This window comes from Actinomadura sp. NPDC049753 (assembly GCF_040674655.1).
Taxonomy (GTDB): domain Bacteria; phylum Actinomycetota; class Actinomycetes; order Streptosporangiales; family Streptosporangiaceae; genus Spirillospora; species Spirillospora verrucosospora.
Window position 1 is genome coordinate 1 of the sequence record NZ_JBFARL010000023.1, and the last position, 54,597, is coordinate 54,597.

The 54,597-nt window shown below is 72.5% G+C and carries 58 protein-coding genes and 1 pseudogene (1 of these 59 only partly in view); 23 read left to right on the forward strand and 36 right to left on the reverse strand.

The window, feature by feature from the left end:
* A pseudogene (locus AB0K37_RS09085) lies at positions 1-944 on the forward strand (hypothetical protein); the annotation flags it as partial.
* Positions 945-960: 16 nt separating this feature from the next.
* Here AB0K37_RS09085 and AB0K37_RS09090 read toward each other — a convergent pair.
* From AB0K37_RS09090 to sigJ, 23 genes are all read right to left on the reverse strand, one after another.
* Positions 961-2,004: a hypothetical protein gene (locus AB0K37_RS09090; protein ID WP_363977092.1), complete on the reverse strand. Its 1,044-nt coding sequence runs from the start codon at positions 2,002-2,004 to the stop codon at positions 961-963.
* Positions 2,001-2,363: a PadR family transcriptional regulator gene (locus AB0K37_RS09095; protein WP_363977095.1), complete on the reverse strand. Its 363-nt coding sequence runs from the start codon at positions 2,361-2,363 to the stop codon at positions 2,001-2,003. The genes AB0K37_RS09090 and AB0K37_RS09095 overlap by 4 nt, the downstream gene beginning before the upstream one ends.
* Positions 2,364-2,402: 39 nt before the next feature.
* Positions 2,403-4,100: a GMC family oxidoreductase gene (locus AB0K37_RS09100; RefSeq protein ID WP_363977098.1), complete on the reverse strand. Its 1,698-nt coding sequence runs from the start codon at positions 4,098-4,100 to the stop codon at positions 2,403-2,405.
* A gap of 120 nt (positions 4,101-4,220) precedes the next feature.
* Positions 4,221-4,790 (reverse strand): hypothetical protein, encoded by a 570-nt coding sequence (locus AB0K37_RS09105; protein ID WP_363977101.1) that lies wholly within the window; start codon positions 4,788-4,790, stop codon positions 4,221-4,223.
* A gap of 1 nt (position 4,791) precedes the next feature.
* Positions 4,792-5,322, reverse strand: coding sequence for a hypothetical protein (locus AB0K37_RS09110; RefSeq protein WP_363977104.1), 531 nt, complete (start codon positions 5,320-5,322; stop codon positions 4,792-4,794).
* Between the two features lie 9 nt (positions 5,323-5,331).
* Complete coding sequence (locus tag AB0K37_RS09115; protein ID WP_363977106.1) at positions 5,332-5,856, reverse strand: hypothetical protein; 525 nt, start codon at positions 5,854-5,856, stop codon at positions 5,332-5,334.
* Positions 5,853-6,383, reverse strand: a complete 531-nt coding sequence (locus tag AB0K37_RS09120; protein WP_363977109.1) for a hypothetical protein — start codon at positions 6,381-6,383, stop codon at positions 5,853-5,855. Before AB0K37_RS09120 ends, AB0K37_RS09115 begins: the two co-directional genes overlap by 4 nt.
* The gene (locus tag AB0K37_RS09125; RefSeq protein ID WP_363977112.1) at positions 6,380-7,627 is read right to left on the reverse strand and encodes an MlaD family protein; all 1,248 of its coding nucleotides are present in this window, start codon (positions 7,625-7,627) and stop codon (positions 6,380-6,382) included. The genes AB0K37_RS09120 and AB0K37_RS09125 overlap by 4 nt, the downstream gene beginning before the upstream one ends.
* Complete coding sequence (locus AB0K37_RS09130) at positions 7,627-8,652, reverse strand: MCE family protein (protein ID WP_363977115.1); 1,026 nt, start codon at positions 8,650-8,652, stop codon at positions 7,627-7,629. Before AB0K37_RS09130 ends, AB0K37_RS09125 begins: the two co-directional genes overlap by 1 nt.
* Complete coding sequence (locus AB0K37_RS09135) at positions 8,649-9,641, reverse strand: MCE family protein (protein WP_363977118.1); 993 nt, start codon at positions 9,639-9,641, stop codon at positions 8,649-8,651. Before AB0K37_RS09135 ends, AB0K37_RS09130 begins: the two co-directional genes overlap by 4 nt.
* Positions 9,641-10,690 carry an MCE family protein gene (locus AB0K37_RS09140; protein WP_363977121.1) on the reverse strand — a complete coding sequence of 350 codons (1,050 nt, stop codon included), beginning with the start codon at positions 10,688-10,690 and terminating at the stop codon, positions 9,641-9,643. The genes AB0K37_RS09135 and AB0K37_RS09140 overlap by 1 nt, the downstream gene beginning before the upstream one ends.
* Entirely contained in the window at positions 10,687-11,742 is a 1,056-nt protein-coding gene (locus AB0K37_RS09145; protein WP_363977123.1) for an MCE family protein, read from the reverse strand. The genes AB0K37_RS09140 and AB0K37_RS09145 overlap by 4 nt, the downstream gene beginning before the upstream one ends.
* On the reverse strand, positions 11,739-12,995 hold the full coding sequence (locus AB0K37_RS09150) for an MCE family protein (protein WP_363977126.1): 1,257 nt from the start codon (positions 12,993-12,995) through the stop codon (positions 11,739-11,741). Before AB0K37_RS09150 ends, AB0K37_RS09145 begins: the two co-directional genes overlap by 4 nt.
* Entirely contained in the window at positions 12,992-13,819 is an 828-nt protein-coding gene (locus AB0K37_RS09155) for an ABC transporter permease (RefSeq protein ID WP_363977275.1), read from the reverse strand. The genes AB0K37_RS09150 and AB0K37_RS09155 overlap by 4 nt, the downstream gene beginning before the upstream one ends.
* Before the next feature lie 17 nt (positions 13,820-13,836).
* Complete coding sequence (locus AB0K37_RS09160) at positions 13,837-14,619, reverse strand: ABC transporter permease (protein ID WP_363977129.1); 783 nt, start codon at positions 14,617-14,619, stop codon at positions 13,837-13,839.
* 31 nt (positions 14,620-14,650) lie between these two features.
* Positions 14,651-15,169, reverse strand: coding sequence for a hypothetical protein (locus AB0K37_RS09165; protein WP_363977132.1), 519 nt, complete (start codon positions 15,167-15,169; stop codon positions 14,651-14,653).
* A gap of 61 nt (positions 15,170-15,230) precedes the next feature.
* A complete protein-coding gene (locus AB0K37_RS09170) occupies positions 15,231-16,454 on the reverse strand; it encodes a lipase family protein (RefSeq protein ID WP_363977135.1) in 1,224 nt (407 codons plus the stop codon).
* A 9-nt stretch (positions 16,455-16,463) separates the two neighbouring features.
* Positions 16,464-17,591 carry a DUF6801 domain-containing protein gene (locus AB0K37_RS09175; protein WP_363977138.1) on the reverse strand — a complete coding sequence of 376 codons (1,128 nt, stop codon included), beginning with the start codon at positions 17,589-17,591 and terminating at the stop codon, positions 16,464-16,466.
* A gap of 137 nt (positions 17,592-17,728) precedes the next feature.
* Positions 17,729-19,036 carry a DUF6801 domain-containing protein gene (locus AB0K37_RS09180; protein WP_363977141.1) on the reverse strand — a complete coding sequence of 436 codons (1,308 nt, stop codon included), beginning with the start codon at positions 19,034-19,036 and terminating at the stop codon, positions 17,729-17,731.
* 255 nt (positions 19,037-19,291) lie between these two features.
* Entirely contained in the window at positions 19,292-20,305 is a 1,014-nt protein-coding gene (locus tag AB0K37_RS09185) for a cupin-like domain-containing protein (protein WP_363977144.1), read from the reverse strand.
* Between the two features lie 51 nt (positions 20,306-20,356).
* A complete protein-coding gene (locus AB0K37_RS09190; RefSeq protein ID WP_363977147.1) occupies positions 20,357-21,736 on the reverse strand; it encodes a DUF6801 domain-containing protein in 1,380 nt (459 codons plus the stop codon).
* Positions 21,737-21,786: 50 nt separating this feature from the next.
* Entirely contained in the window at positions 21,787-23,382 is a 1,596-nt protein-coding gene (locus AB0K37_RS09195; RefSeq protein WP_363977150.1) for a phospholipid carrier-dependent glycosyltransferase, read from the reverse strand.
* Positions 23,383-23,632: 250 nt separating this feature from the next.
* Complete coding sequence (gene sigJ, locus AB0K37_RS09200) at positions 23,633-24,571, reverse strand: RNA polymerase sigma factor SigJ (protein ID WP_363977153.1); 939 nt, start codon at positions 24,569-24,571, stop codon at positions 23,633-23,635.
* 158 nt (positions 24,572-24,729) lie between these two features.
* Here sigJ and AB0K37_RS09205 point away from each other — a divergent pair, with 158 nt between their 5' ends.
* Both AB0K37_RS09205 and AB0K37_RS09210 read left to right on the forward strand, forming a co-directional pair.
* Positions 24,730-25,359: an LUD domain-containing protein gene (locus tag AB0K37_RS09205; RefSeq protein WP_363977156.1), complete on the forward strand. Its 630-nt coding sequence runs from the start codon at positions 24,730-24,732 to the stop codon at positions 25,357-25,359.
* A gap of 48 nt (positions 25,360-25,407) precedes the next feature.
* Positions 25,408-26,049 carry a class I SAM-dependent methyltransferase gene (locus AB0K37_RS09210; RefSeq protein ID WP_363977159.1) on the forward strand — a complete coding sequence of 214 codons (642 nt, stop codon included), beginning with the start codon at positions 25,408-25,410 and terminating at the stop codon, positions 26,047-26,049.
* A gap of 24 nt (positions 26,050-26,073) precedes the next feature.
* Here the strand turns inward: AB0K37_RS09210 and AB0K37_RS09215 are convergent, their stop codons facing one another.
* From AB0K37_RS09215 to AB0K37_RS09225, 3 genes are read right to left on the reverse strand one after another with little or no spacing between them, the layout of a single operon-like run.
* Positions 26,074-26,847, reverse strand: a complete 774-nt coding sequence (locus tag AB0K37_RS09215; protein ID WP_363977162.1) for an ABC transporter permease — start codon at positions 26,845-26,847, stop codon at positions 26,074-26,076.
* Positions 26,844-27,815, reverse strand: a complete 972-nt coding sequence (locus AB0K37_RS09220) for an ATP-binding cassette domain-containing protein (RefSeq protein WP_363977163.1) — start codon at positions 27,813-27,815, stop codon at positions 26,844-26,846. Before AB0K37_RS09220 ends, AB0K37_RS09215 begins: the two co-directional genes overlap by 4 nt.
* Before the next feature lie 37 nt (positions 27,816-27,852).
* A complete protein-coding gene (locus AB0K37_RS09225; RefSeq protein WP_363977166.1) occupies positions 27,853-28,515 on the reverse strand; it encodes a DUF4097 family beta strand repeat-containing protein in 663 nt (220 codons plus the stop codon).
* A gap of 252 nt (positions 28,516-28,767) precedes the next feature.
* Here AB0K37_RS09225 and AB0K37_RS09230 point away from each other — a divergent pair, with 252 nt between their 5' ends.
* Together AB0K37_RS09230 and AB0K37_RS09235 are read left to right on the forward strand one after the other, a co-directional pair.
* Positions 28,768-29,517 (forward strand): helix-turn-helix domain-containing protein, encoded by a 750-nt coding sequence (locus AB0K37_RS09230; protein ID WP_363977169.1) that lies wholly within the window; start codon positions 28,768-28,770, stop codon positions 29,515-29,517.
* A 166-nt stretch (positions 29,518-29,683) separates the two neighbouring features.
* Positions 29,684-31,204: an MFS transporter gene (locus tag AB0K37_RS09235; RefSeq protein ID WP_363977172.1), complete on the forward strand. Its 1,521-nt coding sequence runs from the start codon at positions 29,684-29,686 to the stop codon at positions 31,202-31,204.
* A 234-nt stretch (positions 31,205-31,438) separates the two neighbouring features.
* On the opposite strand, the gene AB0K37_RS09240 is transcribed toward AB0K37_RS09235, so the two are convergent.
* Both AB0K37_RS09240 and AB0K37_RS09245 read right to left on the reverse strand, forming a co-directional pair.
* Positions 31,439-32,125: a response regulator transcription factor gene (locus AB0K37_RS09240; RefSeq protein ID WP_363977175.1), complete on the reverse strand. Its 687-nt coding sequence runs from the start codon at positions 32,123-32,125 to the stop codon at positions 31,439-31,441.
* Complete coding sequence (locus AB0K37_RS09245; RefSeq protein WP_363977178.1) at positions 32,095-33,426, reverse strand: sensor domain-containing protein; 1,332 nt, start codon at positions 33,424-33,426, stop codon at positions 32,095-32,097. Before AB0K37_RS09245 ends, AB0K37_RS09240 begins: the two co-directional genes overlap by 31 nt.
* Before the next feature lie 126 nt (positions 33,427-33,552).
* Here AB0K37_RS09245 and AB0K37_RS09250 point away from each other — a divergent pair, with 126 nt between their 5' ends.
* From AB0K37_RS09250 to AB0K37_RS09275, 6 genes are all read left to right on the forward strand, one after another.
* Positions 33,553-34,860: a GDSL-type esterase/lipase family protein gene (locus AB0K37_RS09250; protein WP_363977181.1), complete on the forward strand. Its 1,308-nt coding sequence runs from the start codon at positions 33,553-33,555 to the stop codon at positions 34,858-34,860.
* A gap of 11 nt (positions 34,861-34,871) precedes the next feature.
* The gene (locus AB0K37_RS09255; protein WP_363977183.1) at positions 34,872-35,630 is read left to right on the forward strand and encodes an ABC transporter ATP-binding protein; all 759 of its coding nucleotides are present in this window, start codon (positions 34,872-34,874) and stop codon (positions 35,628-35,630) included.
* 3 nt (positions 35,631-35,633) lie between these two features.
* Positions 35,634-37,565 carry an ABC transporter permease gene (locus AB0K37_RS09260; protein WP_363977186.1) on the forward strand — a complete coding sequence of 644 codons (1,932 nt, stop codon included), beginning with the start codon at positions 35,634-35,636 and terminating at the stop codon, positions 37,563-37,565.
* Between the two features lie 223 nt (positions 37,566-37,788).
* Positions 37,789-38,583, forward strand: a complete 795-nt coding sequence (locus tag AB0K37_RS09265) for a GNAT family N-acetyltransferase (protein WP_363977189.1) — start codon at positions 37,789-37,791, stop codon at positions 38,581-38,583.
* Entirely contained in the window at positions 38,580-38,804 is a 225-nt protein-coding gene (gene infA / locus AB0K37_RS09270; protein ID WP_363977192.1) for a translation initiation factor IF-1, read from the forward strand. The genes AB0K37_RS09265 and infA overlap by 4 nt, the downstream gene beginning before the upstream one ends.
* A 229-nt stretch (positions 38,805-39,033) precedes the next feature.
* Positions 39,034-39,510 carry a hypothetical protein gene (locus tag AB0K37_RS09275; RefSeq protein ID WP_363977195.1) on the forward strand — a complete coding sequence of 159 codons (477 nt, stop codon included), beginning with the start codon at positions 39,034-39,036 and terminating at the stop codon, positions 39,508-39,510.
* A gap of 179 nt (positions 39,511-39,689) precedes the next feature.
* Here AB0K37_RS09275 and AB0K37_RS09280 read toward each other — a convergent pair whose 3' ends face one another.
* Positions 39,690-40,016, reverse strand: coding sequence for a rhodanese-like domain-containing protein (locus AB0K37_RS09280; RefSeq protein ID WP_363977197.1), 327 nt, complete (start codon positions 40,014-40,016; stop codon positions 39,690-39,692).
* Positions 40,017-40,213: 197 nt separating this feature from the next.
* Positions 40,214-40,642 carry an ATP-binding protein gene (locus AB0K37_RS09285; protein ID WP_363977200.1) on the reverse strand — a complete coding sequence of 143 codons (429 nt, stop codon included), beginning with the start codon at positions 40,640-40,642 and terminating at the stop codon, positions 40,214-40,216.
* 100 nt (positions 40,643-40,742) lie between these two features.
* Between AB0K37_RS09285 and AB0K37_RS09290 the strand changes: the two genes are divergently transcribed.
* From AB0K37_RS09290 to AB0K37_RS09305, 4 genes are all read left to right on the forward strand, one after another.
* On the forward strand, positions 40,743-41,555 hold the full coding sequence (locus AB0K37_RS09290) for a helix-turn-helix transcriptional regulator (protein WP_363977203.1): 813 nt from the start codon (positions 40,743-40,745) through the stop codon (positions 41,553-41,555).
* Positions 41,552-41,737 carry a DUF397 domain-containing protein gene (locus AB0K37_RS09295; protein WP_363977206.1) on the forward strand — a complete coding sequence of 62 codons (186 nt, stop codon included), beginning with the start codon at positions 41,552-41,554 and terminating at the stop codon, positions 41,735-41,737. The genes AB0K37_RS09290 and AB0K37_RS09295 overlap by 4 nt, the downstream gene beginning before the upstream one ends.
* Before the next feature lie 152 nt (positions 41,738-41,889).
* Complete coding sequence (locus tag AB0K37_RS09300; protein ID WP_363977208.1) at positions 41,890-42,159, forward strand: hypothetical protein; 270 nt, start codon at positions 41,890-41,892, stop codon at positions 42,157-42,159.
* A 227-nt stretch (positions 42,160-42,386) separates the two neighbouring features.
* On the forward strand, positions 42,387-42,884 hold the full coding sequence (locus AB0K37_RS09305; protein ID WP_363977210.1) for a pyridoxamine 5'-phosphate oxidase family protein: 498 nt from the start codon (positions 42,387-42,389) through the stop codon (positions 42,882-42,884).
* A gap of 34 nt (positions 42,885-42,918) precedes the next feature.
* Here AB0K37_RS09305 and AB0K37_RS09310 read toward each other — a convergent pair whose 3' ends face one another.
* The gene (locus AB0K37_RS09310; protein WP_363977213.1) at positions 42,919-45,738 is read right to left on the reverse strand and encodes a BTAD domain-containing putative transcriptional regulator; all 2,820 of its coding nucleotides are present in this window, start codon (positions 45,736-45,738) and stop codon (positions 42,919-42,921) included.
* Positions 45,739-45,890: 152 nt separating this feature from the next.
* Here AB0K37_RS09310 and AB0K37_RS09315 point away from each other — a divergent pair, with 152 nt between their 5' ends.
* Together AB0K37_RS09315 and AB0K37_RS09320 are read left to right on the forward strand one after the other, a co-directional pair.
* Entirely contained in the window at positions 45,891-46,439 is a 549-nt protein-coding gene (locus AB0K37_RS09315; protein ID WP_363977215.1) for a barstar family protein, read from the forward strand.
* A gap of 363 nt (positions 46,440-46,802) precedes the next feature.
* Positions 46,803-47,270 (forward strand): hypothetical protein, encoded by a 468-nt coding sequence (locus AB0K37_RS09320; protein WP_363977218.1) that lies wholly within the window; start codon positions 46,803-46,805, stop codon positions 47,268-47,270.
* A 162-nt stretch (positions 47,271-47,432) separates the two neighbouring features.
* On the opposite strand, the gene AB0K37_RS09325 is transcribed toward AB0K37_RS09320, so the two are convergent.
* The 3 genes from AB0K37_RS09325 to AB0K37_RS09335 form a co-directional block, all read right to left on the reverse strand.
* Complete coding sequence (locus tag AB0K37_RS09325; RefSeq protein ID WP_363977221.1) at positions 47,433-47,879, reverse strand: hypothetical protein; 447 nt, start codon at positions 47,877-47,879, stop codon at positions 47,433-47,435.
* Between the two features lie 251 nt (positions 47,880-48,130).
* Complete coding sequence (locus AB0K37_RS09330; protein WP_363977224.1) at positions 48,131-48,253, reverse strand: hypothetical protein; 123 nt, start codon at positions 48,251-48,253, stop codon at positions 48,131-48,133.
* Positions 48,254-48,372: 119 nt separating this feature from the next.
* Positions 48,373-48,813, reverse strand: coding sequence for a hypothetical protein (locus tag AB0K37_RS09335; protein ID WP_363977227.1), 441 nt, complete (start codon positions 48,811-48,813; stop codon positions 48,373-48,375).
* Between the two features lie 181 nt (positions 48,814-48,994).
* On the opposite strand from AB0K37_RS09335, the gene AB0K37_RS09340 reads away from it, so the two are divergent.
* The 4 genes from AB0K37_RS09340 to AB0K37_RS09355 all read left to right on the forward strand — a co-directional run bounded on the left by AB0K37_RS09340 (position 48,995) and on the right by AB0K37_RS09355 (position 51,756).
* Positions 48,995-49,366: a YciI family protein gene (locus AB0K37_RS09340; RefSeq protein ID WP_363977230.1), complete on the forward strand. Its 372-nt coding sequence runs from the start codon at positions 48,995-48,997 to the stop codon at positions 49,364-49,366.
* Positions 49,363-50,604: a DUF6596 domain-containing protein gene (locus tag AB0K37_RS09345; protein WP_363977233.1), complete on the forward strand. Its 1,242-nt coding sequence runs from the start codon at positions 49,363-49,365 to the stop codon at positions 50,602-50,604. The genes AB0K37_RS09340 and AB0K37_RS09345 overlap by 4 nt, the downstream gene beginning before the upstream one ends.
* 98 nt (positions 50,605-50,702) lie before the next feature.
* On the forward strand, positions 50,703-51,035 hold the full coding sequence (locus AB0K37_RS09350; RefSeq protein WP_363977236.1) for a metalloregulator ArsR/SmtB family transcription factor: 333 nt from the start codon (positions 50,703-50,705) through the stop codon (positions 51,033-51,035).
* Positions 51,036-51,069: 34 nt separating this feature from the next.
* Positions 51,070-51,756 carry an NAD(P)H-dependent oxidoreductase gene (locus AB0K37_RS09355; protein ID WP_363977239.1) on the forward strand — a complete coding sequence of 229 codons (687 nt, stop codon included), beginning with the start codon at positions 51,070-51,072 and terminating at the stop codon, positions 51,754-51,756.
* Here AB0K37_RS09355 and AB0K37_RS09360 read toward each other — a convergent pair.
* Entirely contained in the window at positions 51,745-52,389 is a 645-nt protein-coding gene (locus AB0K37_RS09360; RefSeq protein ID WP_363977241.1) for an alpha/beta hydrolase, read from the reverse strand. The two genes, AB0K37_RS09355 and AB0K37_RS09360, sit on opposite strands and share 12 nt — an antisense overlap.
* Between AB0K37_RS09360 and AB0K37_RS09365 the strand changes: the two genes are divergently transcribed.
* Together AB0K37_RS09365 and AB0K37_RS09370 are read left to right on the forward strand one after the other, a co-directional pair.
* Entirely contained in the window at positions 52,369-52,995 is a 627-nt protein-coding gene (locus AB0K37_RS09365; RefSeq protein WP_363977244.1) for a TetR/AcrR family transcriptional regulator, read from the forward strand. The genes AB0K37_RS09360 and AB0K37_RS09365 overlap by 21 nt on opposite strands.
* Positions 52,996-53,100: 105 nt before the next feature.
* Positions 53,101-54,534 (forward strand): sigma-70 family RNA polymerase sigma factor, encoded by a 1,434-nt coding sequence (locus tag AB0K37_RS09370; RefSeq protein ID WP_363977247.1) that lies wholly within the window; start codon positions 53,101-53,103, stop codon positions 54,532-54,534.
* Positions 54,535-54,588: 54 nt separating this feature from the next.
* Here AB0K37_RS09370 and AB0K37_RS09375 read toward each other — a convergent pair whose 3' ends face one another.
* Positions 54,589-54,597: the 3' end of a CAP domain-containing protein gene (locus AB0K37_RS09375; protein ID WP_363977250.1), read on the reverse strand. Its footprint extends 771 nt past the window's final position; the window shows 9 of its 780 coding nt (coding positions 772-780); its start codon lies beyond the right edge, outside the window; it ends in the stop codon at positions 54,589-54,591.

The window sequence follows — 54,597 nt, forward strand, 5'->3', positions numbered from 1 at the left end:
GGCGCGAGGCCGCCGAGGCGGAGGCCCGCGCGGCCGAGGCCGAGGCCCGCGCGGAGGCCGCCCGCCTGGACGCCGTGGCGGCCCGGGAGGAGCTGGCCGCGGGGCTCGCCGCCGCCCAGGCCAGCGTCACGGCCGCGCAGGAGAGCGAGGCCAACGCGTGGAAGGAGGCCGGCGCCCACCAGCAGGCCCGCGCCACGTCCGCCAACGAGGCCGCGCACGCCGAGGGGATACGCAAGCGCGCCGAGGCGGCGTGGAGCACCGAGCACCAGGCGCGCACCGAGGCCGAGCGCGAGCGCGACGACCTGGCCGCGCGGCTGAGCAATGAGCAGCTCGCGCTCGCCGCGGCCAAGAGCGACCTCGCGGACGCGCGGGCCGAGCTGGCGGACGTGCGGGGCGAGCTGGCGGAGGCGCGCGCCAAGCTGGAGGCCGCGGCCGACACCGAGCGGCGGCTGCGCGCCGAGCTGAGCGTCGTGCAGGGCGAGGTCGCGGGGCTGAGCGTGGAGCGCGACGCCGCGACGGAGCGGGCCGCGGACCTGGCCGCGCGGGCCGAGCGCGCCGAGCAGCTCGCCGACGCGGCCGACGCCCGGATCGACGGCGAGCGGGCGCGGGCCGACCGGGCCGAGGAGCGCGCGGACGCCGCCGAGATCCGCATCGACCGCGACGCCGCGACCGTGCGGGCGCTCCAGGACACCCTGCGCGCCGCGCTGGACCTCCCGTCCGTGGAGGACCTCGACGACGGGCGCGGCGTGCCGGTCGGCGACACGGGCGCGGTCACCGTCCAGCCCGGAGGCCTGGTCGGCGTCGACCAGGTCCCCGAGCTGATGGACGGTGAGCTGGCCGGACGGTTCGCCCGCGCGATCCTGGCGGTCCGCGTCCACCAGGCGACCCGCCGGGCCGTGGAGGAGCCGCCGGCCGAGCCCGAGGAAGCCGAGGCCGAGGAGTAGGCGCGGGCCCGGGCCGTCAGGCTCTGCCAGGGGCCCTGCCCTTGAGCGGGAGTTCCGCCAGGCGGACGCAGAGCATCGTCCCGGCGAAGCCCGCCAGGCATCCCAGCAGGAGTTGGGGAAGGTGGAGGAACTCCTCCTCCGCCCCCATGTGGATCAGGCCCACGCGGATGAGGAGCGGCAGGCCCGCGCCGGCCAGAAGCGCGCTCGCGCGCCGGCCCTGGCGGGACTTCGCCAGGGCGGCGCAGACGAGGACGGCGATGACCAGCACCGCCACGAACCGGACGCGTCCCCACGTCTGGGAGAAGGAGTACAGCCGGTCGATGTCGTGCGCGCTCACGTCGCCGAGGTGCCCCTGGAACAGGAGGCTGAACAGCGGCTGCGACGTGAGCGCGGCGAGGACGCCCGCCATGGCCGCGAAACCGGCGACCCGAGCGCGGCCGAGCAGGCGGGCGCCGTGGCGGGGCCCGGGGGACGCGACCAGCGAGGCGGTGGCCAGCAGCGCGAGCGGCAGCGGGATGCCCGCCACGGAGGACCCCACATAGGCGTACGGGGCTTCCGGGAAGTTCGTGCCCCAGACCGCGAGGACGACCTGCGCGGCGGTCACCGTGCATGCGGCGGCGGTCGCGTACCGGCGGGCCCCGCACCACACCAGGACGGCGATCCCCGCCCAGGCGACCCAGTAGGGCGCGGTCCCGAAGTACAGGGGGAGCATGGGCCACAGGCGGTGGCCCTCGTCCACCTGCCTGGCGATCATCATCGCCGTCTCCGGCACGTCGAGGGCGAACCGCGCCCCCTCGGCGACGAGCATGAGCAGCGAGACGAATCCGGCCACGGCGAGCGCCCCCGGCCACGGCGATCCGGTGGCGCCGCCCGCGGCGCGGCGCAACCGGATCCGGACGGCGCCGAGGAGCAGGTCGGCGGCGTCGGCGGTGGACGGCCGGGTCTGCCCCGGCCGGGCCGCCGACAGCAGCACGTCCAGCATCTCCTGCTCGTGCTCGGCGCGGTGACCGGTCGGGTAGCAGGCCAGGAGGCGGCGGTAGCGGAGTTCGAGCGCGCTCATCGGAGCCCCCCGAAGGCCGGGGTCGTGCCGCCGCGCAGCCTCGGGAAGGCGGCCAGCCGGCCGGCGGCGACCCGCGTCCGGTGCTGGAGCGCCTCGACCTCGGCGTTCAGGGCGGCGGCACCGTCCTCGGTGAGCCGGTAGTAGCGGCGCAGCCGGCCGTCCACGACCTCCTCGCGGTCGGGGGCGATGAGCCCCTCCGCCTGGAGCCGGTCCAGCGCGGCGTAGAGCGTGCCGGCGCGCAGCCGGGCGCGCCCGGCGGAGATCTGCTCGACGTCGGACATGATCCCGTAGCCGTGCTGCGGGCCGTCCGCGAGCGCGGTGAGGATCAGGAACGTCGGCTCCTGCATCGATTTGGGCATGCCATCGTTATATATCGATCAACTGACTATGGCAAGGCGTCATCTGAGCGCGGCGGGGGCCGTGGGCGGGACGGCGGGCTTCGCGGGCAGGACGCGGTCGATGCGCTCGTAGGGGCGACCGGGCGCGGGACGAGGGTCCTTCTGGCCCCGGTTCGGCCAGAACGCCATGGCGCGCTCGGCCTGCGCCGTGATGGTGAGGGACGGGTTGACGCCGAGGTTCGCGGTGACCGCCGAGCCGTCCACGATGTGCAGCCCCGGATGGCCGTGGACGCGGTGGTACGGGTCGACGACGCCGGTCTCGGGCGTCTCGCCGATGACGCAGCCGCCGATGAAGTGCGCGGTCGTCGGGATGTTGAACAGGTCGAACCACGTCCCGCCGGGCGTGGCGTCGAGTTCCTCGGCGAGCATCCGGACGGCCTTGTGCGCGACGGGGATCCAGGTGGGGTTGGGCTCCCCGGCGCCCTGGCGAGCGACGAGCCTGCGGCGCCCGAGGCGGCCGCGCTTCTCTCCGATGGTGATGGAGTTGTCGGCGGTCTGCATGACCAGGGCGATGACGGTCCGCTTGGCCCAGTCCCTGAGGGACAGGCCGCGCAGGATGACGGTCGGGTGCCGGGCGGCCTGGCCGAGGAACTTCAGCCAGCGGGGCGCGCCGCCCCCGTCCACCAGCAGGGTCCGGATGACGCCCATGGCGTTGTTGCCCGCGCCGTAGCGGGTGGGTTCGATGTGGGTCTTGTCGTCCGGGTGGAACGACGAGGTGATGGCGAGGCCGGTGCTGTGGTCCACGTCCTTGCCGCGGTGCCAGACGGTCATGCGCTCGACGCCGAGGAGCGCCTCGGAGTTGGTGCGGGTGAGCTCGCCGAGGCGCGGCGACAGGTGCGGGAGGCGGCCGGCGGCGCGCATGCGGTGCAGGAGGCGCTGCGTCCCGTACGTCCCGGCGGCGAGGACGACGTGCTCGGCGGTCAGCGTCCGGCGGCGCCCGCGGAGCGGGCCGGTGTGCTCGGCGGTCACCTCGTACCCGCCGGACTCCCGGGGCGCCAGGGCGGTGACGGTGGTGTCGGGGATGACTCGCACGCCCGCCTTCTCCGCCAGGTACAGGTAGTTCTTGGTCAGCGTGTTCTTCGCGCCGACCTTGCAGCCGATCATGCAGGCGCCGCAGCCGGTGCAGGTGGTGCGGCGGGGGCCCGCGCCGCCGAAGTAGGGGTCGGCGGCGTCCTCGCCGGGCTTCTCGCCGAAGAACACGCCGACCGGCGTCGGATGGAAGGTGCCGCCGACGCCCATCCGGTCGGCGACGCGCTTCATCGCCTCGTCGGCGGGCGTGACGAGCGGGTTCACGGTGACGCCGAGCATGCGGCGGGCCTGGTCGTAGAACGGCGCGAGCTCGTCCTGCCAGTCGGTGATGTGGCCCCACTGGCGGTCCTTGAAGAACGGTTCCGGCGGGACGTAGAGGGTGTTCGCGTAGACGAGGGAGCCGCCGCCGACGCCCGCCCCCGCCAGCACGAGGACACCGGCCTTTCCGCCCACCAGGTGGACGCGCTGGATCCCCCGCATCCCGAGGCGCGGCGCCCACACGTACTTGCGCAGCCGCCAGGACGTCTTGGGCAGCGTGCCCTCGTCGAAGCGGCGCCCTGCCTCGACCACCGCGACCCGGTAGCCCTTCTCCGCCAGCCGCAGGGCCGACACGCTGCCGCCGAACCCAGAGCCCACCACGATCACGTCGAAATCGAAGCCGTCGGGCATCACACACCGCCTTCGTCGGGGGAGCGAAGGGGCCGAGTGTGCTCCTCGGAAGCGGGAGCACACTATGCACGCGTCGCAACGATTCACGGCGGCGTTTGTCAGCGGAGCGACAAAGCCCGCTCAGCCCGCGGTGAAGGTGTCGAGTGCGGTGATCTTCCAGTGGCCGTCGCGGCGGGCGGCGGTGACGGTGAGCATGGCGGGGGCGTGGGTGCTCTCGCCGTCGCCGGTGCGGGTGGTCCTCTGGTCGGCGAAGACGAGGACGGCGGCGCGGTCGCCGGTCAGGGCGGTGACGGCGCTGTCGGTGACGCGGGTGCTGAGCACGGTCCGCGCCTTCGGGGCGTCCTCGCGGACCTTCCCGAAGATCGCCTCGTACTGGCGGACGGCCTCGCCGGCGAGGGACGCGCGTGCGGCCTGCGACGTCCGGCCGGGGGCGGCGTAGTCGTAGGAGAACACCTTGCCGATCATGTCGGCGACGGCGCCCTTGACCTCGCTGGTGGCGACGCCGTCGGTGAGGGCGGTGTTGCGGGCGGACGGGTCGTCCCGCAGGCCGTCGGCCTGCCGGAGCGCCCACACGCCGAAGGCGGCGAGCAGGACGGCGGCGAGGCCGAGCGCGAGGGGCGAGGACGCGCGGGCCCGCCACCGCGCACCGTTCCGGACGGCCCGCAGAGCCGTGTAGCCGAGCTCCGCCATGTCAGGAACCCTCCGCCGGAGCCTGGCCCAGCCCGCTGAGCTTCCAGCCGCCGGACGTCCTGGTCAGCTCGCCGACGAGGCGGCTCTGCCTGACGGCCGGGTCGCCGTCCGGCGGGGTCACGGTGATCTCGACGGCGACCAGCATCCGGGCCTTGCCGGACCGCTCGTCCAGTTCGGCGACGGCGGCGTCCAGGATGCGGGCCCTGGTGATCGTCCGCGCCCTCGCGACCTCCCGCTCGAAGGCCGGACGGCCCTGCGCGATCTGCCGGTGCAGGTCGCCGGTGGTGGAGTCCTGCCAGGTCTTCAGGCCGGGCCCGAGGGAGCGGTAGTCGAGGGTGTTGAGGTTCTGGACGCCCTGCTCCCCCGCCTCCAGGACGTCGTCGCGGGCGCGGGAGTACGCGCGGGCGCCGTCGTGCGCGGCCGAGTACCAGGACCGGCCGGCCCAGGCGGCGAACAGCGCGGCGAGGACGAGCAGGGCCGTCGCCGTCCGTCGCAGGGTGTCGTCTGTCCCCTGCAGGGTTCCGTCTGCCATGCGAGCCCCTCAGACCGAGGTGAGAGCGGTGATCGTCCAGTGGCCGCGGTCGCGGTGCGCGGTCACCGTGAGCTGCGCGGCGGCGGGCGTCCCGTCCGGTCCGCCGGCGCGCGTGGCGGTCTGGTCGAGGAAGACCAGGAGCCGGGCGGTGTCTCCGGTCAGCGAGACGACCCCGGCGCGCACGACGCGGGTGGCGAGCGTGACGCGCTGGGCCGGGGCCTGCCGCCTGACCTGCGCGAAAAGCCGCCGGTACTCGTCCAGCGCCCGGCCCGACAGCTCCGTTCCCGCGGCCTGCTCGGTGGCGGCGAGGTCGTCCGGCGCGTAGCTGAACACCCGGGCGAGGGCCGTGGACACGTCCCCGAGCACCTCGGTCGTGGCCACGTCGTCCAGGACGGCGGTGTCGCGAGGGTTCTCCTCGTGCCCCGTCAGCCCGTGATCCCGTGCCGGCCCGGCGGCGAGACGGAGGGCCGGCGCGAGCAGGGCGAGCGCGAGCGCGACCGCGAACGGCCGGCGGAGCCTGGGCGGCCGCCTCATCGCGCACCGACCGGGATCGCGGTGAGCGATTCGAGCCTCCAGCCGGACGGCGTGCGGACCGTCCCGGCCTCGAAGCGTTTGCGCTGCAGGGTGGGCGCACCGCCCTGCGAAGCCAGCTTCACCTGCACGGACGCGATGACCTTCGCCTTCCCCGCCCGGACGTCGAGCGAGGTGACGGCGGCGCCGGTGACGGTCGCCGCGGCGGTGGTCCGCGACCGGCCGATCCTGGTGCGGTTCTGCGGTTCGTCCCGGGCGAGCTGGTCGTGCAGCGCGCCGGTGGAGGCGTCCCTCCAGGCGCGCAGCCCCGCGTCAACCCGCGCGGGGTCCATCGTGTTGAGCGCGGCGATCTGCTCGCGCGCGCTCCGCAGCACGACGTCCCGCGCGCGTTCGGCCCCGCTCCGGGTGTCCGGTTCGTCGTGCCACACCGTCCAGCCCGACCAGGCGAGGAACGCTGCGGCGGCCGCGATCGCCGCCCACCCCGCGAGGAGGCCGCCGCGCCCCCGGACGTCCCGTGCGGTCGCGTTCATTCGCCGGCCCCCGTAACGCCGAGCAGGCCGCCCATGCCGGTGGGGCCGTCTTCGACGCCGGGCAGGGCGAGCGCCCCCGGCAGCGCGGGCGAACCCGCGGAGAGCACCGACCCCGCCCGTGCAGGGACCGGGACGGGACGTCGCGGAGCGTTGCCCGCGCCGCGCACGTTCACGCCGCTGGACGGCGGCGCGGCGCAGCGGGCGGCCGTGTTGAGCGCCGGGCCGGGCGAGGTGTCGAGGCCGTTGCGGTACCGCGTGCCGCCGTAGCCGCTCGTGCAGTCCGGCGGGTCGAAGAACGTCGTGACCATCCCGAAGTGGAGCCTGCCGCCCTGGGCGGCCGACATGCCGGCGGAGACCGCCGCGGGCGCCTTGGCCAGGAGCTGCTCCAGGCCGTCGGCCCGGGGTTCCAGCAGATCGGACGTGGTCAGCAGGTTCGCGACCAGGACGCTGAGGGACGGGTCGAGGTCGCGCACCAGCGCCCGGAACTCGCCCGCCGCTCCCGGCGCGGTCGACACCAGTCCGCGGATGGCCGGGTCGGACTCGCGGAGCTGCTCGGAGAGGAGCCGCGCGTTGCGGGCGAACGCCTTCAACGAAGCGGCCTCCCGGTTCTGGGTGCGCAGGACGGTCTCGCCGTCGCCGATGAGCGAGGTGGTCGGCCCGGCGTTCTCGTTCGCGGCGCGGGTCAGCGACCGCGTGCCGTCCAGGAGGGCCTGGAGGTCGGGCCCCTGCCCGGCGAACGCCCGGCCCAGCTCCCCGACGACCGTCCGCAGCGCGTCGGCCGGGACGGACGAGGCGAGCGCGTTCACGCTGGTGAGCAGGTCCGTCACCGGCGCGGGGGTCGCCGTGGACGAGCGCGGGATCACCGAGCCGGCCGCCAGGTACGGTCCGGCGCCGGTGTCCGGGCGCAGGTCGATGTACTGCTCGCCGATCGCCGAGCGGTTCGCGACGACGGCCCGCGTGCGCGCGGGGATGCGCGGCGCCGACTTCTCGATCTTCAGATCGGCGAGCACGCCGTCGCCGGTCAGGCGCAGCGCGCCGACCCGCCCGACCGAGGTGCCCCGGTAGGTGACGTCGGCGTTCTCCGCGAGGCCGCCCGCCTCGGCGAGGTCGGCCCGCACGACGTAGTGGTCGCGGTAGCCGACGTACCCGCCGAGGTCGGCGTAGGTGAGGCCGACGTGGCCCACCGCGAGCAGGCCGACGACGAGGAACACGAGGTTCTTGATCCTGGCGGACGCGGTCAGCATCAGTCTCCCTGCGCGGGCTCGATCGGCGGGACGATCCGCGTCCCCGGCCGGGCGGTGATCTGGAGGTACACGTTCAGGTAGTCGCCCTTCACCGCGGGCAGGACGGCGTCGGTGAACGGGTACGTCGCCAGGACCTGCAGCGCGTTCGGCAGGTCGCGGCCGGCGTCGGAGAGCCTGCGCAGCGTCGGTTCGAGGGCGCGCAGGTCGGCGATCATGTCGTCCCTGCTCCGCCTGACGGTGGTGACCGCCGCGCGCGACAGGTCGTCCAGCGAGCGCAGCATCCGGACGAGCGCCCCGCGCTGCTCGGCCAGCACCGCGAGGCCGGGTTCGATGTCGTCGAGGGCGACGCCGATCTGGTCCCTGCGGCCGCGCAGCGTGGCCGACAGCCGGTTCAGGCCGTCGATGGCGTCGGCGATGCCCTGCCTGTTCGCGTCCAGGGCGCCGACGAGCGTGCGGGCCTGCTCCAGCAGCGACCGGACCCGCGGTTCGTTGCCGCCGAGGGCCCGGTTCAGCTCGACGGTGATCGTCCGGAGCTGGGCGATGCCGCCGCCGTTCAGCAGCATCGACAGCGCGCCGAAGACCTCCTCGACCTCGGGGTTCCGGTTCGTCCGGGACTCCGGGATCACCGCGCCGTCCGCCAGCGCGCCCGTCCCCGCGCCGGACCGGGTCCCGCCCGGCGGGCCCGCGCCGAGCTGCACGAACTTCTCCCCCAGCAGGCTCGACTGGCGCAGCTCGGCGCAGGCGTCCGCGGGGAGCCGGACGTCGCCGTTGACCTTCATGGTGACCTCGGCCGTCCAGCCGCCCCGGGGCAGCGCGACCTTCACCACCCGCCCGACCGCGACGTCGTTGACCTTCACCGCCGACTGCGGGACGAGGTTCAGCACGTTCGCGAACCGCGCCCGCACCGTGTACGGGTGGTCGCCGAGGTCGGCGCCGCCGGGCAGCGGGAGGTCCGCGGCGCCGGAGAAGCCGCAGCCGCCGAGGGCGGTGCAGGCGAGGGCCGTCCACACGACGTGCCGGATCATGGCTCCGCCTTCCGGGGCCCGGCCGCAGGCAGAGGCGGCGCCAGTTCGCTGAGGTTCTGCCGCCCCATCAGCGACCGCGTCGCCGGGTCGTAGGCGTTGAGGACGTTCGTCGCGTTGAGCGGCTGGACGTCCAGGGCCTCCGCCAGCGACCGGCGCTGCTTCACCAGCAGCCGCGTGATGTCGGCGAGCTTCCCGACGTTCCCGGCGATCTGCCGCCGGTTGTCGTGCACGAACGCCTTGACCCGGGCGAGCGCCTCCGCCAGCGCCCGCAGCGCGGCGTCCAGTTCCTCCCGGTCGTCGGCGAGGAAGCCGGAGACGTCGGCGAGCTGCCGCTCCGCCTCCCTGACCTGCCCGTCGTTCGTCTTCAGCGTCGTCGTGAACGTCTGGAGGCCGCGGATCGTCGCGAACAGGTCCTTCTGCGAGCCGGACAGGGTCCTGGCCGCCTGCGCCATCCGCTCGGTGGTCGTGCGGATGTCGCGCCCGTTGCCGCTCAGGTTCTCCGCGCCGGTTTCGAGGAGCCGCGACAGCGCGCCGTCCTTGTTCAGGCCCCGGGGCCCGAGGCCGGCGGCCAGCTCGCGGATGCTGTCGTAGATCTTGTCGAGCTCCATCGGCGTGGCGGTCCGCTCGACCGGGATCACCGCCCCGGGCGCCATCTTCGGTCCGGCCGTGTAGGCGGGAGTGAGCTGGACGTACCGGTCGGCGACCAGGCTCGGCGCGACCGCCACGGCCTTCGCCCCGGCGGGGACGTCCACCCCCCGGTCGACGGTCATGACCGTCCTGACCCGGGTCCCCTCGGCGCGGACGGAGTCGACCGTGCCGACCTTCACGCCGAGGACCCGCACATCAGAGCCCTGGTAGACGCCGACGGCGGTCTCGAAGTACACGGTGATCCGGGTACCGCCCGGGTCGCGCAGGGCGACCGGCACGACGGCGGCGACGACGACCGCGAGGCCGGCGGCGACCAGCGGGGTGCTCAGTCGGCGCAGCATCAGTTGCCTCCCTTCCTGGGTGGCATGCACCCTCGGTCCGGTGCCTTCGCCCCGTACTCCTTCGGGACGAGCCCGCACAGGTAGCCGTCCATCCAGCGCCCGTTGCCGAGCGTGTTGCCGAGGAGCCGCGTGTAGGGGCCGGCCGTCTTCAGCGCCCTGTCGAGGTCGTCCTGGTTCCTGCGCAGCAGGTCCGTGACGCGGCCGAGCGCGCGGAGCGTCGGGTCGAGCTGCCGCTGGTTGTCGTCGACGAGCCCTGTGAGCTGCTCCGCCAGCGCCTGGGTGCCGGTGAGCAGCGCGTGGATCGCCTCGCGGCGGCGCCGGATCTCGCCGAGCAGCAGGTTCCCGTCCCGTAGCAGCGCCTCGACGTTCGCGCTCTGGCCCGCCATCGTCCCGGTGACCTGCCGGGCGCCCGCCAGCAGCCGCGCGAGCTCGGCGTCCCGCGACGAGATGGTCTTCGACAGCGCGGAAACGCCGTCCAGCGCCCTGCGGACGCTCGGCGCCGTCCCCGCGAACGTCGTGGAGATGGCGTCGAGGCTCGCGGCGAGCCGGGCGGAGTCGATCCGGCCGACCGTCCCGGCGAGGTCCTCGAACGCCCTGGTCACGTCGTAGGGGGAGGTCGTCCGGTCGAGGGGGATGCGGCGGCGCGGGTCCTGCGGGCGGGTGCCGAGCGGGTCGAGGGCGAGGAACTTGTCGCCGAGCAGCGTCTTGATGGCGATGGCGGCGGTGCTGGCGTCCCCGATCCAGGTGCGGCGCACCCGGAACGCGACGGCGACCTTCGCGCCGTCCAGCCGCACCCCGGTGACCTCGCCGACCTTCACCCCCGCGACGCGGACCTCGTTGCCGGGACGCAGCCCGGCGGCCTCACCGAACTCGGCGGTGTAGCGGGTGCCGCCGCCGATCACCGGCAGGTCCCCGGCGTTGAACGCCAGCAGGACCAGCGCGGTGATCAGCGCGAGCGACACGACCGCGACGGCGACGGGGTTCCGCTCCCGGACGGGCCGCAGCCGGGGCCTGGGCCGCCGGCCTTCGGCGAGCCGTCTCTTCGTCATGCGCCGCACCTTTCGGCCGTGAGCGGGACTCCGGTGGGCGGCGGATGCTCCTCGCCCGGGTACTGCCGGTAGGCGGCGCCCCGGAGGTCGGCCTCGCAGAGGTAGAGGTTCAGCCACGACCCGTAGGAGGCGATGCGCCCGATCGCGGTCATCTTCACCGGCAGCAGCCGCAGGAACGACTCGACCTTCGGGGAGTCGTCCGACAGGTTCCCCGACAGCCGCCCGAGCTGCGCGATGTCTCGCTTGAGCGGTTCGCGGCCGTCGCGCAGCAGGCCGGTGGCGGTGCTCGCGAGGTCGTCCAGCGCGCCGATCGCCGCGCCGATCGACGTGCGGTCGGCGGCCAGCCCGGACACGAGCCGCCGCAGCGTCCCGACCAAGCTCCCGAGGGCGTCGCCGCGCGCGTTGACCGTGTCGAGGACGGCGTTCAGGTTGTCGACGACCTGCCCGATGACCTGGTCCTTGTCGGCGATTCCGCGCGTCAGCGACCCGACGGAGGACAGCAGCCCCTCGACCGTGCCGCCCTCACCCTGCAGCACCTGCACGATCGACCCGGCGAGCCGGTTCACCTCCCGCGGCGACAGCGCCTGGAACAGCGGCTGGAACCCGTTGAACAGCTGCGTCAGGTTCAGCGCGGGCGCCGTCCGCTCGACGGGGATGGTGGCGCCGGGCCGCAGCGTCCCGCCGGCCCCGGCGCCGCGCCCCAGCTCGACGTACCGCTGCCCGATCAGGTTCAGGTACTTGATCGTGGCGGTGGACGAGGCGGGCAGCCGGCGCCCGCGCTCGACGGAGAACGAGACCAGCGCGACGCGACGGTCCACGACCTCGATGCCGCCGACCCGGCCGACCTCGACGCCCGCGATCCGGACGCCGTCGCCCTCGCGGAGCCCGGACGCGTCGGTGAACCGCGCCCGGTAGGAGACGGTGTCGCCGCCGCCGGACCCGGTGATGCTGAGGGCGAGCATCGCGGTCGCCACCACCGTGACCACGACGAAGGCCAGCGACTTGACCAGCGGCTTCGCCAGGCCCCGGTTCCCTCGCGCCGTCCGGTTCACTTGAGCCTCACCTCCGTGCCCCGGTAGACGGGCCCGACGAGGACGCTGCTCCAGTCCGGCAGCGCCTCCGGAACCTCCTGGAGCCCGGGGGCGAGCAGCTCGTTGACGAGGCGGTTCTCCTCGGGCGAGTTCGGCAGGCCGAGCGCGCCCGGCGCCACCGCGACGGGCGTCGCCGCACCGACCGGCGCCGACCTCGGGACGGTGGTCCCGCCCACCGGATAGCAGTGCGGGCCGCTCTTGTCGGTGTAGCGCGGACGGTCCTTGCCCGGGACGTAGCCCCCCTTGGACGGCAGCGTCGTGACGTCCACATGGAGGCCGGGCCGGTCGGTGCCCTTGCCGAGCACCTTGTCCATCACGGGGACGAAGTCGGTCAGCATCCGCAGCGTGCACGGGTACTCGGGCGAGTACCTGCTCAGCAGTTCGAGCGTCGGGCGGCTCGCCGCCGACAGCCGGATGACGTTGCCGGAGTTCTCGTGCAGGAAGTGGGCCAGGTCCTGGGAGGCGTCCGTGACCGACGCGTACAGCCGCGCGAGGTCGTTCCTCTGCTCGACCAGCGACCGGCTCGTGAAGGCGAAGTCGTGGAGGGCCTGGAGGATGTCGGGCGCGGCCTCGGTGTAGTCGCGGCTCACCTCGACGAGCAGCCTGAGGTCGCGGTTGAGGGCCGGCACGCTCGGGTTGATCTTCTTGAGGTAGGCGTCCAGCTCGACGATCGTCCGGCCGAGGTCGGCGCCGCGGCCGTCCAGCGCCTGGGACACGGCGGTGAGCGTCGCCGCCAGCTCCGCCGGCCGGACGGCCGTGAGCAGCGGATACAGAGTGTCCATCACCTGCTGGAGCTCGATCGCGTTCGCCGACCGGTCCTGGCTGATCACGCTCCCGGCGGTGAGCCGCTCGGGGGACGGCCGCGCGGGCGGGACGAGCGCGACGAACCGCGCCCCGAACAGCGTCGTCGGCAGGAGCTGAGCCGACACGTTGCGCGGCAGCAGCCTCACCTTGTCCGGCCGGATCGCCAGCCTGAGCGTCGCGACGCCGCCGTCCGAGGAGATCTCGCGGACCTCGCCGACGACCACGCCGCGCAGCTTCACGTCCGCGTGCGGGCGCATCTCGCTGCCCGCGCTCGCCGTCCGCAGCGTCACCGGGACGACGTCGGTGAACCTCTTGCCGTAGACGGCGACCGACAGCCAGACCAGCAGCACCGGCACCAGCAGGAACGCCACCCCCGCGAGCCGCCGGCCGAGGACCCCGCGGGCGTTCACCCGGCCACCTTCACCGTCGTGCCGGCGCCCCAGAGCGCGAGGCTGAAGAAGAAGTCGCTGACGCTGATCAGGACGATGGACGTGCGGACCGCGCGGCCGACGGCGCGCCCCACCCCGGCCGGTCCCCCGGCCGCGCGGTAGCCGTAGTAGCAGTGCGACAGGATCACCAGGACGCTGAACACCAGCACCTTGAGGAACGACAGGACGACGTCCACCGGCGACAGGAACAGCCCGAAGTAGTGGTCGTAGGTGCCCGCCGACTGCCCGTTGAACACCACCGTGACCTCCCGGGACGCCAGGTAGGCGCACAGCAGGCCGATCGCGTACAGCGGGACGATCGCGACGGCGCCCGCGACGATCCGCGTCGTCACCAGGTACGGCAGCGACGGGATGCCCATGACCTCCAGGGCATCCACCTCGTCGCTGATGCGCATGGCCCCGAGCTGCGCGGTGAACCCCGCGCCGACCGTCGCCGACAGCGCCAGGCCCGACACCACCGGGGCGATCTCGCGGGTGTTGATGTAGGCGGACGCGAACCCGGTGAACGCCGAGGTCCCGATCTGCTGGAGGGCCGAGTAGCCCTGCATGCCGACGACGACACCGGTCGCGAGGGTCATCGCGACCATCACGCCGATCGTCCCGCCGATCACGCCGAGGCCGCCGCTGCCGAACGCGACCTCGGAGAGCAGCCGCTGCACCTCCCTGCGGTAGCGGTGGACGGCGCGCGGCGTCCACAGCAGCGCCCGGACGTAGAAGACGCCCTGGTCGCCGGGCTGGTCCAGCCACGCGAACCACCCGGCCGGGCCGGGGGGCCGCCCCCTCATGAAGGCGAGGCTCACGCTCAGCCTCCCTTCGGCGGGACGACCTGGAGGTAGATCCCGGTGATCACGAGGTTGAGCAGGAACAGCAGCAGGAACGTGATGACGACCGACTGGTTCACCACGTCGCCGACGCCCTTCGGGCCGCCCCTCGGGTTCAGGCCCCGGTGGGCGGCGACGATCCCGGCGACGAAACCGAACAGCAGCGCCTTCGCCTCGCCGACGTAGAGGTCGGGGAGCTGGGCGAGGGCGGAGAAGCTCGCGACGTACGCGCCGGGCGTCCCGCCCTGCATCATGACGTTGAAGTAGTAGCCGCCCGCGACGCCGACGACCGAGACGAGCCCGTTCAGCAGGAAGGCGACGGCGACGCACGCGAGGACGCGCGGGACGACGAGCCGCTGGACGGGCGAGACGCCGAGCACCTCCATCGCGTCCAGCTCCTCGCGGATCGTCCGGGCGCCGATGTCCGCGCAGATCGTCGAGCCCGCCACCCCCGACACCAGCAGCGCCACGATCATCGGGCTGGCCTGCTGGATCACCACCAGGACGCTGGCGGCGCCGGTGAACGACTGCGCGCCGAACTGCTGGGTGAGGGAGCCGACCTGCAGCGACGTCACCGCGCCGAACGGGATCGACACGAGCGCCGTCGGCAGGATCGTCACGCTGGCGATGAACCAGAACTGCTCGACGAACTCGCGGACCTGGAAGGGCCGCCGGAACGCCATGCCGGACACGGTGGCGCCGAGCGCGAACATGCGGCCCGCCTCGCGCAGCGCGCTCAGCGGATACGCGGCCAGGGGCGGCATGCCCGCACCTCCCTCCAGGTCCGACGCGGCGTCATCTCTTGCACGCCGGCGCCTTGGCGAACGCCGCGGCCAGCCGCGGGTTCTTCCGGAGGTCCTGCTCTGGCCCCTGGTAGCCGCTGTACTGCGCGAACGCCTTGCCCATCTGGTCGACGGCCCGTTGCAGCGACCGCTTGTCGGTCACCTTCGCGCGCTTGAGGTTCTTGGACGCGGTGGTGACGGTCGAGTGCGTGCGGGTGAGGTTGTTCATCGTGGTGGAGAACACGGCCTCGCCGTTGTCGACGGGCGGGGCGCCGAGCCCGGACAGCTTCGTCTCCAGCGTCCGCATCCGGTCGGAGATGCCGTCGAGGAGCTGGACGAGCGACGCCTTGGACTTCAGGACGCTCGCGCCGTCCAGCTTCGGCGCCCGCATCGGGGCGCTCTGCGTGAGGACCCCGCAGGCCCTGCCCGCCCAGGCGACCTCGGGGCCGTCCTTCTTCTCCGAGCCGCATCCGGCCGCGGACAGTGCGGCCACCGAGGCCAGCGCCGCGAGGGCGACGGTTCGCCGAACCATGGTTGTCTCCTTCTCGGGGGTGGGTGACCGTGCCGGCGGTCGCGGGGTCAGAAGCCGGCGGTCAACAGTTGGAGGTGGCGGGCTTCCCCGCGAACCGGTCCGCCAGGAACGCCATCGCGTCCTCGTCGCCGCGGTAGACGAGGGTGATGTGGCCGACGCCGTCCCACGTCTTCCAGGTGACGGGGACGCCGAGCTTGCAGTAGTCGTCCCGGAGCTGCTTGGCCTGCCCGTACGCGACGATCTCGTCGGAGACCGAGTGGTACTGGAGGACGGGGACCTTCACGGGCTCGCCGCCCAGCTGGTTCTCCGCGACGCGGTTCAGCCACGCCTCGGTCGCGAACGGGCTGGTGGTGAAGTAGTCGGGGATCGTCCTGCCCTTGTAGTCGAGCAGCAGCTCCAGCGTGCAGGCGCCGCCCTCCAGGCCGTCGACCATGGCGCGGCCGGCGTCGTTGAGGTAGGACGCGAGGTCCAGCTCCGGGTAGGCGTGGTCCATGCCGACCATCGAGTAGAGGAGGAAGCCGAACGGGTCCCGGCCCTCCAGCGGCAGGCCCACGGCGGCGAGGTCGGACGGCACGCCGCCGCCGACGACGCCCGCGAGCTTCAGCTCCGGCGCGTACTTCGGCTGCTTCTGCCCCGCCCACATCGCGGCCGCGCCGCCCTGCGAGTAGCCGCGGAACGCGACCCGCGCGTCCTTCGACAGGCCCGACTCGGGGAGCCGCTGCGCCGCGCGGACCGCGTCGATGACGGAGTAGCCCATGGAGTCGACCACGTAGGTGGTCGCCGGGTTCTCGTGGTAGCCCTCGTAGTCGGTGACGGCGACCGCGTAGCCCTTCCCGAGCATCTCGTTCAGCGCGGCCTGCTCGTAGAAGGCGCCCTGGTCGATGAACCTGGACGGCGCGCAGCGGAACGCCGGGCCGCTGGTGCCGGGACCGAACCCCACGATCGGCGCCTTCGCCGGGTCCGCCTTCTTCGGCACGAGGACGATCCCGGTGACGGCGACGGGCTTGCCGAGCGCGCTGGTCGACAGGTACATGACCTGCCAGGCGTCGGCGAGGGAGCGGGCGGTCGGCGGGCCCGCCTTGGCCGGGCGCGCCCGGATGACGTCGCCCGGGGAGCCGGACGGCAGCGGTGAGGGCGGGGTGTAGAAGGCGTCCCCGGCGGGGCCGGGTCCGGTCGCCGGGGCCGCCGAAGCGGGCGCGGAGGACGCCGGGACGGCGCAGAGCGCGGCCAGCAGCGCGGCGGCCAGGGCGAGGAGCGCCGCTCGCCGGTGGTGGTGGTTCGGCATCGCCTGCTCCTAGCTCGTCTTCTTCGGGGTGAGCGTCACGGTGATCGCGTTGCCGGGGCCGGCGAGGGAGGAGCCGAGCACGCCGGTGAGCGCGCCGCAGCCGTCGATCGGCGGCAGCTCGTAGGCGCCGGCCAGTGCGCCGCCCGCCTTCAGGTCGAACCCGGCGGCGGAGGTCAGCGTGATGCCGGCCGGAAGGGACGTCCGGCACGCCTCGCCGCCTCCGACCGGCAGGAAGCCGAACACCGTGAACGCGGGGAAGCGCGCGGTCACCTTCGAGGTGGTGGTGAGGACGCCGTCCTTGTAGGTCCCGGTCGTCCCGCCTTCGGCGGCGAACGTGACGTCGGCCGTCACGGGCAGGAAGCCGAGCATCTGGAACCGGGCCTTGGACGGGTCCAGCGTGAGGCCGCCGGTGACCGCGCCGCCGTCGACCTTGGCGTCGAGGGCGCCGGTCAGCGGGATCGTCCCGCCGGAGGCCTTGATCGTGGAAGAGCCCTGGAGCGTGTAGGAGTACGGCGCGGCCCCCGGGCCGCCGTCCTCGTCCACGATCTCGAAGGAGGCGAGGACGGCGTCCTGCCCCGGGTCCTGCGTGCACTCGGACTCGAACGTGCCGAGCCCGGAGGCGCCGCCGTCGTCCGTCCGCGGGGTCAGGGTCAGGACGAGGTTCCCCACCGTGACCTTGCCGGGCCCGGCCTGCGTGAACGTCAGGTCGGGCGCCGTGCCGCGCCCCTTCACGCTGAAGCCGCCGGACGCGGGGATGGGCGTCCTGTCCAGCGCGGAGTCGACCTCGACGGGCAGGCCGTCCGGCATCTCGGGGACGGTCAGCGTCGCGTCGGCCAGCGCGTGGCCCTCCAGGGTCGTCGCGTACAGGGCCCGCAGGCCCCGCGCGGACTCCGCGCCCACCGCCGACACCGAGTCGACGGCGATGCCCGGCATGACCTCGCCGACCTCGACCCGGCCGGGGACGTTCGCGCTGAGCTCCACGTGGACCGGCTGGGGCCCGAGGAGCGGGAACGTGCAGTGGTAGTCGAGCCCGAGGGTGGCCGGGCCCGCCGCGGCGGGGCCCGCGCCGGCGAGGCCCGACGCCAGCAGGGCGGCGGCCAGGGCCAGCGCGGCGCCCGTTCTCTTCTTCTTCGTCACCTGTCGACCTCGCCTCGTCTGGGGCGGGCCCCTCACCGCGCCTGCGGCTTGGTCGCGTTCGCGGCACGGCGTTCGCGGCACGGCGTTCGCGGCGCGGCGGGGGCCCGCCCTGGTTGACCGTCAGCTCACCGCCGCCGTCACGCCTTGGGCGTGAGGGTCAGGTCGATGGTGTTGCCGTCACCGGCGGTGAAGAGGTTGAGGATGCCGGTCAGCGGCCCGCACTGGTCGATCGACGAGAGCGAGTACCGTCCGCTGATCTTGCCGCCGACGCCCGGGTCGAAGAACTCGCCCGCGGGCGACTGGAGCCGGACGTCGGAGGGCTCGGTCGTCTGGCAGTTCTCGCCGCCGCCGATCGGGATGGCGCCGAACACGTTGAACGACGACAGCTTGGTGATGACCTTGCTGTTGGTCGTGAGCTGGCCGTCCTTGTAGAGGCCGGTGGTCGGGCCCTGCGTGACGAGGCCGATGTCGGCGGTCACCGGCAGGAAGCCGAGGATCTGGAAGTTGCCCTTGGTCGGGGCGAGCTTCAGGTCCGCGGTGACGGCGCCGGTGTCCAGGTTCAGGTCGGCGCCGACGGAACCGGTCAGGGGCGCCTTGCCGTTCGGCGCCTTCACGAACGTCTCACCGGAGAGGGTGAAGTCGTAGTGCTCACCGCCGGTGGGGGTCGGGGTCGGCGTGGGGGTGGGAGTGGGGGTCGGAGTCGGCGTGGGCGTGGGCGTGGGGGTCGGGGTGGGCGTCGGAGTCGGGGTGGGGGTCGGCGTGGGAGTGGGGGTGGGCGTCGGAGTCGGGGTGGGCGTCGGCGTGGGGGTGCCGCCGTCGGTGATGGTGAAGTGGGCGAACGGTTCGTCCTGGCCCGGGTCCTTGGTGCAGGTCACGTCCTTGCCGCCGGCCCAGACCTCGGTGCCGTCGGCCTTCTTCGGGTTGATGTGCTGCGTCAGCCCGACGATGGTGATCTTGCCTTCGCCGGTCTGGCTGAACACCAGCTGCGGCGCGTCGCCCTCGGCGACCAGGTCCCAGGTCGCCCCGGCCTGCTGCGGGATGTCGACCTTGTTGATCACGACGTCCGTCGCGACCGGCAGGTTCGGGTCCTCGGGCACCGACACGACCGAGTCGGCGGAGGCCGTGCCCTCCAGCGTGACGGCCTTCACCGCGCGCAGGCCGTTGGTGATGGTGCCGGTGATGTGCGCCGTCGACTTGATGTGGAAGGGCGGCGACAGCTCCCCGACCTTGATGGTGGACGGGAAGTCGCTGTCGATGTCGACGGTGAGCGGCTGGTTGCCGATCAGGGGGAAGACGCAGTGGAAGTTCAGCGTCTGGTGGATCGGGTCCGCCAGGGCGGGGCCGGCGCCGACGACGCCGAGCAGGGAGAGGCCGAGGCCCCCGATGGCCGCGGTCGCGAGGCCCTTGGCCGTGCGCCGCTTGCGCGTACCGAGCTTGTCGTCCAACTTTCTGCCTTTCGTCCGGAACCAGATTTCCCGTACGTTTCGAGGCGGTAAATTACCGGCCGCCGGCGCGCGGGTCTTCGCGGTCGACTGACAAAATCAAAGACATTCACGCTCACCGTTCAACGGCTTTTCAGAAGTGCGACCACCTAAGCATGATCTGACATTCTCCGACCTTTTCGAGGGCAGCATAAGATCACCGGACGACAGCGTTTCCGCAATTTGTCATCCGGTGCTCGAATCACCGGCGCGAACGGATCAGAGGTGCTGGTAGGTGGTGTAGTCGGAGGCGAAGTCGTTGTACTTGAGGAAGTTGGTGAAGCTCATCGTGATCGTGGCGTCGAGGCCCTCGACGTAGTGCCACCACCCGATGGGGATGAACAGCAGCTCACCGGGGGCGAGCGTGCACTCCAGCACCTGCGCCTTGCGCATGGCCGGGAACTTGTCGTAGTCGACGTCGCTCCCGTCGACCTCCGAGTAGCAGTGCAGGGTGTTGTAGACGTGGGCGGTGTCGTGCATCGGCACCATCCTGACCCTCTTCCGGCCCATCACCTGCGCCATGAAGTTGTTGGTCAGGTCGTGGTGGTAGGGCGTCTTCGTGCCGGGCGGGCCGAGCCAGAAGAAGCTGCGGCCCTTGACCTCGCCGCCGTCCAGGTACTCGGAGACCGGGTCGATGTCGTCCCACAGGACGTCCAGCGCCCGCTGGTTGCGGGACGCGTTGTTGGCCGTCATGTAGAAGTCGTTGGTCGTCCCGGCCGCCTCGACCATGTCGACGTACTCGCGGAACGGCATGAGCCGCTTGTGCCGCGGCCCGTTGATCTCGTAGTTCTCGTCGGACTCGCGGCCGAACTGCACCTCGACCTCGTTGCCGCCGCACGTCTCGCGCAGGTAGTCGAAGTCCCACTTCGTGAGCGCGGGCCACGACTTGAGCATTCCGGTGATGATGACGGGGCGGTTCTGGAAGTAGTACTCCTCGAAGAACTCGTCCCGGGAGAGGCGCTCCCTCCGGACGATCTCGCCGCCGTCCGCGCGCATCCGGGCGAGCCGCCCGTAGACGGTCAGCGTCCACTCGCGCTTGCGGAGCCGGTTGGCGACGCGGGTCGCGCCCAGCACGTACGGGCTCGCCAGCGCGCCGGCCACCTCCCGGGCGGCCTCCTCCTCGGTGAACCCGTTGCTCGCCAGCGCCGCGCGGATCACCTCCGGCGGGTTGCCGAGCAGGAGGTTCTCGGCGATCCAGCGGCGCCACTGGTCCTTCGGTCGGGTGGTGGTCACGGCGTTCCTCCGTGTTCGGTGGGCAGGCGTTTCGGTGAGCAGGCGTGCCGTTCAGCCAGCGGGGCGTGGGGCGGTGCGCGCGGGGAGAGGGACGACCGGCGGGCAGCTGATGTCGGCGTCCGGGATGCAGGTGGCGCCCAGGCTGACGCGCAGCAGGTTCCCGGGGCCGGAGACGGTGCCGTCGAACAGCGGACCGAGGTCCTCGCCGACCCCGCAGCCGGTGAAGCGCGGGATGCGGAACGAGCCGTCGAGCGTCCCGCCTTCCAGGACGCTGGTCATCTCGCCCTTGAGGGCGATGTCGGCGTCGGTGGCGGTGCGGCAGTCCGGGCCGACGTTCAGCGGCGCCCCGTTGACGGAGACGTCCGAGATGCGGATCGACATCCGCATGTGGGCGCTGACGGACTGGACGCCCGTCCGCATGTCGCTGACGGCCTCGAACGTCCCGTAGTCCTCGCCCGGTCCCACGGGACGCTGCGTCATCTCCATCGTCGCGGTCGTCGGCATGAACCCGAAGGTCAGGAACGTCGACCGCGACCGCAGCGGCGAGACGAACCGCTGCCGGACGGAGGCGCCGGTGTCGGTGAGCGAGTAGACGACGTTGGTGAGGGCGGGGCGGCCGAACTCCGGATCGTTCAGGATCGCGGCGCCCTTGAGCTTGGTGACGTTGGAGAACCCCGACAGGTAGACGCAGCCGGGATACCAGTCGTCGGAGGGCCCGGTGAACTTCCCGCACTCGGCCGGGGTCTCGCCGGGCGCCCCGGCGGCGGCACGCCTCTCTGTCTTCGGCGGCACGGGCGTCGGCGGCGCGGGCGTCGCCGGGGTCTTGCCGGCGGGGACGGGCACCGTGGCGAGGACGCGTTCCCCGGACGGCTCGCACCCAATGGTGATCGCCGGTTTCGCGTCCTCGGGGACGCCGCCGTGGGCGTCGCGCGGGCCCAGCTCCAGCGTCAGGCTCCCTGCGGTGAACGTGAGGTCGCCGGTCCCGGCGGGCGTGACCGGCGGGACGTCCCCTGACGCCGCCAGGACCAGGTCGGCGTCGTCCGCGACCGGGGTGGCGGGCGTGGTGAGCCCCGGCCAGGTCGCCGGGGCGGACCGGCCGTTCTGCCGCACGGACACGCCGAGCTCCGCGGTCCCGGCGACGGAGGCGCCGCCGAGCGCGCTCACCTCGGGCACCGCGGCCTTCGGGATCGTCACCGCGGCCGTGACCCGGCCCGGCCGAACGGGGCGTCCGGCCGTTCCCGTCGCGGGGAACGCGCCCCGCACCCGGACGCCGACCTCCTGCGACGTCCCGGACGGCAGGCGGCACGCGTAGGTCAGGGCGGCGTCCGCCTCCTGCGCCCGTGCCGCACCGCCCGGCGGCGCTCCGGTCGCGAGCGCGCCCAGCCCGACGGCCGTCACGGCGCCGAGCCTCCAGCGGGCCGGGGTCCTCATCGTCGATCACCTCTCGTGGGACTGCTGCGGACGTGCGGGCCGGCGCGAGATCACGTCCAGCCGGGGAGCCACAGGCGGGCCTGCCGGCCGGCCTCCGGAAGGGGCTGGCCTGTAAGGATCGGCAGGAGGTAGGCCAGGTTCACCGCGACGAGCGCGAGGTAGGCGGCCCCGCCGGCGCCGAGCAGCAGGCGCGGCACGGGCCGTTCCCGGTACGGGGCGGAGACGCCGTCGTAGAGCAGGACGATCGCGAGGATCGCGAACGGCAGCATCGGCAGCGCGTAGGTGGAGTACATCGTCCGGCCGGCGAGCGCGGCGGGGAACCAGGGCAGCCAGCTCGCGAGGTGGCCGCCCACGACCGCGGCGGCCCGCCAGTCGCGCGCCGCGAAGGCGCAGACCACCATGCCGAGCAGCGCGACGATGGAGAACCACCAGATGGCGGGCGTGCCGAGGTGGGAGATCTCGCTGACGCACTTCGCGGCGTCGCAGCCGTCCCGTCCCCGCGGCACGGAGGTGCGCCACATGACGGCCGGATGCCCGAGGACGGGCCACTGCCAGGGCCACGACTGGCCGGGGTTCGGCTGCGTCACACCGTTGTGGAAGTCCAGAGTCATCGCGTGGTAGTGCCACAGCGACCGCAGCGGATCGAGGAACGACGGCCACAGGCCGCTCGGATGCGCCTCGGCCCAGCGCCGCTGGAACCCCGGGACGTTCTGGCCGAAGAGGGTCTTCTGCAGGGGCGTCCCTGAGACGAACCAGCCCCACCAACTGGCCAGATAGACGACCCCGGCGACGGCCCACACCTGAAGCAGCGACGGCAGGAGGTCGAGCCTGACCATGCCACGCCATGGCCGGGCGACGCCGGTGTCCTCGCGCGCGTTCCCGTCCCAGATCAGCGCCAGCACCCAGAAGAACACGAGCACGTAGACGCCGGACCATTTCGTCGCGCAGGCGAGGCCGAAGCAGACCCCGGCCGCCAAGCGCCACCCATGCCAGACGAAAGCCCCGCCGGGCCCCCCGCTCTCGGAGCGCGCTGCCAGGGCGTCCCGCGTCCTGTCCCGATCGGCGACGATGCAGCCGAACCCGGCCAGCACCCACACGAGCAGGAAGATGTCGAGCATGGACGCGCGGCTGGACACCAGCCATGAGCCGTCCAGCGCGAGCAGCAGCCCGGCCGCGCAGCCGAGAACGGTCGAGCCGGTCAGCCGCCGGGCGATGCGGGCCAGCAGCAGGACCGCCAGCACGCCCGCCGCACCGGCCGCGCACCGGTAGCCGAACGGGCCGGATCCGAAGAGCGCCATCCCGGCGGCGATGAGCCACTTCCCGAGCGGCGGATGCGCGGCCCACTCGCCGCCGCCCGCGAGCCCCGCCACGGGATGCCCGGCGATGAAGAAGGAGTCGGCGTACTGGCCGTTCGGGCCGCCGCGCCAATTGTGCTCGACCCCGTAGTGCAGGAACGCCCAGGCGTCCTTGGCGTAGTACGTCTCGTCCCAGACGAGGGCGTGGGGGGCGCCGAGCCGGTGGAACACCAGGAATCCGGCGAACGCCGCGACGAGCAGCGGCCCGGCCCAGCCCCACGCGGACGCGCGCAGGCCGGCCGGCGCGCCGGCCGCGGACGCCGGTTCTTCCACCGCTACGGAGGCGGTCAAGGTGCTCCCCTTCGCTACGGCGTGGACGGGGAGAAGAACCGTAATGAGCGGCGCACCCCCGGATGAACCAAGTCCGCGACGAAGAAAGAGGGACGATTACTCACCCCTGTGAGTTATCTACCCTCCCGCCCCGGGAACCCGAATGCCGTTATAGAAACGAACGACAACATTCCCGAACACCGCTGTCCTGCGACGCACGATTTCCGCATCACGAAAAGGGGCAAGGTCCGGAACCGAGCAGGCGGGTGCGTCAGTCCGTCGTCCAGTGGCGGAGTTTCTCGGGGTTGCGCACCACCCAGATGCGCCGGATCCGGTCTCCCGCGACCTGGAACGCGAACACCGTCACGATGGCGCCGTCCTGCTGAGCCACCAGGCCGGGCTGACCGTTGACCGTACGCTCCACGAACGTCATGTCGTCGGGCCTGCGCCGGGCGAGTTCGATCCAGGCGCGCGCGATCCGCTCGCCGCCTTCGATGGGGGGCGAGAAGGTGGTGGCGAGGCCGCCGCCGTCGGCGACCGCCGTGGCGTCGGGGTCGACCAGGCGGATGAGGGCGTCGATGTCCTTCGCCTCCCACGCCCGTTTGAAGGCTCTGACGACGCCGGCGTGCCGGGCCGGCGGGGTCGCGGCGGGCTGCGAGGCGCGGACGCGGCGGCGGGCCGAGGAGGCCAGCTGGCGGCACGCCGCCGGAGTGCGGCCGACGATCTCGGCCACTTCGGCGAAGGGGTGGCGGAAGACGTCGTGCAGGATGAACGCCACGCGCTCGGCGGGGGTCATCGATTCGAGCACGACCAGGAAGGCCAGGCCGAGCGACTCGTCCAGGGTGACCCGGTCGGCCGGGTCGGCGGCCGCGCCGTCCGGCCGCCCGCCGATCCACTCCGCGCGCTCGGGCAGCGGCTCGGGGATCCAGTCCCCCACATACGTCTCTCGCCGGGCCCGCGCCGAGCCGAGCACGTTGAGGCAGACGCGGCTGGCGACGGTCGTCAGCCAGGCCCCGGGCACCTCGATGGCGTCCTGCTGCTGGCGGGACATGGCGTACCAGCGGGTGTAGGTCTCCTGCACGGCGTCCTCGGCCTCGGCCAGGGAGCCCAGGAGCCGGTAGGCGAGGCCGATCAGGCGGCGCCGCTCGCTCATGATCGCGTCAAGGTCCGGGTCGGGCCGGTCCTGTTCCGGCTCGGATCGGGTGGTCATGGCGCCGACGGCTCCCTTGGTCGTATCGGTCCTCACCCGTTCGACAGGACGGCGCACCGGATTGTGAGGCGACGCGCCGGCCTCACGTTTCCGCGGGCCGCGTTGTCGAACTGCCGAGACCACCACATCATCCGGCGAACAAGGAGCTCAGCGACATCATGACCACCTCGATTCCGGCACCGCCGTTCACCGGCGCGGTCCCCGGGCAGCGTCTGGAGCGGGCGGCCGCCGCCCTCACCGCGCACGGTTTCACCGTCGAGATCCTCGATGGCGTCGCCGCCGCGCGCACCCGCGTCCGGGAGCTGATCCCCGAGGGCGCCGGCGTGTTCACCGCGGCCAGCGAGACCCTCCGCCTGTCCGGCATCGACGAGGACATCAACGGCAGCGGACGATACGACGCCGTCAAGCCGCGCATCCTGGCCATGGACCGCGCCACCCGGATGGACGAGATCCGGCGGCTGTGCGCCGGCCCCGACGTCGTCATCGGCAGCGTCCACGCCGTCACCGAGACCGGTTCCCTCGTGGTCGCCTCGGGCAGCGGAAGCCAGCTGCCCGCCTACTCCGGCGGTGCCGCCCGCGCGATCTGGATCGCCGGCGCCCAGAAGGTGGTGCCCGACCTGAGCACCGCGCTGCGCCGCATCGAAGACCACTGCCTGCCGCTGGAGAACGCCCGCGCCCTGAAGGCCTACGGGACGCCCAGCGCCGTCAACCGCCTTCTCATCCTCAACGCCGAACACCAGCCCGGACGCGGCACCGTCCTGCTGCTCCGCGAGACCATCGGCTTCTGACCCGCCTCGTCCATGACCACGCGCATGCCGTCCCATAGCCTGGCTGCCATGGGCACCGACCCCACCGAGCTGGTTCGTTCCGGCTACAACGCCCTGTCCCGCCTCTACCGCGGGGACGACGACACGACCGCGCAGTACGACCGCTGGCTGGACGACCTCCTCGCGCGGCTCCCCGAACGCGCCCGCGTCCTGGACGTCGGATGCGGTTGCGGCGTCCCGGTGGCGCGGCGCCTGACCGCCGCGGGGCACCGGGTGACCGGCGTGGACGTCAGTGACGTCCAGATCGAACGCGCCCGCTCGCTGGTCCCCGGCGCCGACTTCGTCCGAGCCGACGCCACGGAGCTGGATCTTCCGGACGCGTCCTTCGACGCCGTCGTCTGCCTCTACGCCCTCATCCACATGCCGCTCGACCGGCAGCCGCGCCTCGTGCGGAACATCGCCCGCTGGCTGCGTCCCGGCGGCCTGCTGCTGGCGACCACCGGTCAGGACGCCTGGACCGGCACCTCGGACGACTGGCTCGGCGGCACCGCCACGATGTGGTGGAGCCAGACCGACGCCGCCACCTACCGTTCCTGGTTCCAGCGGGAAGGTCTGGAGATCATCGAGCAGCGGTTCGTGCCCGAGGGCGACAGCGGCCATGCCCTGTTCTGGGCCGGAAAGCGGTCAGGGCCGTCAGACCCGTTGGTCTGACGGCCCTGGTCGGCCGGTTCACGGTCAGGCCTTGTTGTAGGTGCGCTTGGCCCAGAGGTAGGAGAGGAGGGCGAGGCCGGCGCACCACGCGGCGGCGATGGCGCCGCTGTTGCCGATCGGGGTGCCGAGCAGGAGGCCGCGGACGGTCTCCATGATCGGGGTGAAGGGCTGGTACTCGGCGAACCAGCGCAGGGCGGTGGGCATGGAGTCGGTGGGGACGAAGCCGCTGCCGAGGAAGGGCAGGAGGATCAGCGGCATCGGGGCGTTGCTGGCGGCCTCGGGGGTCGAGGACTTCAGGCCGAGGGCGACCGACAGCCAGGTGACGGCCACCGCGAACAGGGTCAGCATCCCCGCGGCCGCCAGCCATTCGACGGCGGAGGCGTTCGGGCGGAAGCCGATCGCCAGCGCGATGCCGATGAGGACGGCCATGCCGAAGAGCTGCTGGACGACGCTGGCGACGACATGGCCGGTGAGGACCGAGGCCCGGGAGATCCGCATGGTGCGGAAGCGGGCGACGATGCCCTCGGTCATGTCGGTGGCGACCATGACGGCGGTTCCGGTCGCGGCGGTCGCGGCCGTCATGAGCAGGATGCCGGGGACGACGTAGTTGACGTAGGCGTCGCGGCCGCCGCCGAGCCCGCTGCCGAGGGTGCCGCCGAGGACGTAGACGAACAGCAGCAGGATGATGACCGGCGTGATGATCAGCTGGATGGTCATGGAGGGGTAGCGGACGATGCGCTTGAGCTGCCGCCGGACCATGGTGGAGGAGTCGCGCGCGGCGAGGGCGAGGGAACTCATCGGAGGGCCTCCTTGTTTCCGGCCGTGTCGTCGGCCTGCCGGCCGGTGAGGGTGAGGAAGACGTCGTCGAGGTCGGGCGTGTGCACCGACATCTCGTCGATCTCGATCGAGTGGTCGTCCAGGACGGCGAGCACGTCCCGGATCATCCGGACGCTGCCGTCGCTCGGCACCTGGAGGGTGAACGCCTCGGGGTCGGGGGTGCCGGCGCCGAGGGCCAGCGCGGCGGCGTCGAGCCGGCCGGGCTCGCCGAACTTCAGCAGGATGTGGCCGCCGGGGATGCGCCGCTTCAGCTCCTCGGAGGTGCCCTCGGCGATCAGCCGCCCCTGGTCGAGGAGGGCGATGCGGTCGGCGAGCTCGTCGGCCTCCTCCAGGTACTGCGTGGTGAGGAAGATGGTGACGCCGTCCCGGACGAGGTCGCGGACGATGCCCCACATGGCGCGGCGGCTGCGGGGGTCGAGTCCGGTGGTGGGCTCGTCCAGGAAGATCAGGCGCGGGTCGCCGACCAGGGTCATCGCCAGGTCGAGCCGGCGCTGCATGCCGCCGGAGTAGGTCGAGGCCGGCTTGCCCGCCGCGTCGACCAGGTCGAACTTCTCCAGCAGCTCGGCGGCCTTCCGCTTGCCCTCGCTCTTCGGCAGGTGCCTGAGGTCGGCCATGAGGAGGAGGTTCTCCTCGCCGGTCAGCAGCTTGTCGACCGCCGAGTACTGCCCGGTCACCCCGATCGCGCCGCGCACGTCGTCGGCCTGGCGGCCGAGGTCGAACCCCGCGACGCGGACCTCGCCGGCGTCGGCCCGGATCAGCGTGGACAGGATCTGGACGGTGGTGGTCTTGCCCGCGCCGTTCGGGCCGAGCAGGGAGAAGATCGTTCCTTCGGGGACGGCCAGGTCGATGCCGTCCAGGACGACCTTCTCGCCCTTCTTGTCGCGGTAGGACTTGCGCAGCCCGGTCGCCGCGATGGCCAGGTCGGTCATGGTGTCGCTCCTTGGGGGGTCGCGTCGGGGCCGCGGGTCAGAGGCTGCGGGCGGTGATGTCGCCCTGCATCGTGGTGGCGTGGAGGTCGAGTTCGGCGGTGCCGTCGTTCTTGAGGGTGTTGGTGATGCGGCCGTGGCTCGTGCCGGCGTCCAGGGAGGCCGAGACGCCCGCCGCGGCGCCGACCGAGATGTCGCCGGACATGGTGCGCAGGACGACCTTGCCGCCCGCGGCCTCGGTGATCCGGATGTCGCCCCGCTGGGTGCTGATCTCCGCGGGGCCGCCCAGCCGGCCGACCTCGACGTCGCCGTCGGTGGCGGTGAGGCGCAGGCTCGCGGCCTCGTCCAGCTTGATCGAGCGGTAGGCGCCCTCGAAGGCCACGTCGCCGAACCGTCCGACGGTCCGGAGCTCGGCGGCGGCCGCCTTCCCCTCGACACGGGACCCGGTGGGCAGCTGGACCGTCACCTCGATCGCCCCGGAGGAGCCGAGGTACTGGTTCTTCACCGGGACCGCGATCCGCAGGACGCCGTCCGCGTACTCGACCGCGGTCTGCTCCGCGGCCTTCACGTCGCGGCCCTTGGAGGCGTCGGCGGGCCGGACCTCGACCGCGGTGTCTGCCCGGTCGGCGGCGATGAGCTGGACGCGGCCGGCGGGGACGTCCAGGACGGCGGTGATCGGGGCGGGGGTGTCGAACTTCTGCATCGTGCTCTCCTTGCGGTCCGCCTTGCGGCTGGTCGTTTCGAACAACGCAAAAGCTACGTTGCTTTCCAGAATCAGGCAACACGATCTTTGCATTGAAGTAGCATTTATGCAGGTCAGAGTCATGCAATCATTGCAACAGACTGGAATCTAACGCAACGCAACGCTGTCGAGCGTTGCAATGTACTGAAGGTGAACGCTATGGTGGAGGCGTCAGGGAACGCCACGGCCCCGCGGGGCACGAAAGGGGTCGTGATGCCGGGAGGCAGGCTCACCCAGCAGGAGCGCCAGCAGATAGCGGTGGGGCTGGCCGACGGCCTCGCCTACGCGGAGATCGCGCGCCGCCTCGACCGTCCGACCTCCACGATCACGCGCGAGGTGATGCGCAACGGCGGCCCCACCGGCTACCGCGCCGACCTGGCCCACCACGCCACCCAGCGCCGCACCCGGCGGCGCACCCAGACCGCGGCCCGGGGGACGCGGGCGGCACAGCAGCCCTACGGACGCGACGCCGAGGCGGTGCAGGAGTTCCAGGAGACCCTCACCACCGTCATCATGACGTCGGGCCTGCCCAAGATGACGGCCCGGGTGCTGAGCTGCCTCTACACCGCCGACACCAGCCTCACCGCCTCCGAACTCGCCGAGCAGCTCCAGGTCAGCCCCGCGTCCATCTCCAAGGCGGTCACGCTCCTCGCGGGCCTGGACCTCATCCGCCGGGAGAGCGACGGCCGGCGCGATCGCTACGTCGTCGACAACGACCTCTGGTACCAGTCGATGATCCGCAGCATCCGGGACAACGACCGCTTCAGCGAGGCCGCGCGGCAGGGCGTCGCCGTCCTCGGCCGCGGCACCCCGGCCGCCACCCGCCTGGAGAACGCCGCCCGCTTCCTCGACTTCGTCAGCGAAAGCCTGAACCGGGCCGTGGAGCAGGCCCGCGACGTCCTCTACACCAAGCCTGAAACACCCCCGGCCGCCGAGCGGGAACCGGCACCGGACCGCGGTTAGGGCCGTCCCTGGCGCCCCGGCCGGACGCGGGCGGCGCCATCGCGGCCCGTGGCGCGGTTCACACGAGCGGCCTGTAAGAAAGGCGCGGCCGCCGGTGTCTCGTGTGCGTCAGGAGGCCCCGCGATCGATTCGCGCGGCACGCCGCACCACGAGTGAGGACGAAGTCATGGCGACCACGAAGGCGCCCGCGCCGCCGGCCGGCTCGCGCCGCTGGGCCGCGCTGCCGTTCATCGGCCTGGCCCAGCTAATGATCGTGCTTGACGGGACGGTCGTGAACATCGCGCTGCCGTCGCTCCAGCAGGACCTGCGGATCTCCGACGGCGACCGGCAGTGGATCATCACGGCGTACACGCTGGCGTTCGGGAGCCTGCTGCTGCTCGGCGGCCGGATCGCCGACTACACCGGCCGCAAGCGGGCGTTCCTGATCGCCCTCCTCGGCTTCGCCGGCGCGTCGGCGCTCGGCGGCGCGGCGGCCGACTTCGAGATGCTGCTGACGGCCCGCGCCCTGCAGGGCGGGTTCGGCGCGCTGCTCGGGCCGTCCGCGCTGTCGCTGCTGGCCGTCACCTTCACCGGGCCGAAGGACCGCGCCAAGGCGTTCGGGATCTGGGGCGCGATCTCCGCCGCGGGCGGCGCGATCGGGCTGCTGGCCGGCGGGGCGCTGACCGACTACCTGGACTGGCGCTGGTGCCTGTACATCAACATCCCGATCGCCGTGATCGCGGCGGTCGGCGGGTTCGTGATGCTCACCGAGTCCCGGCACCCGGGCTCCGCCCGGTTCGACTTCCTCGGCGTCCTGCCGGTCACCGGCGGGCTGGTCGCGATCGTGTACGCCACCGGCCGGGCCGGGTCGGACGGCTGGGGCTCGGCGAAGGTCATCGGCCTGCTGGCCGCCGGCGCGGTGCTGCTCGGCGCGTTCGCCCTCGTCGAGAGCCGCGTCGCGCAGCCGCTGCTGCCGCTGCGCGTCGTCGCCGACCGGACCCGCGGCGGCGCCTACCTGGCCGTGGGCCTGACCGTCATCGGAATGTTCGGCGCGTTCCTCTTCCTCACGTACTACATGCAGGTGGTCAAGGGATACTCGCCGATCAGGACGGGTGCGGGCTTCCTTCCGATGGCCACGGCGGTGCTGCTGTCGGCCGGCGGTCTCACCACCCGGCTGCTGCCCAGGGTCGCGCCGCGCGCGCTGATCGTCCCCGGCATGCTCGTGAGCTCCGCCGGCATGCTGTGGATGCTCACTCTGGAGCCCGGCACCCACTACGCAGCGGGCGTCCTGGCCGCGCAGCTCCTTCTCGGGTTCGGGGCGGGCATGATCATGCCGGTCGCCCTCGACTACGCCACCCACGGCGTCGGCCAGGGCGACTCCGGCATCGCCTCGGCGACCGTCAACACCGCGCAGCAGATCGGCGGTTCGATCGGCATCGCGCTGCTCAACACCATCGCCACCGCGGCGACCGCGGACTACCTGTCCTCGCACGGCCCGAGCCCGGCCGTCGCCAAGCAGGCACTGGTCGAGGGGTTCGCCGCGGCGGGCGCCTGGTCCGCGGGGATCCTCGTGGTCGGCGCGCTGATCGTCGCCGTCCTGATGAACACCCCGCGCCCCGAGCTCCAGACCGTCTCCGAACACCGGACCGCGCCCGAGGACGCCGGAGTTCCGGGCCTGGCGCCCGGAGCCCCCGCCCACAGCGTCTGATCGGCAGCGACCGCGACCGCCGCCAGACCACGGCAGATAGTCCTGGGGGCACGAGCCTGGTCGGCGGCGGCGCGGCCGCGGTGATGTCAGTCGGCGAGCCTGGCGGCGGCCAGGGGTGAGCGCGCCGCCGGGGCCGCGCAATTCGGGGCGCGTAGGCACCGCGGTCCGCCCAGCGTGGCGAGGGCGGCGAGGATCACATGGCGGTTCCACATCCACTCCATGCGCCGCACGGGCTCAGCCCGGGTCGGGGGCGGGGGGACGGCCTCGCAGGTAGGTCAGGACGGCGAGGACCCGGCGGTGCGTGTCGTCGGTCTGGGGAAGGTCGAGCTTGGCCAGGATGCTGCGGACGTGCTTGCCCACGGTCGCGTCGGTGACGACCAGCCGCCGGGCGATGGCGGCGTTGGAGCGCCCCTCGGCGATCAGCGCGAGCACCTCGTGCTCGCGCGGGGACAGCGCCGCGAGCGGGTCCCGGCGGCGGCCGATGAGCTGCCGGATGACCTTCGGGTCCACCACCGTGCCGCCGTCGAGCACCTGGCGCAGCGCGGCGACGAAGTCGGCGACGTCCACCACCCGGTCCTTGAGCAGGTAGCCGACCCGGCGGCCGTCGCCGGAGTCGAGCAGGTCCGCGGCGTAGCTCAGCTCGACGTACTGGCTGAGCGCCACCACCGCGAGGCCCGGGTCGGCGCGACGCAGCCGCACGGCGGCCCGCAGGCCCTCGTCGGAGAAGCCCGGCGGCATCCGGATGTCGGTGATGACCAGGCCGGGGCGGTGCTCGGCGACGGCCGCGAGCAGGGACTCGGCGTCGTCGACGGCGGCGGCCACGTCGAAGCCGAACCTGGCCAGCAGCCCGGCCAGCCCCTCCCGCAGCAGGACGCCGTCCTCGGCGAGGACTACCCGGACGGCGGTCGGTTCGGTTCGCAAGGCAGCTCCACCCGGACGACGGTCGGCCCCCCGGCGGGACTCGACACGAGCAGTCTGCCGTCGATCACCGCCACCCGGTCGGCGAGGCCGGTCAGCCCGGTGCCGCGGGCCGGGTCGGCGCCGCCCGCGCCCTCGTCGGCGACCTCCACCGTGAGGACGCCGCCGGCGAGGCGCGCGACCACCGCGGCCCGGTCGGCGCCGCTGTGCTTGGCGGCGTTGGTGAGCGCCTCGGCGGCGGCGAAGTAGGCCGTGCTCTCGACCGGGCGGGGAAGCCGTCCGGGCAGGTCGGCCTCGACGGCGACCGCGAGCGGGGACCGGTCGGCCAGCTCGCCCAGCGCCGCCGCCAGGCCCCGGTCGGTAAGGACGCGGGGGTGGATCCCGTGGACGAGTTCCCGCAGCTCGGTCATGAGCAGCTTGGCCTCCGCGTGGGCGTCCGCGACACTGTCGGCCGCCGGGGACCCGGGCGGCAGGTCGACGCGGGCGATCCCGAGCTTCAGGGTGAGCGAGAGCAGCCGCTGCTGGGCGCCGTCGTGTAGGTCGCGCTCGATGCGGCGCCGCTCGGCCTCGAACGCGTCGACCAGCCGGGCGCGGGACCGCGCGACCTCGACCAGTTCGGCCTGGAGCCGTCGCCCCGGGCCGTTGCGCAGGAACGTCCGGGCGAGCGCGCCCTGCGCCGCGGCGACCAGGGCCAGCAGGTACGGGACGGCGGGCAGCAGCACCAGCCCCGCGGCCGTGTAGGGCAGCGCCCCCTCCGGAGTCGCGATCTTCACCGGGCCGAGCACCATCGGCCCGTCGCCGCCGAGCAGGATCAGCGGGGCGGCCACGGCGCCGGACTCGAAGGCCAGCGCGGACAGCAGCGCCGCGTACAGGACGGGGACGGCGGCCGACAGCAGCAGGAAGTAGCCGAGCCCGCGCCAGGTGACCGGCTCGGTGTAGCGGGTGCGGAGCCACGGCAGGACGCCCCGCTCGGGCGGCCGCCGATGCCCCGGACCCGCCGGGCGGGCGTCCACCAGGCGGAGCCGGCGCCGTTCCAGCCCGGTCAGCGGGATGGTCACCGCCGGCCCGAGCCCGGCGACCAGCAGGAGGCCGAGGACGGCCGGCAGCGCGCGCTCGCCGAGCGCGGCGTCCGAGGCGGCGGCCAGGAGCAGCGGCGTCCCGAGCAGCGCCAGCGGCAGTCCCGCCGCGACCACGACGACAACGGTCGACAGCAGGTAGCCGGCGGCGCGCCAGGGCCAGGCCGTCAGCAGGAACCCGCGGCGTCCCATCGCGGCCAGCAGGGTGGGCGGCGGGTCGTTCGGCACAGGCGTACGCTAGCCGACCCCGCGCCGTGCCCGACCCGCGCGAACGCCGAGGTAGTGCTGGGCATACCTCCAAGTTGGTGGACCACCGTGATGCGGTCGCCGGTGCCCCGGCGGTGGGATCGGAGCATGAGACGAAAGCTCCCCGCACGGGTCATCGCGCCCCTGGCCTGCGCCACCGCCGCGGCGCTGATCGCCGGGCTCGGACACGCCTGGCCCCGTCCCGCCCCTGCCGCCGCACAGGCGGCGTCCCTCAGGACCGCGGGCTGGTCGCAGAGCTGGGGCGCGGCGATGCAGCGCCCGCTCGCCGGCGGCGAGGACGAGGGCCCGAACTGGTCGGTGGAAGGCTTCGGCGACCACTCGCTGCGCCAGGTCGTCCGGCTCAGCGCGGGCGGTGCTCAGGTGCGGATCCGGCTGTCCAACCTGTACGGGACCCGTCCGCTGCGGGTCGCCGCCGCGGCCGTCGCCCGCTCGGCGGGCGGTGCCCAGGCGTGGCCGGGGACCACGGCGGCGCTGAAGTTCGGCGGGACGCGGTCCGCCACCGTGGCGCCGGGCGCCGACATCGTCAGCGATCCGTTGCCACTGGTCACCGCGCCGCTGGAGAAGCTGGCGGTCACGCTGCGGTTCACCGGCGCGACAGGGCCCGCGACCTTCCACCGCTTCACCACCCAGCCCGCCTACCGCGCCTCCGGAGACCACCTGTCCGACGTGGGCGCCGGCGCCTACACCCGCTCCACCGACGCGCTGTACTACCTGGCGGGCGTGGACGTCACCGGCGGGACCGGCGAGAACGGCGCCGGCACGGTGGTCGCCTTCGGGGACTCGCTCATCGACGGCGTCGGAGCCGCCCCCGGCGCCGACGCGCGCCTGCCGGACGCTCTGGCCGAGCGGCTGGCCGCCGCCCGCAGCCCGCTCGGCGTCGTCAACGCGGGCATCGGCGGGAACCGGCTGCGCCACGACTCGGCATGCGCCGGGGAGAAGGCCACCGCCCGGTTCGCCCGCGACGTCCTGGACCGTCCCGGCGTGCGGGCGGTGATCGTCCATCTGGGCGCCAACGACATCCGCGACACTCCCGGCGACCCGTGCCTGCGGCCGGGCGGGCCGGCGACCGCCGCGCAGGTCATCGACGCCCAGCGGCGGCTGGTCCGCGCCGCCCGCGCCCGCGGCCTCACGGTCGTCGGGACGACCATCCTGCCGATGAAGGGCGCCCTGTTCCCGGTGTGGACGCCGCAGGTGGAGAAGAACCGCGACGCCGTCAACCACTGGATCCGGACCGGCGGCGCCTACGACGCCGTCCTGGACGCCGACCGCATCATGGCCGACCCCGCCGACCCCGACCGTCCCCGCCTCTCGTACGTCTACCAGGACGGGCTGCACCCCAACGACGCGGGCTACCAGGCTCTGGCGCGCGGCATCGACCTGCGGGGTCTGCGGTGACGGGCCCCGCGATGACGGGTCCTGCCTCCGCGCCCGCCTCCGCGCCGGTCGCGCCGGTGCAGCTGTACCGGGTGAGCAGGCATTACGGGACGGGAGAAGCGCGAGTGCAGGCGCTGACCGACGTCAGCGTGACCTTCCCGGCCGGGTCCTGGACCGCCGTGATGGGCCCCTCGGGCTCGGGGAAGTCGACCTTGCTGCACTGCGCCGCGGGCCTGGACCGGGTGACGTCCGGACGCGTCCTGCTCGCCGGGCAGGACGTCACCCATGCCACCGACGCGACGCTGACCGGCCTGCGGCGCCGCGCCGTGGGGTTCGTCTTCCAGAACTTCAACCTCATCGCCTCGCTCACCGCCGAGCAGAACGTCGCGCTCCCGCTGAAGCTGGCCGGCGCCCGGCCGTCGCGCCACGACGTGCGGGCCGCCCTCGCCGACGTGGGCCTGGCCGACCGCGCGCGGCACCGTCCGCGCGAGCTGTCGGGCGGGCAGCAGCAGCGGGTGGCGATCGCCCGCGCGATGGTGACGCGGCCTTCGGTGCTGTTCGCGGACGAGCCCACCGGCGCCCTGGACACCGGATCGGCCCGCACCGTCCTGCGGCTGCTGCGCCGCATGGTCGACGCCGCCGGGCAGACCGTCGTGATGGTCACCCACGACCCGGTCGCGGCGGCGAGCGCCGACGCGGTGGTGTTCCTGTCCGACGGCCGGGTCGCGGACCGCCTGATGCGCCCGTCCGCCGCCCAGGTGGCCGAGCGCCTCACCCGGTTGGAGGGCTGACGCGTGCTGCGCATCTCCGCCAGCACCGTCCGGGACCGCTGGCCGCTGTTCGCCGGGGCACTGCTGACCGTCTCCCTGGGTGTCGCGCTGGTCCAGTCGTCGGTGCTCGTGCTGCTCTCGACGGGCGAGCCGAAGATCCCGCCGGGCACCTCGGCCCGGGCGGCCGAGCAGATCCGGGAGGGGTACGTCGGGGCCGCGACGCTGCTGGGCATGGCCACGCCGCTGGCGATGTTCCTGGCGGTGTTCATCGTGGGCTCGACGTTCGCCTTCGCCGTGGAGCAGCGGCGCAAGGACCTGGCCCTGCTGCGCATGCTCGGCGGGAGCCGTCCCCAGCTGGTCGGGCTCCTGCTCGGCGAGGCGTTCCTGCTGGGGCTGGCGGGAAGCGTCCTCGGGATCCTGCTGGGCGTGCCGGGCACCTGGCTCCAGGCCCGGCTGCTGATCCGGATCGGGCTGCTCCCCCGCGACTTCTCCGCGCACTGGTCCGCCGGAATCCTGCTGGTGTCGCCGATCGTGGGGATCGGCGTCGCGGTCTTCGGAGTGCTGTCGGCCTCCTACCGGGCGGCCCGGGTCCGTCCGTTGGACGCCTTGCGGAACGCCCCGCGCGCGACCCGGGTGATGACCGTCGGCCGCTGGCTGTCGGGGGTGTCCTCGCTGGCGCTGACGGTCATGCTGGTCACGGCCGGGCACGGCGCCGACCTGCTCGGCGTCCTGCTGATCGCGATGGGCGTGTCGGTGTTCGGGTCGATCGCCCTCAGCGCGCTGAGCCCCCTCGCCGTCCCGCTCGTCGGCCACGCGCTCGGGACCGTGCTGCGCACCGGCGTGCTCGGCGAGCTGGCGCAGGCGAACCTGCGCGACGCGGTACGGCGCAGCGCCTCGACGGCCGCGCCCGTCATCGTCCTCGTCGGCCTGCTGGTCGGCCTGACCGGCGCGCTGAACTCCCTGGCCCGCGCCACCGGCGCGGACCTCGAACGGATCACCGCCGCCGACCTGGTGGTCACCTCGACCGGAGCCGCCGCGGCCCGGATCCCGCAGGTTGCGGGCGTCGCCCTGGCGTCCCCGCAGAGCCAGGTCGAGATGTCGGTGACGTCCCGGCATCGTGTGGGCCACCGCTCCTACCGGCGGACGCACCATTCGGGCATCACCGCCGTGGACGGCACCGCCTACCGGCGCACCCACCGCCTCACCCTGCGGTCCGGCTCCCTCGACGCGCTGCGCGGACGCACCGTCGCGATCGGCCCCGGCATGGCCGGCGCCGGCGTCCGCAGCGGTACGGTCACGGCGCGGATCGGCTCCCGCGGACTCAAGCTGCGCACGGTCGCGCGCCTGCCGGAGGTCCTGGAGAACGGCGGCGACAACTTCCTGGTGCCGCGCGACCTCGTCCCCGCCGAGATGCTCGCGGACGCGCCCACCGAGACCCTGGTCCAGGTCGCACCCGGCACGTCGCCGCGGGCCGTCGCCTCGCGGATCCACGCCGCCAAGCTCGGCGAGGTGCGAACCCTGCGCCGGTGGGCCGACGCCAGGGTCGCGGAGCAGCAGCGCGGCACCACGGGGATCATGTCCGTCCTGATGGGCATGTCCGGCCTGTACGCGGCCATCGCGGTCGTCAACGCCGTCGTGATCGCCGCCGCCGAGCGCCGCACCGAGTTCGCCGTCGCCCGCGCCACCGGCCTGACCCGCGCCCAGGTCGTCCGGATGGCCGTCATCGAGTCCGCCGCGGTCACCTTCATCGGCCTGTCCCTGGGGGCGGTGGTCGCGGCGGGGGCGTTGGCGGGCTTCTTCCCGGAGATGCAAGGGGTGCGCATCCTCGCCGTGCCGTGGAGCCTGCTCGGCCTGCTGACCGCAGCCTCTCTGGCCATCACCGCCGCGGCCGCCGCCCTGACCGCGATGGCCGCCACCAGGCCGGCCCCCACGGCCCTGGTCGCCGCCCGCGAATAGACCCCGGGCTCGGGCCGGTGCGGCGGACATCGAGGTGGAAAAAGGTTGGAGTAAGGCGGCACCGCGCTGATACCGTCGCGCTCGACCGTGAAGACGTCGCTAGGAGGTGAGACCCGTGAACCCTGTCACCCATGGGTGCTCCCTCAGCCCGTCACGGTCCGGCGGCTGACAGTCGGTGTCGCCAGGAGCGCCTGAGATCGAGGCACTCCTGAAGGAGACTCCGATGAACACGAAGCCTTACACATCCGGCCTGAGCGAGAACGCGGTGAAGATCACGCGCGTCGCGGACAGGCATTGGCACGCACTGGAAGACGACCTGGTGGTCGGCCGCGGGTATGCGGAACACCGGCCCGACGGGCGCCTGTTCGTCAGCATCGACGCCTGGCACGACGCCGCGTTCGACCGGCTCGCCGAGGCGATGCCGGCGGAACTCCCGGCGCCGCTGTACACGGTGGTCGACGAAGCCGACGTCGAACTGACGGCCCGATGGCGGCGGGCCGGTTTCAGGATCCGGCGCCGCGAGTGGGAGTACGTCGTCCCGACCGACCCGCGGGCGACGGGGCTCGGAGGAGTCCTGCCGCCTCCGGGCGTGACGGTCGTCCCCGCCGGTCAGGCGGACGAGGACCTGCTGCGGGCCGTGGACCGCGCCATCCGTGACGAGGTCGAGGCGACCGCCGGGTGGTGGCAGTCGATGCCCGCGGAGGTGCTTCCCCGCCCCGCGGACGACACCATCGTCGACCCGTCGAAGTACGCGGTGGCCGCGGCGCCGGACCGCTACCTGGGACTGATCCGGGTGGTGACGGTCAGACGGCCGCGCATCGGGCTGGTCGCGGTCCGGGCCGGCGAGCAGCGTCGCGGCATCGCGCGTGCCCTGCTGGCCCACGCACTGGAGACGCTCCACCATTCCGGTTTCGACGCGGCCTGGGCCGAGGTCCAGGAGTCCAACCGGGCGGCCTCGGCACTGGTCGAGGGCATCGGGGCCCGATCGGTGAGCAGCAACCTGGAGCTCGTGCGATGACGAGGAACAAGCACGGCCTCGAACTCGAAGGCAAGGTCGTCGAGTGCCTTCGCGCCGCCATGTTCACCGTTGAGTTCGAGGGCGGCCACCGGGTGCTCGCGCACATCAGCGGCAAGATGCGCCAGAACTACATCAAGATCAACCTGGAGGACCGGGTCCTGGTGGAGCTCTCCCCGTACGACCTGACCCGCGGCCGGATCGTCTTCCGCTACAGGAACTGACGGCGACCGGCACCTCCCGATAGCCGACCTGGGGTCCCGGCCACGGCGTTCTCTCGTGGCCGGGGCCTGTCCTCCGGCGCCAGGCCATGCGGCGGCATCTGTTCATCGGTTGTTCGTCCAGCGAACGCTGATCACCAGGATTCGGCCGGATTACCGTCAATCCTGCTGTCCCCCCCGGTGTTACGCGCTATCCGATGGCAGTGCACCCATCACGAAGAGGAAAACGAACGTGAAGACAACCCTTCACCGTCTGGCGGTCCCCGTCTCCGCAGTGACGCTGAGTGTGGCGGGAAGCCTGCTGGCCACGGCTCCGGCCCACGCTTCGGGATACACGACGTCCGACATCTGCGGCAGCGGATACCAGACCGTGCGCAGTTACAACGTGTCCTACCAGACGGTCACCGGGGCCTACCGGAAGCTCGGCACGGTGTATCTGGGCTACAACTCCGGCAACGGCTACAACTGCGCGTACACCCTGAAGGACCCCGCTCTCGCGGAGAACAACTTCTGGGGCTACCCCACGTGGACCGGGGTCAAGCTGCTGACCGAGAACTCCACTTGGGCCACGGACTACGGCAATTACAAGTACTACGCCGGGCCGGTCTACCGGTACGGCCGTGACCGGTGCACGAAGCTCGTGGCCGACGTGTCCAATAACAGCGGCATCAGCGCGCACTTCGCCTCCGGCTGGATCGCCTGCGGCTGACCGCGGCGTGCACGGCAGCGAGATCGCCACCACGACCGCACCGCCGGCCGACACCACCGGCAGGCGGGCGTTGTGCCGGTTCTTGGCGTCGCGCGCCCTTGCCCTCCGGGCCCATCCAGGCGGGCATCTTCCACAGTGACGGGGAGGGCAGGGGGATGCGCTCTGCCCTCCCCGCCGTGTCAAGCCGACTCGGTGGGGAGACCGGCCTCCACCCAGTCCTGGATGCCCTCGCGGTACTTGCGGACGTTGGTGTAGCCGAGCGCGGTGAGCCGATCGGCGACCTGTCCGCTGTTGGCGCACGCCGGGTTGGAGCAGTAGGTGACGATCGCGGCGTCGCGGTCGGGCAGCAGGGTCGGCGCCTGGGCGTTGACGTCGGCGAAGACCAGTTCGAGGGCACCGGGCAGGTGCTGCTTGGCGTAGTACTCGCCGCCCAGGGTGTCGAGGACGGTCACGGTGCCCGCTTCGATCGCTGCCTTCAGCTCGTCGCGGGTGATGAGTGCGGTCATGCCAGTACCCTCCAAGGAATAGGACTGTGGTCCGGTTATTCATGGATAGTAACCGGACCACAGTCCGCTTGCAATGGAAGTCGGAAGAACCGAGCCGGCGACCTGCCGATGTTGAGCCCGCCCGTCCGGCGAGGCGGGGGAAGCGCGGTCGCACCCCAGGGGGTCGGGTGCGCCCACTCGCCGGACGGACGGGGGTTCTAGAGGGCGAGCCGCGCCCAGACGACCTTGCCGCGACCGCCGTTGAGGCGCCGGTATCCGCAGCCGCCGGTCGCCAGGAGCCGCACCATCATCAGGCCCCGCCCGCCCTCGGCCTCCACATCGGTGTCCGGCACCACCGGCGGCGCATGGGACGGGTCCCACACCCGGAACTCGACGGCGCCGTCCAGGAGCGTGACCCACGCCTGGACCTCATGCCCCTCGACAGCGTGCACCACGGCGTTCGTCGCCAGCTCCGACATGATCGTCCGCCCGACATAGTCGAGCCGCGCCAACCCCCACGCCTCACACGCCTGCGACACCAGCGACCGCGTCAGATACACGCTCTCCGGATAAGCCCGCCAGCGAAGCGCGAACTCATTCGACGCCTTTGACGAAAGCTTGTCCCGCATGTCCCGAATGCCATTCATCCCGGGCCACCCTTTCGCGACTATTCCCTGGCGAGAGAATGCCGCCTCCGGATACAGTTAGCGTCATTCAATCAATCAATCTGTACTTTGAGGATCTTGAATGCCTTCCGCGAACGACCTTGATCCAGACAACGACCACTGGCACTGGCTTGCCTCTGACCTGCGCATATGGCGCACGGAAAGGAACATGACACAGGAAGCTCTTGGAGGACTTCTGAGTGTGACCAAATCTCACGTTTCGAACTGGGAATCGGGCCGCGAAAATCTACCCATGAAGCACGCCGAAACTTTGGATCTAATTTGGCGCACTCGCGGCCACTTTGCCCGACTTCGACGGTTAGCCGAGAGAACGCACGACCCAGGCTGGTGGTCCCAATACACTCCCTTGGAGGCGAAAGCGACCTGTGTGAGCTACTGGGCACTCGCGATCATCCCCGGGCTGCTCCAGACCGAGGACTACGCCCGAACGCTGCTTGAAGACGGCCAGATCATTGAGAACGTCGAAGCGGCCGTTGCCGCACGCATGGCAAGGCAAGCGGTCCTCGAACGCGAGAAGCCTCCCGAGCTGCGCATCCTTCTCAACGAGGCGGCGTTAGAACAACCGGTCGGCGGACCTGAGGTCATGCGGCAACAGCTCGCCCATCTGATAGCCCTCAGCCACAGACGAAACGTCATCCTTCGCACTGTGCCCCGCAACGTGGGAGCGCATATCGGCCTGGACGGCTCGTTCACCCTTCTGAGCGGAGGAAACTGGTCTGCGGCCTACATGGAGGCGAACACAGGTGGCAGACTGACGCACGACCCCACGATGCTTGACGACTTCGTAAGGCGCTTCGACCTCATAGGCTCGGAAGCCTTGTCAGCGTCCGCCTCACGGAGTCACGTCGCCCGGATTATGGAGGCCATGAAGTGATCGAATGGCGGAAGGCCAGCCGGAGCAACGCGTCCGGAAACGAATGCGTCGAGGTTGCCGCTCTCGCGGAGGGACGCGGCATCAGGGACAGCAAGGCACCCGACACCGGCCACCTCACCCTCTCCCCCACGAGCTTCACCCAGCTCATCATCCGTGTGAAGCGCGGCGACCTGGACGTCTGACGCTCCCGCCCCCGGCCGAACGGGTCAGCAGAGCCGGGCAGATCTTGCACCGAACGACCCAAGTCCGGACGTCGGTCACGGCAGCATCGCCAGGGCAAGCAGTGCTCCCGGCATGCCTCCACTCGCGTGGGGCGGCGAGTAGTGTCGCCGGGGTGTCCGAGGACGACTTCACCATCAGGCTTACGTTCGATCAGGCGTTGGTGCTCTCCGACTGGCTCGACCGCATGGAGACCAACGACGAGTTCGACGCGCTGGTGAACGAGGACCGGGCGGTGTGGTCGCCGATCCTCAAGATCTCGGGGACGTTGGCCACGTCGCTGGGGGAGATCTTCCTGCCGGACTACACCGCTCGCCTGGACGCCGCCCGAGAGCGGCTCAAGGACACCCTCGGCGATCTCGGCCGGCCACCGGCGGATCCTTGACGGACAGGCTCCCTCAGGGGGCGCCCAACTCACGATCACGGCTTCGGCTGTGGTCCCGGTCTCGCATACCCGTCGCCGGCTGCTCGGCCGGCACCCGTCGGCGCTGGTTCCGGAAAGAATCTGAGATTTCGTCGTCGCGGATGTCGAGAACGCGGGGCCGGCTCCGTCCCGGGGGCACGAGCAGCCGAGAACGGCCGCTCGACGACGCCGACACGGGAGCGACGACCATGGAGCAGCACGAGATCACCGAGATCCTCGACCGGCCGTACAGCCAGGAGCTGCTGGCGCGTGATGTGACGCGGCTGGCCTACGTGGCGAAGGACGGCACGCCTCGCAACGTGCCGATCGCGTTCACCTGGAACGGCTCGGAGATCGTCATGTGCACCAGCAGGAACGCCCCGAAGCTGGGGTCCCTGCGTGAGCGGCCCGAGGTGGCGCTGACGATCGACACCGAGGTGCACCCGCCGAAGATCCTGCTCATCCGGGGGCGCGCCGAGCTCGACGTCGTCGACGGCATCCCGGAGGAGTTCCTCCAGATGAACGGCAGCTACGAGATGACGCCCGAGCAGCGCGTCGAGTGGGAGGCCGAGGTCCGCTCCCTCTACGACGGCATGGTCCGGATCGTCGTCACCCCGACCTGGGTGAAGCTCATCGACTTCGAGACCACGCTGCCCAGCGCGGTCGAGGAGCTGGCGCGGCAGCGGGCCGAACGCCAGAACGCCTGATTCACCGACGTGAGCCGTGGCAGGCGCAGGCATTTCACCCGGACGTGTCCCGGTCCGCCGCCGTCCGCAGGCGGATTTCGTCGGCGGCTCCGAGCGCGAGTGCGACGACGTCCCCGGCGCTCGCGCCGCTTTGCCAGGCTTCCGTGTACGCCTGAGGCTCCAGGTGCTCGCGCACCCGGTTCTCGGTACGGGTGTGGTGAAGGTGGAAGGGGCGCAGGCCGGTGAGCGCGGCGCCGGTCACCTGGCGCTGGCGGTGCGCGGCGCCCAGCAGGCGGGCGGCGTGATGGTGGTGCCCGAGCACGCCCGCCGTCCAGGCGAGCGTCTCCATGCCCCATGCGGGGCCCCAGCGGTCGTCCATGGCCCGTTGCCGCAGGAGGGCGTCGCAGAGGGGTGTCAGCGCACCCGCGGGGTCGCCGTGCAGGAGTTCGGTGAGGCCCGTGAGCCATTGGGCCCAGGTGCGCGCCCACCCGGCTCCCGAGGCGACGGCCTCGGCGACGTAGGTCTCGCGCGCGGCCACGGCGACGCTCTGGTCTCCGAGGAACGCGGCCGCCATCGCCCAGAACATGGTGGCCATGTGGGCGTCCCCGGTGAGGCCCGCGGCCCTCAGCCCCTCACGCGCCCGGGCCAGCCGCTCGATGCAGGCGGGGTCGTCGCGGGCCAGGAGCGCGTGGACGCCCTCGACATAGGCCATGGCGGGAGCCCGCACGTCCTGGTCGCCTTGGCGGCACTCGTCCATGAGCGTCTCGGCGGCCCTCTGGTCCCCCTGAATGGACGCGATGAAGGTCTTCATGGCCGTCACCGTGACCGTCGTCTCGCGGATGCCGGGACCGGCCGAGAGGCTGTCGAGCCAGTGGCGCGCCTCGCCCAGCGTGCCGCTGAAGAACCATGACCGGGTGCGCGTGAGGTCGGCGGCGATGTCCGCACCGGTCCGGGCGCGGTCCGGGCGGTCGACGCAGAACCCCAGGGCGGCGCGGAAGTTGGGCAGTTCCGTGCGCAGCCGGTCCAGCCATTCGACTTCTCGCGGGCTGCACCAGTCCGCGGCTGCGCCCGCGGCGAGGGCGTGGAAATGGTCGCTGTGGCGGATGCGGTAGTCGGTGGCGTCGCCGTCCCTCTGAAGCAGGTCCAGCCCGTACTGGCGGATGGTTTCGAGCAACCGGTAGCGCGCCGAGCGGCCGCCGCCGTCGACCACCACGACGGACTTGTGGATGAGGCCCGTGATCAGGTCGAGCACGTCGGCCCGCTCGATGCCGTCGCCCGCGCACACCGCCTCGGCCGCCTTGAGGTCGAAACCGCCGGTGAAGACCGACAGCCGCGTCCAGAGCATGCGCTCGCAGGGCGTGCACAGGTTGTAGCTCAGGTCCATGACCCCGCGCAGCGTCCTGCGGTGACGGTCGGAGGCGGGCCCCCGAGGGTCGGACAGGAGACGGAAGCGGTCCTCCAGCCGCTCCAGGATCTCCTCGACGGTGAGGGAGGTCAGGCGGACCGCCGCCAGTTCGATGGCCAGCGGGATGCCGTCCAGGCGCCGGCAGAGTTCGGCGGCCGAACCGCCGTCCCGCAGGGGTGCGGCGCAGGCCGCCGCCCGGTCGCTCAGCAGCCGGACGGCCTCGCATGCGCCCCCGTCGCCGCCGGGCCGGAGCGTCAGGCCGGAAACGAGGAGGACGTGCTCGCCCGGCACACCCAGCCGCTCGCGGCTGGTGGCGAGCACCCGGAGACCCGGCGCCGCGCACAGCAGCCGCTGGACGAGCCGCGCCACCGCGTCGACCAGGTGCTCGCAGTTGTCGAGCACGAGCAGCAGGTCCCGATCGCGCACGTGGTCGGCCAGGGCGTCCATCGCGGAGCGCACCGACTGGTCGCGGAGCCCGAGCGCCTCGGCGACGGCGCGGGCCACGAGCGTCGAGTCCGTCAGCGCGGCGAGGTCGGCCAGCCACACCCCGTCGGGGAAGTGGGACCTCGCCTGCCCGGCGGCGCGCAGAGCCATCCGCGTCTTGCCGACTCCGCCGACTCCGGTCAGGGTGACCAGGCGCGACGCGCGCAGCAGGCGCCGCGTCTCGGCCAGTTCCCTCTCCCGGCCGACGAAGGACGTCGTCTCGGCGGGCAGGTGGCCGCCTCCCCCCGGTGACGGGCGGCGGGTCGCGGCGAGCTCCGGGGCGGAGGCGAGGATCCGCCGGTGCAGCGTCCGGAGTTCGTCGCCGGGGTCGATCCCCAGCTCTTCGGCGAGGTGCCGGCTGACCTCGCGGTAGCGCTCCAGCGCCTCTCCCTGCCTGCCGCACCGGTAGAGGGCCAGCATCAGCTGCGCCCAGAAGCGCTCCCGGAACGGGTGGCGTCCGGTCAGTCGCCGCAGCTCCGGAAGCACGTCGGCGGGACGTCCGCACTGCATGACCGCGTCGATCCACCGCTCCTGCGCGGCGAGATGCCGTTCGCTCAGCGCCGGGACGACGTCCTGGAACTGCTCCGCGGGCAGGTCGGCCAAGGGTTCGCCCCTCCAGAGCGCGAGCGCCTCGCCGAGCAGCTCCGCCGCGCGCTCGTGATCGCCCGCGGACGACGCGGCGGCACCCTGCCGGACGAGGGCGTCGAACCGGCGCGCGTCCACGGCGTCGGGCGGGACCTTGATCATGTACCCGCGGCGATCGGTCACCACGACGTCCGGGCCGAGCGTCCGGCGGAGTCGCAGGACGTAGTTCTGGACGGCGTTGCGCGCGCCGCGCGGCGGGTCCTCGCCCCACAGCCGGCGCGCGAGGGCGTCGACCGAGACGATCCGGCCCGCGTCGATGAGCAGCGCCGCCAGGATGGAGCGTTGCCGACCGGCGCCGATCGGCACGCGCACGCCGTCGCGCGCGACCTCGAGAGGCCCCAAGATCCCGAATTCGTACCGGGCGTTCACTGTCCCAAGTTATAACGATGGGTTAGTAAACGCCTACGCTCCGCGTCGAGAAGCCGGTCGCGGGGCGGGCGACCGCCGCCCGCACGCCCGAGGTCACCGGCGACGCCCGTGTCAGAATCCTCGGCATGAGCCCCCCGTCCCTCACCGAGCGCAGGCCGCCCTGGGTCGTCTTCACCTCCGGTGACGACCCGTGGGTGGCCGCCGAAACGGCGGCGCTCCAAGAACAGGGCGGGCTCGTCTTCCGGCTGGACGGTCGAGAACTGCTCCAACCGGCGTCACTGTTCCGCGCCTTCGCCCGGGAATTGTCCTTCCTCGGCTATTTCGGCCACAACTGGGACGCGCTCGTGGACTGCCTGCACGATTGGCACGGCCCGGGGCACGGCGAGCAGGACGTCGCCATCCTCGTCGACAACGCCGACGAGTTGTCCGGTGCGGAGTTCCTGGGCCTGCTCGTCTCGGTGCTCTGCCAGGCGGCCTGGAAGGCGAATCTGCAACTCGACGCCGACGGGGTCCCGCACGAGAACGGGAAGCCGTTCGCCTTGCACTTCGTGCTGCTGCTCGACCGCACTCCGCCCGCCGTCTTCGCCGAGGCGGCGGCGAGCGGCAGGGACGTCGAGGTGACCGTCGAAGGCGGACGCCTGGCCGCCACACTCGCCGCTGAGGACGATCCCTGACGAGGAGCCTGCGGTCGCGGGCCTGGAAGTGGCCGAAGGCGACGTCACCGAGGCGGCCGGGGCCGTCATCTCGAAGATTGGTCCCCGGCGGCACGGGAATTCCGTTGGACCAACGCGGAACGATCACAATTAGCGACCATGATCTACCTCAATGCTACTCTCAAGGACCGGGTCGCCCCCGAGAGGACGCCGCAACCCAAAAGTAGTTAAGCACCGTTCGACCGGCCGTTAAGTGCAACCATTTTCGTTGCCGACTCGTGATGTTGTTCTCTTGATCATATTTGGTACCGTTCCCCGGATGGCGAAAGCCAGCGCGCGGACTGATCTCCTGCATCCGCGCAAGGAAACCCCTGGGGGGCACGTATGAAGACGGCTCTGCGCCGTACAGTGCTGTCGTTGTCAGCACTCACCGTCACCACTGTCGGAACCCTGTCCCTCATGAGTCCAGCGAACGCCGCCGCGGCCTACTCGGTGCCAGGTGTCTGCGGCAGCAGCTACAAAGAAGTGCGAAGCATCGCTCTCTCGGGCTACAACAAGACCGCCGACGGTTGGGGCACCGTCGCATACGTGAAGATCGGCTACAACGCCAGCAACGGCAAGAATTGCGCCTTCACGCAAAAGTCGACGACGAACCACAGCTACGGAAAACTGTCCGAAGTCAGCGTCAAACTGCGGGAGCTGCGGTACAACGGAACCTCTATCGACATCGGCGGGCCCTACCGGTACTACGCGGGACCGGTCTATGTGTCCGCCCGTGACACCTGTATCAATGTCTGGGGCTGGGAAGACTGGGCGGGCTCGTATGACTTCGGCCCGATAGCCTGCGGCTGAGCGCACCGGTCAGTCGCCGTGGTCGCACTGTCGTCGGCAGTGCGACCACATCGGTGTCCGCGCACCCACACTGAAGCAGTGCCGGGAGGAACCGGCCCCCGCCCCGGTCGGAGCGTGAGCCGGTCACGTGGCGAAGCCCGGCCACGAGGGTCATGGCGGGGCTCAGGCGGGAGACACGCCCCGGACCGGGTCCTCCAGGAGGACCTCGCCCCAGCAGGCCGTGCCCTCGTCGGTCCGGTGGCTGCCGTGCTGGCAGCCGTCCGAGCCGGTCCAGATCTGTGCCACCACCTGCCGGGGGCTGAACTCCTTCGGCACCGCGTCGTGCACGGTGATCCTCGCGAGCCGCCGTCCGTCCTTGGTCAGCACCTTGCAGTCGAGCCTGACGCCACCCGGAAGCACGGGGTCCTCGTCGGCGTCGATGCCGTGGGAACGCGCGGCGAACCGGAGCAGGTCCCTCGCCCGCAGTCGCGCCCGGACGACCGGCTGGTCGCCGGCCCCGTGCTGCTGGATGAAGATCTGAAGCAGCGTGAGGAAGTTCTCGGCCGAGAGGCCCTCGGCCCCGGCGGAAGCAGTGAGAGTCGGCGCCTTTTCGTTGTTGGAGGCCCCCATGGGGATCCTCTCCTTCCGGTTGTGATTTGCGGATGATTCGAGTCCTGGACTCGTGGAATATCGTCCGTACGCACTCAGGAGGCGGCAAGGGAACGCACGATGTCGCGATGTTGAACGGTCGGGGGGCCGCGAGGCAGGTCCCTGCCGGTCCGCCCTGACAGGCTTGAGCCGGCCAGCCCGGCGAGGTGCGAGTGCTCGTGGAACGGGAAAGCGTCCCGGCGTCGGGCGGCACGATGCCGCCTGCGGCCCCGTCAGGAGACGGAGGAACCGGCGGGCGAGTGGAGTCCGCCGCCCACGATGGGAACGGCCCCGCCCACCAGCGGGCGCAGCCGGTCCTTGTGGACCTCGGCGATGACGACCTTGTTGACGTTCACCGCCTCGGCGACCTTGAAGTCGACCAGGAGGCCGGCGACTCGCTTTGGCGACCCAGCCGGGAAGCGAAAAGCGCCGGGCCATTGATCGGCCCGGCGCTCCTGGTCGTCCTTCGCGAGTGTCAGATGCGGGTCATGGTGGACGTGTACCCGCCGCCGCCCGGGTAGGTCCATCCGCCGGTGAGGGTGGCGCCGTCAGGGCTGAAGGTGCCCTCGAAGTAGGCCGGGCTGCCCTTGGCTCCGCCCCAGATGGTCAGTTTGTCGCCGGTCAGCTCGTAGACGTAGTCGAAGGTGTTGCCGAACGAGTCGTAGTACCGCGACATCACGTCCTCGCCGGCGGGCTCGCCGAACGGGCGGAGATTGCCGATCACTTCCATGCCGGTGGCGGGCTCGCCGAACTGGATGAGGTCGACGTGCTGGAGCAGGAAGTAGCGGCCGGGCATCCACTCGTAGCGGACGGTCCCCTCGGCCCCGCCGGTGACCTTCCAGGTGCCGACCAGGCGGTCGAGAGCCTGCACCTCGGCGCTCGGCTGGGCGCTCTCGTCCGGGCGGGTCTCAGACATCATGTCCTCCTCTGTGTGGATGTTCGCCGGTACCTCGGAGCGGACGTCGGCCTCTGGACATGGGAGAGCTGTGATGTAGGTCACTCGGCGAGGGTGTCGAGAATCCGGCCCCGGTCCCGAGGTAGCGGCGAGAACCGCGGGAACTCGGCTCGTGCACTCTTGGACCAAGGGGAGGATCGCCATGAAGTACCTGCTGCTCAGCTACACCCCGGCCGCCGCCTGGGACGCCGCCACCGCCGACGCTCCGTCGGAGGAGGCGCTCGCCGCGTTCGCCGAGTATCAGAAGTTCGAGGGGGAACTGACCGACACCGGCGAGTTCGTCACCAGCGAGGGGCTCGGCCACCCGGTAGTCAGCACGACGGTGCGCAGGGCACCGGACGGCGTCGTCGCGACCGACGGGCCGTTCGCCGAGCTCAAGGAGGTCCTGGCCAGCTTCGCCGTGATCGACGTGGCGGGCCGCGAACGCGCCGTGGAGATCGCTTCGCGGATCGTGGAGGTGCTCGGCGAGCCGATCGAGATCCGGCCGATCATGGGGGAGGAGTTCGGGGCGTGAACGGCGACGTCGAGCATCTGCTGCGCACGGAGGCCCCGCAGGTGCTCGGCGCCCTGGTGCGGCGCTTCGGACGCTTCGACATCGCCGAGGACGCCGTCCAGGAGGCCCTGCTGGCGGCAAGCGAGGACTGGCCTGCCCGGGGCGTGCCGGAAGACCCGCGGAGCTGGCTGATCAGGATCGGTTACCGGCGCATGGTGGACCTGCTCCGCTCCGACCAGGCCCGGCGCCGGCGGGAGCACGAGGCCGGGGCGACCGAGCTGGCGATGCGGGCGCCGGCCCGTCGAGCCGGTCCCCCGCCGGAGGTCGATGACAGCCTCACGCTGCTGATGCTGTGCTGCCACCCCGCGCTGAGCACCACGTCCCAGGTCGCGCTCACGCTGCGCGCGGTCGGCGGCCTGACGACCGCCGAGATCGCGCACGCCCACGGCACGACCGAGGCCGCCATGGGGACGCGGATCAGCCGTGCCAAGCAACGGCTGGCCCGCGCCGGCGCCCGCTTCACTCCCCCGACCGACGCCGACCGGGACGCGCGGACGGCCACCGTGATGCGGGTGCTCTACCTCGTCTTCAACGAGGGCTACACGGCCACGGCCGGACGTGCGCTCGCCCGCGTCGACCTGACGCGGGAGGCGATCCGGCTGGCCCGCATGCTCCGCGCCTCGCTCCCCGACGACGCCGAGGCGACGGGCCTGCTGGCGTTGATGCTCCTCACCGATTCCCGGCGCCGGGCCCGCACCGGCGCCGACCACGAACTGGTGCCGCTGGACGAGCAGGACCGCACGCTCTGGGACCCGGACCTGATCCGCGAGGGCACCGAGCTGATCGACGGCGTCTGGAACCGCGGCGCGGCGGGCCCCTACCGCCTTCAGGCGGCCATCGCCGCCGTGCACGCGGCGGCCGCGTCGCCGGAGGAGACCGACTGGCCGCAGATCGCGATGCTGTACCTCTGGCTCGAACGCCTCACGCCCACCGCGCCGATCCGGCTCAGCCGCGTGGTGGCGGTCGCCCGAGCGTACGGACCGGCCCGGGGCCTGGCCCTCCTGGACGACCTCAACAGCCGGCACGGCCTGGACCGCGACCCCCTGACGCGGCAACGCGAGCGCGCGGTGCGCGCCCACCTTCTGCAGATGACGGGCGACAACGCGTCCGCCTCCGCTTTGTATCGCCAGGCGGCCGCCCTGACCGAGAACCAGGTGGAGCGGCGCTACCTGCTCGGCAAGGCCGACCGCCTCGACTGACCGCGGCATGCCCGACCGCAGCGGGGACGGCGGTCGCGAATCCGGCTCGGTATCGAGATATCGTGGTCTGTCGTTTCGACTGGTGAGGGAGATGGCTGATGGCCGCGGCGGCGGAGTTGGGGTCGGAGGAACTGATCGATGTGTTCAAGGCCCTGGGCAACCCTGCCCGATTGCAGATCATGCAGTGGCTGAAGGACCCCGAGCGGCACTTCGGCGAGTGGGAGCCGATCGCGGACCGCGAGGAGGTCGGCGTGTGCGTCACGCACATCCAGGCCAAGACGGGGCTCGCCCAGTCGACCGTCTCCAGCTACATGAGCACGCTCGAACGGGCCGGGCTCGTGCGTGCGACCCGGGTGGGCAAGTGGACCCACTACCGGCGGGACGAGGGGCGGCTGGCGCGGCTGGCGGAGGCGCTCACCATCACCATCTGATTGACGAATCGCGATATGTCGATATGATTTTCCCATGTCGACCTCGGATGTCGCTCCCCTCGCCCTGATCGTCCACGCTCATCCCGAGCCCCGCTCGTTCAGCACCGCCCAGATGACCACCGCGGCCCAGGCCCTGCGCGAGGCCGGATACCGCGTCGACGTCCTCGACCTCTACTCCGACGCCTGGGCCCCGACCCTCGCCCGTGACGACTTCCCACCGGTGGAAGGCCACTTCAAGCCGCAGGCCGAGCAGATGCGCGCGGTCAGGGAAGGGACGCTCGACGCGACCGTCCAGGCTCACCTCGATCGACTGCTCGCCGCCGACCTGCTCGTGCTGTCGTTCCCGTTGTGGTGGTTCTCGCTGCCCGCGATCCTCAAGGGATGGGTGGACCGTGTCTTCGCCATGGGGGCGGTCTTCGGCGGGGACTACGGTTTGTTCGGCGACGCGGCGCTCGCCGGGAAGCGAGCGATGCTGCTGTTCACGACCGGCGGTCCCAGCGAGATGTTCCAGCCCGGCGTCTTCGGCTCCATGGACGACTTCCTGTTCCACATCCGTCGCGGAATGCTGGAGTTCGTCGGCTACCGGGTGCTCGACCCCGTGGTCACCTATGGACCCGCCCACATGACCGACCAGGAACGAGCGGCGGCGCTGGAGGCGGTCAGGGAGTCCGTCACCCTCATCGCGGCGGAGCCCACGTCACGCGACGCCTCATTGGTGTGAATCGGCCTCGGCGGCGAATCGCAGGATGCGTTCGTTCACCCGATCGGCGCACTGGCCCGAGATGGCGTGCGTGGCCTCGGGCCACAGCTCGGCCTGGACGTGAGGGATCAGCTGCCGCGCTCGCTCGTGGGCGGTCGTGGGGTCGTGGATGACGCTGCGGCCGGCGACGATGGCAAGGATCGGCATCGGCAGTGAGCGGAGCTGGTCGTCCTCGAAGAGGGCCGGTTGCGGGGTCGCCTTGCGGTATCCGCGCATCGCGGCGTCGATGACGCGACCGACCGGGTCCGCGAGCGGGTCCGTGCCCTGACCGTCGATGTAGCGGAGGAAGCGGGGCGTCGCCCGCCGGGACAGGCCCGGGATCAGGGTGGGGATCGTGCGCGCGACCAGGGCGAGCGGCATGCGGGCGAGCGTGTTGATGGGGTCGAGCAGGGTCGCCGACGCCACCCGCCGAGGACGTCGGACGGCCAGGTTGCAGGCCGTCCAGCCGCCGAGCGAAACACCGACCAGGTGAGCGCGGGCCAGGCCGAGCCCCTCCAACGTCTGCTCCAGCCATGCGGCCTGGTCGGATGCGTCGCGGATCGGAGCCGTCTGGGCACTGGCTCCCAGGTGGACATGCCGAAGCGGGTCGACCACGAGCGGCGGCGGGCGGAGTTCGCCGAGGCCGTGTGGCGGATCGCGGCGGAGGCCGGGCCGGCCGCCGTGACGATGAGCGCGGTCGCCGCCGAGGCCGGGACGTCCGTCGGCCGGATCCAGCACTACTTCCCCGGCAAGGACGATCTCCTCGCCACGGCCGCCGCGGCGCTCCGCGACCGGATCGACCGGCGCGTCCGGAATGCGCTCGGGCGCGTTCCCGATCATGCGAACCCGACGGCCACGCTCCACGCGCTGCTCATGGCCCTGCTCCCGGTGGACGAGGAGAGCCGCGCGACGGCACTGGTCGGCGCCGCGTTCTTCCATCACACCCTGCGGCATCCGGAGTCGTCCGCCCGCCACCGCGAGGGGCACGAGCTGATCGTGTCCGCCGTGGCGGACCGGCTCCGGCACGGGGAGACGCCGCCGTCCGGCGACGATGCCGAGCGAGAGGCCCGGCTCCTCGTCGCGCTCGTCCAGGGGCTCGCCACCCAGCTCCTGCTGGGGCACATCACCGCCGACGACGCCGACGTGCTCGTCCGGCAGCAACTCGACCGCCTCCAGGCGACCGGAGCGCCGCCGGCCCGTACCGCCCGCCCCTCCATCTGAGCATGTCGTACCTTTTCCTGTGATCGCCCGTTTTCTGTAATCGACGGGAGGGTGGCGGGGTCTCTTCTGGCGTGGCCGAACGGTTCGGTCCGGTGGCGCGAAGGGATGCGGATGGACGGCGGCGAGGAGCGGCTGGTCGCGGCGGCGCAGGCCGGGGACGCGGCGGCGAGGGAACGGCTGGTGTCGACCTGCCTGCCGCTGGTGTACAACGTCGTCGGCCGGGCGCTGGACGGTCACGCGGACGTGGACGACGTCGTCCAGGACACCATGCTGCGGATGCTGAACGGCCTCGGCGGCCTGCGCGACCCGTCGCGGTTCCGGTCCTGGCTCGTGGCGATCGCGATGAACCAGGTGCGGCGGCGGTGGTCGGCGAACCGGAGGCGGCCCGCCGTCGGCCTGGACGCGGCGCACGAGATCCCCGACCCCGGCGGCGACTTCGTCGAGATCACCATCGTCCGGCTCGGGCTGTCCGGGCAGCGCAAGGAGATCGCCGAGGCCACCCGGTGGCTGGACCCCGCCGACCGCGACCTGCTCTCACTGTGGTGGTCAGAGGTCTCGGGCGAGCTGACGCGCACCGAACTCGCCGCGGCGCTGGACCTGAAGCGGCGCCACGCGGCCGTGCGCGTGAACCGGATGAAGGAGCAGCTGGAGACGGGACGGCTCGTGGTCCGCGCGCTCGCGGCGACACCGCCGTGCCCGGGCCTCGCCGAGGTGACGGCCTCGTGGAACCGGCGGCCCACGCCCGTGTGGCGCAAGCGGATCGCCCGTCACGCGCGCGGCTGCGACGCCTGCGGCGCGCACCGGCGCAGGCTCGCCCCGGCGGAGGTGCTGCTCGCGGGCATGGTCCTCGTCCCGCCCCCGGCCCATCTCTCGGCGGCGGACCTGGCGAACGCCAAGCTGTCGGCCGCGGACGTGGCCCTGCACGCGTCGCGCGGCGCCCGGACGGCGGCGATCGCCGGGACGGCCGCGGTCGCGGCGGTCGCGGCGGCCGTCTGGTTCTTCGCCATGCCCGACGACGAGCGGCCCCCGGCCGCCGCGCTCCCGAGCGCGCCCGCGGCCACCCCGAGCGCGACGCCGACCTCCTCCGAACGTCCGTCGCCCTCCCCGTCCAAGACCCGCCGCTCGCCCAAGCCGCGCAAGACGTCCAAGGCGCCCCTCAGCCCGGGACGTCAGGTCGTCCGCCTCGCCAACATCCAGCGGGCCAGGCACGGGTGCCGTCCCCTGCGCGAGAATCCGAGGCTGACCAGGGCGGCCCAGAGGCACTCCGCCGACATGGCGGCGCGGCGCGTGCTCTCCCACGACGGCGCGGGCGGGCAGGATCCGGGCGCCCGCATCACCGCCGCCGGATACCGGTGGCGGGCCTGGGCGGAGAACATCCAGCAGGGCGCCGCGACGCCGTCCTCGGCGGTGTCGAGCTGGATGACCAGCACCTACCACCGCGCCAACATCCTCAACTGCGACTACACCGAGATCGGCGTGGGCGTCGCATCCGGCCCCGGCGGCCCCTGGTGGACGCAGGACTTCGCCTCGCCCCAGTGAGGCGTGCGCGCCGGGGCGGTTCGCGCCCTTCCCCCGCGCGCACGCCTCCGCACGTCAGCGGGT

Coding starts and splice junctions, on each gene's coding strand:
- AB0K37_RS09165 (WP_363977132.1), bottom strand. CDS start 15,169: ATGGTTCGGCGAACCGTCGCCCTCGCGGCGCTGGCCTCGGTGGCCGCA.
- AB0K37_RS09325 (WP_363977221.1), bottom strand. CDS start 47,879: ATGGGGGCCTCCAACAACGAAAAGGCGCCGACTCTCACTGCTTCCGCC.
- AB0K37_RS09155 (WP_363977275.1), bottom strand. CDS start 13,819: ATGAGGGGGCGGCCCCCCGGCCCGGCCGGGTGGTTCGCGTGGCTGGAC.
- AB0K37_RS09140 (WP_363977121.1), bottom strand. CDS start 10,690: ATGACGAAGAGACGGCTCGCCGAAGGCCGGCGGCCCAGGCCCCGGCTG.
- AB0K37_RS09250 (WP_363977181.1), top strand. CDS start 33,553: ATGAGACGAAAGCTCCCCGCACGGGTCATCGCGCCCCTGGCCTGCGCC.
- AB0K37_RS09160 (WP_363977129.1), bottom strand. CDS start 14,619: ATGCCGCCCCTGGCCGCGTATCCGCTGAGCGCGCTGCGCGAGGCGGGC.
- AB0K37_RS09100 (WP_363977098.1), bottom strand. CDS start 4,100: ATGCCCGACGGCTTCGATTTCGACGTGATCGTGGTGGGCTCTGGGTTC.
- AB0K37_RS09220 (WP_363977163.1), bottom strand. CDS start 27,815: ATGACCGACCTGGCCATCGCGGCGACCGGGCTGCGCAAGTCCTACCGC.
- AB0K37_RS09320 (WP_363977218.1), top strand. CDS start 46,803: ATGAAGACGGCTCTGCGCCGTACAGTGCTGTCGTTGTCAGCACTCACC.
- AB0K37_RS09265 (WP_363977189.1), top strand. CDS start 37,789: ATGAACACGAAGCCTTACACATCCGGCCTGAGCGAGAACGCGGTGAAG.
- AB0K37_RS09235 (WP_363977172.1), top strand. CDS start 29,684: ATGGCGACCACGAAGGCGCCCGCGCCGCCGGCCGGCTCGCGCCGCTGG.
- AB0K37_RS09335 (WP_363977227.1), bottom strand. CDS start 48,813: ATGTCTGAGACCCGCCCGGACGAGAGCGCCCAGCCGAGCGCCGAGGTG.
- AB0K37_RS09315 (WP_363977215.1), top strand. CDS start 45,891: ATGAGCCCCCCGTCCCTCACCGAGCGCAGGCCGCCCTGGGTCGTCTTC.
- AB0K37_RS09370 (WP_363977247.1), top strand. CDS start 53,101: ATGCGGATGGACGGCGGCGAGGAGCGGCTGGTCGCGGCGGCGCAGGCC.
- AB0K37_RS09280 (WP_363977197.1), bottom strand. CDS start 40,016: ATGACCGCACTCATCACCCGCGACGAGCTGAAGGCAGCGATCGAAGCG.
- AB0K37_RS09205 (WP_363977156.1), top strand. CDS start 24,730: ATGACCACCTCGATTCCGGCACCGCCGTTCACCGGCGCGGTCCCCGGG.
- AB0K37_RS09115 (WP_363977106.1), bottom strand. CDS start 5,856: ATGAGGCGGCCGCCCAGGCTCCGCCGGCCGTTCGCGGTCGCGCTCGCG.
- infA (WP_363977192.1), top strand. CDS start 38,580: ATGACGAGGAACAAGCACGGCCTCGAACTCGAAGGCAAGGTCGTCGAG.
- AB0K37_RS09135 (WP_363977118.1), bottom strand. CDS start 9,641: ATGCTGCGCCGACTGAGCACCCCGCTGGTCGCCGCCGGCCTCGCGGTC.
- AB0K37_RS09170 (WP_363977135.1), bottom strand. CDS start 16,454: ATGCCGAACCACCACCACCGGCGAGCGGCGCTCCTCGCCCTGGCCGCC.
- AB0K37_RS09210 (WP_363977159.1), top strand. CDS start 25,408: ATGGGCACCGACCCCACCGAGCTGGTTCGTTCCGGCTACAACGCCCTG.
- AB0K37_RS09285 (WP_363977200.1), bottom strand. CDS start 40,642: ATGAATGGCATTCGGGACATGCGGGACAAGCTTTCGTCAAAGGCGTCG.
- AB0K37_RS09290 (WP_363977203.1), top strand. CDS start 40,743: ATGCCTTCCGCGAACGACCTTGATCCAGACAACGACCACTGGCACTGG.
- AB0K37_RS09350 (WP_363977236.1), top strand. CDS start 50,703: ATGGCCGCGGCGGCGGAGTTGGGGTCGGAGGAACTGATCGATGTGTTC.
- AB0K37_RS09355 (WP_363977239.1), top strand. CDS start 51,070: ATGTCGACCTCGGATGTCGCTCCCCTCGCCCTGATCGTCCACGCTCAT.
- AB0K37_RS09190 (WP_363977147.1), bottom strand. CDS start 21,736: ATGAGGACCCCGGCCCGCTGGAGGCTCGGCGCCGTGACGGCCGTCGGG.
- AB0K37_RS09340 (WP_363977230.1), top strand. CDS start 48,995: ATGAAGTACCTGCTGCTCAGCTACACCCCGGCCGCCGCCTGGGACGCC.
- AB0K37_RS09230 (WP_363977169.1), top strand. CDS start 28,768: ATGCCGGGAGGCAGGCTCACCCAGCAGGAGCGCCAGCAGATAGCGGTG.
- AB0K37_RS09255 (WP_363977183.1), top strand. CDS start 34,872: ATGACGGGTCCTGCCTCCGCGCCCGCCTCCGCGCCGGTCGCGCCGGTG.
- AB0K37_RS09225 (WP_363977166.1), bottom strand. CDS start 28,515: ATGCAGAAGTTCGACACCCCCGCCCCGATCACCGCCGTCCTGGACGTC.
- AB0K37_RS09120 (WP_363977109.1), bottom strand. CDS start 6,383: ATGAACGCGACCGCACGGGACGTCCGGGGGCGCGGCGGCCTCCTCGCG.
- AB0K37_RS09095 (WP_363977095.1), bottom strand. CDS start 2,363: ATGCCCAAATCGATGCAGGAGCCGACGTTCCTGATCCTCACCGCGCTC.
- AB0K37_RS09365 (WP_363977244.1), top strand. CDS start 52,369: ATGCCGAAGCGGGTCGACCACGAGCGGCGGCGGGCGGAGTTCGCCGAG.
- AB0K37_RS09215 (WP_363977162.1), bottom strand. CDS start 26,847: ATGAGTTCCCTCGCCCTCGCCGCGCGCGACTCCTCCACCATGGTCCGG.
- AB0K37_RS09305 (WP_363977210.1), top strand. CDS start 42,387: ATGGAGCAGCACGAGATCACCGAGATCCTCGACCGGCCGTACAGCCAG.
- AB0K37_RS09130 (WP_363977115.1), bottom strand. CDS start 8,652: ATGATCCGGCACGTCGTGTGGACGGCCCTCGCCTGCACCGCCCTCGGC.
- AB0K37_RS09105 (WP_363977101.1), bottom strand. CDS start 4,790: ATGGCGGAGCTCGGCTACACGGCTCTGCGGGCCGTCCGGAACGGTGCG.
- sigJ (WP_363977153.1), bottom strand. CDS start 24,571: ATGACCACCCGATCCGAGCCGGAACAGGACCGGCCCGACCCGGACCTT.
- AB0K37_RS09090 (WP_363977092.1), bottom strand. CDS start 2,004: ATGAGCGCGCTCGAACTCCGCTACCGCCGCCTCCTGGCCTGCTACCCG.
- AB0K37_RS09110 (WP_363977104.1), bottom strand. CDS start 5,322: ATGGCAGACGGAACCCTGCAGGGGACAGACGACACCCTGCGACGGACG.
- AB0K37_RS09125 (WP_363977112.1), bottom strand. CDS start 7,627: ATGCTGACCGCGTCCGCCAGGATCAAGAACCTCGTGTTCCTCGTCGTC.